The organism is Thermotoga petrophila RKU-1, assembly GCF_000016785.1.
In the GTDB taxonomy this organism is placed as follows: Bacteria; Thermotogota; Thermotogae; order Thermotogales; family Thermotogaceae; genus Thermotoga; species Thermotoga petrophila.
Genome location: NC_009486.1, coordinates 1,318,223 through 1,374,418, shown reverse-complemented (window position 1 = coordinate 1,374,418; position 56,196 = coordinate 1,318,223). Strand labels below are relative to the sequence as shown.

Here is a 56,196-nt window from a genome sequence, read left to right as displayed (position 1 = left end):
ACGATGTGTTGAAAGAGCCCCGAGAAGTTAGAAGAAAAATCGGTATAGTCTTTCAGGATCAATCACTGGACAGAGAGCTCACCGCGTATGAAAACATGTACATACACGGAAGAATATACGGATACGGCGGAGAAAAACTCAAAAAGAGAATCCTGGAACTTCTCGAGTTCGTGGAACTTCTGGATTTCAAAGACAAACCAGTTAAAACGTTCAGCGGTGGTATGGCACGAAGGCTCGAAATAGCTCGATCTTTAATACACGAACCGGAAGTTCTCTTCCTCGACGAACCCACCATTGGCCTTGATCCGCACACAAGGTCACATATGTGGGAATACATCTCGAAAATGAAAAAAGAGCACAACATGACGATTTTTCTCACCACCCACTACATGGACGAAGCGGAACAGCTCGCCGACAGGGTGGCGATTATAGATCATGGAAAGATCATCGCGCTCGGGAGTCCCAATGAGTTGAAGCGAATGGTTGGAAAAGAGATTATCTACGTGAGATTCTCTGAAGCCGTTGAATGTCTCGAAGGCGAATTCATAGAGTCGTGTAAAAAACTCCCCGATGGAAGGCTGGAGCTGAACGTGGAAGATTCTGGAAGGGCGATACCGAAGATCTTTGAGCTGGCACAGCAGAAGGGTTTGAAAATAGAAGAAATCACCTACCACAAACCCACGCTCAACGACGTTTTCCTCCATCTCACGGGAAGAGAGCTCAGAGAAGAAGGCCCAGAAAACTCTTTCAAAACCATGGCAAGAATGAGAATGAGGATGAGGAGGTAATATCATGGCAGCCTTTGTGACGATGATCTACAGGCAGTTCATGAGATTCTTGAGGTCACGCTCGAGAGTCATTGGAATGATAATAAACCCTCTGATATGGATCATCTTCTTCGGACTGGGATGGAGTAAAGTTTTTGACAATCCCTGGGCCAAAATGATGTTCGGTGGGGTGGATTACCTGACTTACCTTGCACCTGGTATCTTCGCCATGACAGTTTTCAACATGAGTTTTATCAGCGGTGTGAGTTTGATCTGGGACAAACAGTTTGGCTTCTTCAAAGAGGTTCTGGTGGCTCCCTCTTCACGAAGACTCAGCATCACAGGTAGAATCGTTGGAGATGCGATCGTTACCGTTTTACAGGGACTTATAATTCTCGTCTTCAACTACTTCCTCGCAGAAAGTCTGAAAATATCCGGACTACTTCCCGCTCTTGCCGTTGGATTTCTCATGTCAGTTACCATTGCAAGCTTTGGTATTGCGCTTGCTTTGAAGATGGAAAGCACTGAGGGATTCCAGATGATCATGATGACTCTGATGATGCCTCTGGTCTTTCTGAGCGGTGCGATGTATCCTATCGACTCCATGCCAAGCTGGATGAAGGCTCTCGCGTACATAAATCCTCTCACCTACGCGGTGGACGCCTCGAGAGGGTACTTAGTGGGAGAAAAAGTGATGAAGTTCTCCTTCGGCCTCGATTGGGGAATTCTCTCGATCTTGATGCTGGTGGGGCTCATCCTCGCAATGGAAAGCTTCGAAAGAGCAAGGATAAGTTGAGATATCAACAGCAAAAACGAAGGCAGGGGGTTTCCCTGCCTTTTTGTTTTTTTATGGAGCTTCATTGAATATGAAATGCTAACAGAAACAACGATTTCGGAAAAGAAGAAGTTTTTTTGTGCTTCTAAGGATGTATTGAAACGATGTACCACGATTGGTATGTCTCCGGCGTCGGAATGTTTCCATACCTCTAAGGAATTATTGAAACCGCTGCGGCTTTCTACCATACACGGCTGCGAAGTAGGTTTCCATACCTCTAAGGAATTATTGAAACTCTCGGATATCAAAATGCTTGAAATTGTTGTTGATTCGTTTCCATACCTCTAAGGAATTATTGAAACCGAGAAGTTTGCAGGAGAAGTGTATAAAAAACACTTGTTTCCATACCTCTAAGGAATTATTGAAACATGGAAACACTTAGACACTTTTCGAACGATCGGGAAAGAAATAGTTTCCATACCTCTAAGGAATTATTGAAACCTGCGAAAGCGGTTATGATGTCGTGAGAGGTGTAAAGTTTCCATACCTCTAAGGAATTATTGAAACCCGTTGAGTTCAAGAGAAATTATACCACAAACACACTCTGAAAGCAAGATGTTTTTTGACCTTCCATATCCTCCCTTTCCATAAACCATTCTAACACACAAGAGAGCACCTTCAAGTACTGTTTGGAAAAATGGAATAATTGCATAGTCAAACAAGAAAAGAACACAAGCAAAAAACAGAAGATAAATTATATCAACCTACGTCGGGGCATTTTGAGGTGTTTTTGGTGAAAATCGATTAGTTCCATGTTTCACAAATAGATGAAAGAAGGTATTCCTCAGTGTGTTAGAAGTTAACTACTAATTTCTCGAATTCAAAGCACTTACACGTCATCGATTACCACAAATTCTCTTCATATTGTCTCTTCATATCATCCATTATTCCCTTTTTAACGCATAGCTTCCGGTACCAGAAAGGCGCATGAAATTTTTCGTTACCGGTAATTGCATACTCTGTATCGATCTTCCAATGCCAAGTACACACATCACCTACTTTGTGAATGATTGGAACTAACCTGGTTTGTATGCATAAAACAAAGATAGACTTTGCTTTCAAAGTGTTGTCTAACATCATAACCATATGTTCTCGAGTTCAAAGACTTCGAATTTCACTTGGTTCGATTTGACAGTAAGAACGTTGTAAACTTTCTCTGGATGGATCCTAAAGGAAAAAGCTATGGAGTCGTTGAAGAAAATTTCTACAGAGCATGAATCCAAGAAAGCTCGTATTCTATTTGTAGCTTCATCTTCGACTGTCGCCTTTCTAACTTCTCCACCTGAAACACCAGATCTCGTTGTATCCACGATTAATTCGTCTCGACTCTTTGTTATCACCACTTCTTCAGATTCATTTCCCATTCGAAGTTCGATTTCTCCGCTGAATTCACACACAATTTCATAACTGTTTTTCTCGACATCCAGCGAAAATGTTCCGGACTTTGCCGTTTCGAAAACCTTCCTCTTTCTGAGAGCCAAGAGTTCATCTACCGGTTTCACCTTCAACTCGTTGTTTTCTACATACAGCTCTCTTGGAAGACTCATAACACCGTTCCATCCTTCTCGTTTTGTCGGGTAAAGCCCTGTTCTCAACCAGCTTTGAAGCCATCCGATAACTACAACTCTGTCTGTTCCAAAGAAGGTTTGAGCAGCGTAGAAGTCCGTTCCGTGATCGAGAAGCCCCCGCTTTTCGACATTCAGTTTTCCTTCCTTTAACTCTCCCATGGAAAACAGAACGCTGTTTGTACTCGTTATCGAGTATATGAGGATATCTTTCTCTCCAATTCTCACAAGATCGGGACACTCTATTTCTTTTGTGGTTCCATCTTCAAAGATCACACCCTCGTACTTCCAGTGAAAAAGGTCATCTGAGGTATAGAGAAGCACTCTTCCAATCTTCTCATCTTTACCAGATCCCAGTACCATTCGCCACTTACCGTTGCTTCTGTTCACCTTCGGGTCTCTGAAGGCGTGCGTCCCTTCCTCTGGGGGTTTAGATATAACCGGGTTTCCATCGTACTTTACGAAATCCAATCCGTTTTCACTCATGGCTACACACTGGGTTTCTTTTTCTCCTTTGTTGTGTGCCGGATCGCGGTAGTAGGTGTACACGAGAAACATTTTCCCATCTTTCTCAACGGCACTTCCAGAGAACACTCCGTGTGTTTCATCGTCGGGATAGAGGGCAACGGGAAGGTGTTTCCAGTGAACGAGATCGTCGCTCACCGCGTGGCCCCAGCAGATGTTTCCCCATTCAGGTTTTCTGGGGTTGTACTGATAGAACATATGGTATTTTCCTTTCCAGAAAATCAAACCGTTCGGGTCGTTCATCCAGCCTGTTATCGGGAAAAAGTGATAATTCGGTTTGAACATATCACTTCCCTCCTATTTCTTCTACCACCTCGTTAACAACTTTCAAGACTTCATCGTGGATCAACCCGTTCGAGAAGATGAAATTCTTCGAGAAAGCGTTCGCTTCTTTTCCGGAGAAGTCCGTGACCATTCCTCCCGCTTCTTTAACGATTATCAGACCGGCTGCTATATCCCAGGGATTTATCCTCCAGGTGACGAAAAAGTCAACCCTTCCTGCACCAACGTAAGCGGCGTTCAGCGCAGCACTTCCAAGGATCCGAATCCTTCTGGTCCTCTTTTCCATCCTCTCGATGAATTTCCCGGTGAAATCCACGTAGCTACCAGTGGAACCAACACACTCTTCGAGGCTGGCGTTCTCAGACACTCTGATTCTCTCACCGTTGAAGAAGGCACCGCTTCCTTCCTCAGCGTAGAGTGTTTCGTTGAGAGCAGGGGCATGGACGACTCCCATCTTGACTTCTCCGTTTTCAACGTAAGCCAGAGAGATGGAAAAGTTCGGAAGGCCGTGAACGAAGTTTATCGTCCCATCTATCGGGTCTATTATCCAGAGTCTGTCTCCTTTTTCGAATATTCCTTCTTCGGCCATGATGTTTTCGTCAGGGAAGGATTTTCTTATCTCATCGACTATCATTCTCTGGGCTTCTCTGTCTATCTCTGTGACTATGTCCTTGAAACCGGTTTTTTTCTCGACGTTATCTACCCTCCCCCAGTGTATCATGAGGAGGTGTCCTACCTTTCTCAAAAGCTTTATAGAAAAGTCCAGTCTGTCCAATTCGATCCCTCCCTTTAAAAAAATTAACGGCTCCCTTGAGGGAGCCTGCTGGTGGGTGCGGCAGGATTCGAACCTGCGACCTCTTCCTCGTGAGGGAAGCGCTCTCCCCCTGAGCTACGCACCCATCCGTTTATGGATTTTACAACAAAATCTTCATCATGTCAAAATACCCTTTATGATCATTTCGGTCGCTTCTTCTTCTGTGAGGCCTTTGGCCATGAGTGTTTCAAGCTGTTTCGCGTTCACCCTTCCTATGGAAGCCTCGTGGGTTAGTTCAGAAGAATCGTTCTTTACAACCAGCACGGGAAGAGCTCTCACATCCACTCCATCTCCCTTTGCGATTTCAAGACACTCCACGTGGCCTCTCGTGTGCGGCGCGTTTCCGTAAACTTCGTTCACCACAGAAACTTTCGCTCTGTCGATTGCAACTGCGTTCGTTTTGGCAAGACCTCTCGCCCCCATTCCGTTCAGCCTCAAGATCTCCTTCACTTCCACATCGTCGTCTTCGATGGCCTTTACTTTCGTGTAGAGTTCTCCAACGGCATCTTTCTCAAGTGAAGCATCCATGAAGACCCTCAGCGTTCCTATTCTTGTTTTCACGAGAGTGAAGGTGTTTCGGTAAACCGCTCCTTCTCCAACTCTTGCTATCGATCTGGTGATCAGATTTATGGAGCCCGTTTCACTGTGCATGTGCTCGTCATGGTACTCCATCCATGCTCCTTCTTCCAGTTCCACATTCATCAAGGCGTCGTGTGTGAAGTCTTCGGTCCACGGAAAAACGCAGTGTGCCACAAAGATCGCTTTCGCGTTTTTCTCGAGCCTTATATTGAACACAACGCGCTGGAGTCCTTTCTTTTCCAGGTACCCCGTACACACGTGGACGGGATACTCCACCACACCTTCTTTTATTCTCATGTCCACCTGAACACCGTTCTCTATCCTGTGGGGAGTGAGTTCTACTCCCTCCACACCGTTGAGTCCTATGACCTTGTCACCGCTTATTATGATGGAGGCTATCCTCCTGTCGAGGAACTTCGAAACGTCTCCCCCTGCCTTTTCGTAGGCTTTTGCAAGTGTTTCGAATTCTTTTCTGTAGTCTTTTACGATCATACGATCATCTCCCCTGATGGTTCATTCGGATGATCACATCTGTCACAGCTGTTTTTGTAGAACTGCACGATCTCAGATGGGTTTCCTTCTTTCAAGATGGAGCCGTGACAAATGAGAAAGGCGTAGTCGCTCTCCAGGGCAATTTCTTCTCTGTGAGTGACTAAGATCACAGAGCCACCCGCATTCACGAGTTCCGAGAGAACCTTCTCTATCATCTCAAGGCTCATAATATCTATCCCGGAGTCTGGCTCATCGAGGATGGTGTATCTGGGTTTCATGAGAAGAATACTCGCAAGTTCTACCCTCTTTCTCTCTCCACCGCTCAGCTTTTCATCGACGTTTCTTTCCAAGTAGAGTGCTGGGTTCAGACCAACGAGTTCCAGGACCCTTTCGAGCTCCTCTTTCGATACTTTCCTTCTTCCACCGAGAGTCAAATAGTCTCTGATCTTGATTCCTGTGAATCGAGCGGGTTCCTGCCACATCAAAGTGATCCCTCTTTTGGCTCTCTCTGTTACGGAAAGATCGGTGATGTCCTCACCGTCGAGGAGTATCTTTCCCCTGGTGGGTCTGTAGCCCTCAAGCCCCATGATCAAATAGGCGAGAGTGCTTTTTCCCGCACCGTTGGTTCCCAGTATGGAGTAAACCCTTTGTTTTTCGAAGCGAGCGTTTATTCCCTTCAGGATAGCCTTTCCCTCTACCTCGTACCACACATCGATGAGCTCCAGCACATTCATCACCTCAAATTGAGTCTAACACGAAATCACCTGTTGAGCACCAAAAGTTCCACGAATTTCCCAGTAGTGTAAACATACGACAGGATCGAGATAACTACAAGAGCAGGAAGATACATTCCAAAGAGAGAAAAAACGAATACAACGAACAACCTAACATCCCTGGAAGCAAAACCGGATAGTTTTCCGACGAGAGCCGGGTGGGTACCAAACACCTTCCCAACACTGTGAAGGTAACTCACCATGAGAGAACCGCTGACGGCAAGAACCGACCAGAAGAGTAAAGAAAGAGAGGGACCATCTTTCAAGTAACCGTAAAGAGACAGCCCAAGAACGGCCAGTATATCCACGAACCTGTCCAACATCGTATCGAAAAAAGCTCCCCAGTTTGAAGACACATTTCTTGCGCGTGCGAGCTCCCCATCCACTCCGTCCAGAACAGAAGAAACCTGAACAAGAATTCCTGCGATCCATGGAACTTTGAGAAGATAAAACGGAAACGCGAGAACACCAACAAGAAAGCTGATGAAAGACATCTGATTGGGTGTTATCTGCCAGTTTTTCTCGAGAATGAGATTTGTGATCCTTGAGGAAAATCTCCTGTTTATCAGAGAAGAAATCCACCCATCGGTGGATTTTCTCAGCATGCCACTCCCTCCTTTATTTTTTTCATCAACTCATAAACCTTTTCATTCAAATCCTCGGGAGAGTCTATTTCTGTCCACAGAGCATTTCCAAAATCGAACACTTTAACGAGCATTCCTGTGTCAACTGCCTTCTGCAGCACATGATACAGAGAAATTTCCTCAGTCCATGAAAAACTCTCCTTGAGGCTGTAAACCTTTTTCGTCATCACAAAAACACCCGTGTCGAAATAGTTGTACTCATCGATTCTCTTTCCGATTTTAACAATCCGATCTTCATTTACTAATACTTTACTCGCCTCTTCAGGGTCTATCAGGTCACTTCTCTTACTCACACCGAGTTTTATATGGAATTCATCCTCACTGAAAGCACTTTTCAGTGCCTCAGGTGGAAAGAGAGAATCACCACACGAGAGGAAAAATTTTTCGCTCTCCACGTAAGGTTCACTCAGGAAGAAAGAATACGCGTTGCCGAGTTCCACCTTTTTGTTCTCAACGACAATCCCCTCGACACCCAGATCATTCAGAACCTTCTCTCCGAGATCTCTATAGCCCTCTGAGACGACAAGAACGAATCTTTCAACACCGTTTTTCATCAGGGAGATCATCGGATATTTTACGAGCTCACAACCGTCGAACCTGTAAAAGACCTTCGGAACATCTCCGGTAACCGATCTGAGTCTTTTTCCAGCTCCGGAAGCCAGCACAACGGCCTCTCTCACAGAACCACCTCCACGAAAAGAAATGAGGGGCTCAAGCCCCTCACAGCCACTTCGGTTTCAATCCCGCCCAGATTCTCATCTTCTCGTAAGCGATGATTCTTGGGATGTTCTTTTCTTCCGCCGGTCCCGGGTTTTTCATGTAGAAGGCGTTCACTGGGTAGACCGTTCCGAACTCCTTCCTGTCGAGTGCGATCTTTCCGAGTCTCACAAGGTCAACAAGGAGACCTCCAAGAGCCGGGCTGTCGTTTATTCTTCCGTTTATCATGAGCTCATCTGTAGCACCGTTGAAACTCACGTACTCGATGTGAATGGCTATGAACTTTTTATCTCCAAGTGGTTCAAGATACCCTGTAGGTTTTATGTAATGCGGTGCATCGTAACCGAGAATGTCCTTCACTATACTGGACTTGGTGAATTCTTTACTCTTGTTCTTTCCATCGTCTGTGAGCGCTAGAAAGTCCATGTTTCCTCCTATGTTGAACTGCGCAACATCTTTGACGTACCTGTTTCTCTGGGCAAGATGGCTGAGAACGTCCGCTGTGAACGGTGTGGCACCGGTAGCACCGTCGTCTCCGAAAACGACGAGGCTGTTCTCTTTCGCGAGCTCAACGAAAGCCGGGTCGTTCGCTATGAAGGTCGGAATAACGTTCACAAAAGCCGCCCCTCCACGCTTGTTCGCGTACAGAGCCGCCGCGTAAGCGTACACCTGAGTTGCAGTGAGTCTCTCTTTGTCGTTGTTTTCGATAGCTTTCAGAAGATCTTCTTTGTTCCCGAAGGGTATGAAAGCCTCCGTGGTACAGGTGTTCACGATCACATCGGGATCGAGTTCTGTCCATTCCTTGACAAGAGTGTCAACCGCTTCCTTCAGAGTCATGCTGTCTTCGAGACCTTCAGCTTCGATGGGGAGGTTCCTCACGCTTCCAAGGTGTACTCCTTTGCGAATCTCAGGATCACTCGTCAGCGAGTCAACATCGTTCCAGTACTGCTTCACCACTTCGCTCAGTTTCTTTCCAATCTTCGCTCTGTCCACGTCGTAGCTTCCCACAATCTTGATGTCTTTAAAGTCGATGGGAAGTTCCCTTGCAAGGGGCACTCCGTAAGGTTCTATTTCCCCTTTCCTGAGCTTTTCAAGTCCAGCAACAAATGTACTGGCAACGTAGCCCTGTCCGAGGATCAGGACCTTGACCATGCGTTTCACCTCCTTAACTTTTATTCGCGGATTTTATCTGGAAGAAAAACATTGTATGGAGGGATTAGATTAAAAGCCAAGTCTATTATATCACGTTTTTACAGTCATATATTTCAAGTGCTTTACCAATAGTTTTCTTTTTAGTGAATCAGTTTGTTTACAAAACTTGTGAAGTAGGTAACAACATATATCACTCCCTTGACTTCTCCTGAAAAATAGTGAAAAATATAACGTGAAAAGGTTCACGATTTGAAAGGAACGATGGACATGATTGTGAGAGTATGTATGGGGAGTTCTTGTCATTTGAAGGGATCTTACGAGGTTGTCAGGAGATTTCAAGAGCTTCAAAAGAAATACAACTTCAAGCTGTACGGTTCATTGTGTTTCGGAAACTGCTCTCAGGGAGTCTGCGTTGAAATCGATGGACAACTGTTCAGCAGAGTAACTCCTGAAAATGCTGAGGAAATTCTAAAGAGGGTGCTTCAAAATGGCTGAACTCATATTCTCGAGAGAAACGGATTGCAGATACTGCTACAAGTGCTTGAGAAACTGTCCTGTTAAAGCCATATCTTTCAAATCGGGAAAATCAACAGTTTTAGAAGAAGAATGTGTTTTTTGCGGGTTATGTTTAGATATCTGTCCTCAGAATGCAAGAAGCTATCGGAAAGACGTTGGAAGATTTCTGAGTTTGTCCAGACCGTTTCTTGTTTCCATAGCACCGTCGTTTTTCGCTTACTTTGAAAATCCTCTGAGAGTTATCGGTATTTTGAAAGAGATGGGTGCTGTGGTTGTTCAGGAAACAGCCGTGGGTGCGGAGATCGTTTCCAGAAGGTACGAAGAGGTCTTTGAAAAACACCCTGGTCCCCTCATAACAACTGCCTGTCCCGTGGTTGTTAATCTCGCTGAGAAACATTTTCCTAATGTTTTGAAATATTTTGCACCTGTTGATTCTCCTCTGATGGCGCACGCGAAGTTTTTGAAGACACGATACGGTGACTTCCCAATTGTGTTTGTTGGACCATGCATAGCAAAGAAATCCGAAAGCGACCTCGTTGACGTTGCACTCACCTTCGAAGAACTCGAGGAGATCCTCGAAGAAAGAGAAGGAAAAGAAGCTCTTCCGGACGGTCCGTATCCAGACAGGGCTCGGTTTTATCCGACAACGGACGGTATAGGCTACACCGTTTCTGTCCCATGGGAAAAAAAGCTCGTGGTTGAAGGTATCGAAAACCTGATGAGAGTCTTTTCCAGGATAGATGAATACAAAAGTGTTTTCATAGAGGCTTCCGCATGCTACGGCAGCTGTTTGAACGGACCTGTGATGAAGAAAAAAAGCAACGGAAAAGAAAGGCTTCTTGAATGGCAGAAGAAACTCCCAAAAGAACCGAAGGTGAATCACCTCAAGATCGATACCTTCAGGAGCTACAGAAACAAGTCCAGGAACGTGGAAGTTCCAGAAGAGGAAATAAAAAAGGTTCTCGTGTCCATAGGAAAAGACGATCCGTCCAAAGAGTTGAACTGCGGTGCGTGTGGATACGATTCGTGCCGTGAAAAAGCCAGGGCCGTGGTCCTTGGAAAAGCGGAAAAGGAGATGTGCTTTGTGTACCTGCTTGATCTGGTCAAATCTTCCAGTTACAGAGTCGTTGAAGAATCTCCAAACGCTGTATTCGTTTTGAAAGACGAAAAAGTGATCTACAGAAACAGGGTAGCTGGGGAACTGATCCAGAAGGATCCTGGGATCCTGGAATGTGCGAAGGGCTCTGTGGGAGAAACTCTCAACATCGAAGGGAAGAGATTCTTCTTTGTGAAGGAATTTTCTCTCGAGGATGGAGAAGAAGTCATCATGCTAGTGGATATTACGCAGGAAAAACTGAAAGACGAAGAGCTCGACAAGGTAAAAAAGGAAACACTCAGAAAGGTCGAAGAAATGCTGAACAAACAAATGAGAATCGCTCAAGAAATTGCTGGGATACTCGGTGAATCCATCGCGGAAACCAAGAGCAGTTTCATGGAGCTGAAGAGGTTCATGGAGGGAGAAAATGCTGACCTGTGATGTCTTTTTTGCCTCGAAGAACAAAAAAGGCGAAGAGGTGTGTGGAGACTCGATAAAAGTCAAGAGAGAAAGTGAAAAAATAGTGGTCAGCATTTCCGACGGACTGGGAAGCGGGATAAAAGCGAGTATTCTCTCAACTCTCACATCAACCATAGCCTCCACGATGCTGATAAAAGGTCTTCCTGTAGCAGATGTGTTCAGAACGATCCTCGCGACACTCCCCATTTGCAGAGTAAGAAAAATCAGCTACTCCAATTTGTGCTCCGTGGTGTGCGACTTCAAAAACAATACCTGCACCGTCGTCGAATACGAGTTTCCGGTTGTGATGCTGTTCAAAGGAGAAAGAAGGGTCTTTCCTGAGAAGCTGGAACTCGAGATAGAAGGAAAAAAAGTGTTCGTATGGCAGTTTCAACCTGAAGCTGGAACTCTACTCTTTCTGGCAACGGATGGACTCTCTCAGGCGGGAATGGGAACGGATCTTTTTCCACTGGGTTTCGGTGTGGAAAACATAGAAAAAGAGATGAAGCATCTTCTGAAAAACCACGTTTCTCCCGAAAACATCGTCAGGCACTTTGTAAAGCTCGCAGAAAAACTGGACCAAGAAGTGAGAGGGGATGATACACTCGTTGCTTGCTTGAATTTCCGAGAAAAGCGCATTCTGAATCTGTTCGTCGGACCACCTGAGGACAGAAAAAAAGACGAAGAGTACGTGAGAACGTTTCTCAGCCTTCCTGGAAAAAAGATCGTTTGCGGAGGAACAACAGGTCAGATCTTTGAAAGGGTTACAGGAAAGAAAGTTGAGATCGATCTGTACACCCTCTCGGAAAACTCTCCGCCTGTTGGATACATGGAAGGAATCGATCTCATGACGGAAGGAATCGTCACCCTGACTCAGGTGTTCAGGTACCTCGAAGGGCAATCGGACGAACTGGGGTACGGTGCAAAATTCATCGTCAAAAGTCTTCTGGAGGCCGATGAAATCAACTTCTTCGTTGGAAGGGCAATAAACCCGGCTCATCAGAATCCTCTGTTCAGCCACGATATCTCTTTGAAGTTCAGACTGGTCAAGGATATCGCTCAGATCCTTCGAGAAAGGGGAAAAATAGTGAACGTTCAATACTGTTAGGAGGTGTTGGCGTTGGAAAGACACTTCGAAAAGGTCGAAGAAATTTTGAAGAAATACGGTTACAAGAGAGAGAATCTGATAAAGATCCTCCTCGAGATCCAGGAGATCTACAGGTACCTTCCGGAGGATGTGATCAACTACGTGAGCACCGCTATGGGAATTCCTCCCGCAAAGATCTACGGAGTGGCGACTTTTTACGCTCAGTTCTCTCTGAAACCAAAAGGAAAGTACGCGATCATGGTGTGCGATGGGACTGCCTGTCACATGGCAGGATCTCCAGAAGTACTCAAAGCAATCGAAGAAGAAACGGGTCTCACTCCTGGAAACGTCACGGAAGATCTCATGTTCAGTCTCGATCAGGTTGGATGCCTCGGAGCCTGCGCGCTCGCACCGGTCATGGTGATAAACGGTGAGGTCTATGGAAACCTCACGGCCGATAAGGTGAAAGAAATCCTGAGAAAAATAAAAGAGAAAGAGAGGGAGAGCGCCAATGTTTAAGAACGCGAAAGAGTTCGTCCAGTACGCAAACAAACTGAAAACCCTGAGAGAGAAAAAACTGAACGGTGTCTCTATATACGTCTGCGTCGGAACTGGTTGTACTGCGAAAGGTGCTCTCAAAGTTTACAGCGCTTTCGAAGAAGAGCTCAAAAAGAGAAACCTCCTCGGACAGGTCACGCTGGAAAAGATCGATGATGACAAAGTCACGTTGAACAGAACAGGGTGCTGTGGAAGGTGTTCTTCCGGTCCCCTCGTGAAGATCATGCCCTACAGGTTCTTCTATTCAAATGTTGTACCCGAAGATGTCCCGGAGATCGTGGACAGAACCGTCCTCAAGGGTGAGCCCATAGAAAGACTCTTTCTGACGGATCCCCTCACGGGAGAAAAGGTTCCCAGAATAGAGGACACCACGCTTTTCAAAAACCAGGATTTCTACATCATGGAAGCCATAGGTGAGTCCGAGTGTGACAGTATAGAAGACTACATCGCACGGGGTGGATACGAGTCTCTCGTCAAAGCCCTCACTTCAATGACACCGGAAGAAATCATAGAAACGGTGAAGGCATCCGGTCTCAGAGGAAGAGGTGGAGGAGGATTTCCAACAGGTCTCAAATGGGAATTCACCAGAAAAGCGCAGGGTGATATAAAATTCGTCGTCTGCAACGGTGACGAAGGAGATCCCGGAGCGTTCATGAACAGAACCCTCCTCGAGAGAGACCCCCATCTCGTTCTCGAGGGAATGATAATAGCGGGTTACGCGGTTGGTGCGCAGAAAGGCTACGCTTACATAAGGGCTGAGTATCCGTTCGCAGTCAAAATGTTCAAAAAAGCCATAGAAGATGCCAGAAAACTCGGTCTTCTTGGGGAAAACATACTCGGTACTGGATTCTCTTTCGACCTCGAGGTGAAGGAAGGTGCCGGCGCGTTCGTCTGCGGTGAAGAAACAGCACTGCTCGCTTCCATAGAAGGGAAAAGAGGTATGCCCAGACCAAAGCCACCGTTCCCGGCTCAATCCGGTCTCTGGGGTAAACCCACCCTCATAAACAACGTGGAAACATACGCGAACATACCAAGAATACTCAGAGACGGTGTGGAAAACTACAGAAAACGCGGAACGGAAAACTCACCGGGAACCAAGATGTTCTCCGTTGCCGGTCCCCTCAAAGCCACCGGTATCATCGAAGTTGAATTCGGCACCACCTTGAGAGATATCATCTACAACATATGTGGAGGATTCGTTGAAGGAGAAGAGTTCAAAGCGGTTCAGATTGGAGGACCGTCCGGAGCGTGTCTTTCCGAAGATTTCATCGACATGCCCCTCGATTACGACACACTGAAGAAAGCTGATGCGATGGTAGGATCCGGTGGAATAGTCGTGATTACAAAGAAAACGTGTATGGTAGAGGTTGCAAGGTTCTTCCTCGATTTCACCAAGAGGGAATCCTGTGGAAAGTGCGTGCCGTGCAGGGAAGGCACCATGCAGGCGTACAACATATTGGAAAAGTTCACCCACGGAAAAGCTACATACGAGGATCTCAAAGCTCTCGAACACCTCTCAAAAACAATAAAGACCGCTTCTCTCTGTGGGCTCGGAAAGACCGCTCCCAACCCCATTCTCAGTACCCTGAAGCTCTTCAGAGAGGAGTACATTGCACACATCGAAGGAGAATGTCCAAGCGGAATGTGTACGGCGTTCAAGAAATACGTCATCAACCCGGATATCTGTAAAGGCTGTGGACTCTGTGCCAGATCCTGTCCACAGAACGCCATAACCGGAGAAAGAGGAAAACCGTACACGATAAATCAGGAGAAGTGTGTCAAGTGCGGTCTCTGTGCGAGTAAATGTCCGTTCAAAGCCATAGAGCTTGTCTGAGGAGGGAAGAAAAATGAAAATTTACGTTGATGGAAAAGAAGTTATCATAAATGACAACGAGCGTAACCTCCTTGAAGCGCTGAAGAACGTGGGGATAGAGATTCCGAATCTGTGTTATCTTTCGGAGGCTTCTATATATGGAGCCTGTAGAATGTGCCTTGTGGAGATCGACGGTCAGATCACCACTTCCTGTACCCTGAAACCTTACGAAGGTATGAAGGTAAAAACGAACACCCCCGAAATATACGAAATGAGAAGGAACATCCTCGAACTCATCCTTGCAACTCACAACAGAGACTGTACCACCTGCGATAGAAACGGAAGCTGTAAACTTCAGAAGTACGCTGAAGACTTCGGCATAAGAAAGATCAGATTCGAAGCTCTCAAGAAAGAACACGTCAGGGACGAATCCGCTCCGGTAGTGAGAGATACATCCAAGTGTATCCTCTGCGGTGACTGTGTTCGCGTGTGTGAAGAGATCCAGGGAGTCGGTGTTATCGAGTTCGCCAAGCGCGGTTTTGAAAGCGTCGTGACGACCGCTTTTAATACTCCCCTCATAGAGACAGAGTGTGTGCTCTGCGGACAGTGTGTAGCATACTGTCCAACGGGAGCTCTGAGCATCAGAAACGATATAGACAAGTTGATTGAAGCTCTTGAAAGCGACAAGATCGTGATAGGAATGATCGCACCCGCGGTGAGAGCTGCGATTCAGGAAGAGTTTGGAATAGACGAAGACGTCGCAATGGCGGAAAAACTCGTCTCTTTCCTGAAAACGATAGGCTTCGATAGAGTTTTCGATGTGTCGTTCGGAGCAGATCTTGTCGCCTACGAAGAAGCCCACGAGTTCTACGAAAGACTCAAAAAAGGAGAAAGACTTCCACAGTTCACCTCATGCTGTCCTGCGTGGGTGAAGCACGCTGAGCACACCTATCCTCAGTACCTTCAGAATCTCTCGAGCGTGAAATCACCTCAACAGGCACTTGGCACGGTGATAAAGAAGATCTACGCAAGAAAACTCGGTGTTCCTGAAGAAAAGATCTTCCTCGTTTCGTTCATGCCGTGTACCGCTAAAAAGTTCGAAGCAGAAAGAGAAGAACACAAAGGAATCGTTGACATTGTCCTCACAACAAGAGAACTTGCTCAACTCATCAAGATGAGCAGAATAGACATAAACAGAATAGAACCCCAGCCGTTCGACAGACCTTACGGAGTGTCTTCGCAGGCGGGTCTCGGTTTTGGAAAAGCCGGTGGGGTCTTCTCCTGTGTTCTTTCTGTGTTGAACGAGGAAATCGGCATAGAAAAAGTCGACGTGAAATCTCCAGAAGATGGCATCAGGGTAGCGGAAGTTACACTCAAAGATGGTACGTCTTTCAAAGGAGCCGTCATATACGGTCTTGGTAAGGTGAAGAAGTTCCTCGAAGAAAGAAAAGACGTGGAGATTATCGAAGTAATGGCCTGTAACTACGGATGTGTGGGTGGAGGAGGACAGCCTTACCCGAACGATTCCAGAATCAGAGAACACAGGGCAAAAGTGCTAAGAGACACCATGGGAATAAAATCTCTCCTCACACCCGTGGAAAACCTCTTCCTCATGAAACTCTACGAAGAAGATCTGAAAGACGAACACACAAGACATGAGATTCTCCACACCACCTACCGACCGAGGAGAAGATACCCGGAAAAAGATGTGGAAATACTTCCCGTTCCAAACGGTGAAAAGAGAACGGTGAAAGTCTGTCTTGGAACCTCCTGTTACACGAAAGGATCTTACGAAATACTGAAAAAGCTCGTTGATTACGTCAAAGAGAACGATAGGGAAGGAAAAATAGAAGTGCTGGGAACGTTCTGTGTGGAAAACTGCGGGGCTTCTCCGAACGTGATCGTGGATGATAAAATCATAGGTGGTGCCACTTTTGAGAAGGTGCTGGAGGAGCTTTCGAAAAATGGCTGAGATGATACATCTTCCAAGATCTACCTTTGAAAGGTTGAAGATGTACCGAAAAGTTCTGGAAGCGACAAAAAAACCTTACATCTCCTCTGATGAGATCGCAAGATTCCTCGAAATAAACCCGGACCTCGTGAGGAAAGACTTTTCCTATCTCAAATGTCAGGGAAAGCCCAGGGTCGGCTACGATGTGGAAGAACTCAGAAAAGAACTCGACGATCTCTTCGGAGTGAACAACACCACTAACATGATCATCGTTGGAGCAAATGACCTCGCAAGGGCTTTGTTGAGCCTGGACTTTTCGAAAGCCGGTGTGAAAGTCGTAGCCGTGTTCGATACAGAGAAGGAAAACGTGGGAAAGTTCATAGGAGAATTCGCTGTCAGAGAACTGGACGTTCTGGAAAGAGTCATCAGAAGGTTCGATGCGGAGATAGCCGCACTGTGCGTGTCAAAGGACAGAGCGCAGGCTACAGCCAGATTTCTCATCGAAAAGGGAATAAAAGCCGTATGGAACTTCACGGGAGTTCATCTCGACCTTCCAGAAGGTGCCATAGTCGTGGACGAAGACCTAACTCAGTCTCTTCTCACAATAAAACATCTTCTGAAGAAGTGAAAAACGTCTCGAAAAGAAAAAAAGGGGCGTTCAGCCCCTTTTTTCATTATGTTATAATTCCAGTGCTAAGTTAATTTTCAAAAACATTTCAACAAGGAGGTTTCAGACATGAGAAGTATCGCCTCTAAAGTTCTGGTAATCGGCGTGGTGATTGTCCTGGCGTTTTTTGTGACACAGTACGTTCTTTTGAACACGACCGTTTTCAACTCGATCATGGAAAGGAAAAAAGAAGAAGTAAAACATCTGGTTGAATCCGTGTACGGTATTCTGGAGAGAGCCTACGAAATGGAGCAAAAAGGAGAGCTCACAAGAGAACAGGCGCAGGAACTGGCAAAATCACTGATAGGAAAGATCAGGTACGACGACAACAACTACTTCTGGATCAACGACACCTATCCCAGGATGGTGTTTCATCCCACCAAACCAGAATTGAACGGTCAGGATCTGAGCAACTACAAGGACCCGAACGGTGTGTACCTGTTCAACGAAATGGTGAAAGTAGCGAAAGAAAAAGGAGAAGGGTTCGTCTCTTATTCTTGGCCCAAAGCAGGAAGCGACAAACCAGAACCCAAGGTCTCTTACGTGAAACTCTTCGAACCCTGGGGATGGATCGTCGGAACTGGAATATACGTGGATGATGTGAAAGTAGCAGTTGGAAATCTCATATTTGAAGATGTGATAGTAATTCTAGTAATAGGAATCGCAGTGATAATAGCGGTCTTCTTCTATGGAAGAGTGCTTTCGAGAAAGACAAAAGCCGTTTTGGTTGCCCTCGAGAAGATATCGAGTGGAGATCTGTCTGTCTCCGTTGATATAAAATCGAAGGATGAGTTCGGTCTCATAGCACAGAAATTAAACGAAACCGTTGGAAATCTCAGAAAGATGGTTCAGGAGATCGATAAATCTCAAGACGAGGTGGAGAGAGTTTCTGAGGAGCTTTTTGCCCTCTCCCAGCAGCTTCGCAGTGCCCTTGAAGAGATAGCGAGAGCTTCTGAGACGATCAGCAAAGAGGTTCAGAACGCTTCCGCGTCCATAGAGGAAGTCACATCAGGTTCCGAAGAGGTTTCTGCCAACTCTCAGAATATCTCTAAACTCATCCAGGAGATCTCAGAAAACGCGGACAACATAGCAGATTTCGCGAGGAACGGTCAGAGGGTCCTCGAAGAGGCGGTCAAAAAGGTGGAAGACGTCTCAGAGAATTCCAGAGAAACAGCCGATGTCGTTTCGAGTGTGACGGAGAGCGCAAGAAACATCGAGGAGATCGTAAGAACCATCCAGAGTATCGCAGAGCAGACGAACCTCCTAGCACTGAACGCGGCTATAGAGGCAGCAAGAGCAGGAGAAGCGGGAAGAGGATTTGCGGTGGTTGCCGATGAGATCAGAAAACTCGCCGAGGAAAGCCAGAGAGCGACGGAAGAGATCAGCCAGATCCTCGAAAACATCAGAGAAGGTGTTGAAAAAACGAACGAAATGTCGAAAGAGAACGTGGAGATCACGAAGGATGCCAAGAGACTGGTCGAAGAATCCTACGAAAGCTTCAACCAGATCGTGGCCAGAATAGAAGATCTTGCCGCAAGAATCGAAGGAATCGCTGCAAGCGCACAGGAACTCAGTGCGGCCTCTGAAGAGATGAGCAGTGCGCTCGACGCGGTTGCCAAGACAACCACAACGGTCGCCAGCGAAATAGAAGAGGTATCCGCGCACATCACGGAACAGGAAAAGGCTGCAAGAAGGATCGCGGATGCCGGAACGGAGCTGAAGAGACTCTCGGATGAGCTGAAAAAAGATGTGGAAAGGTTCAGGATCTAACATCTGGTAGAATATCCATCAGAGAATGAGAGAGCCCTGGGGAAAGTTCCCCGGGGCTTTTTATGTTCAAAAGGGGGGGTTGTATGAAGTACGTTCTCTCTCTTGATCAAGGTACAACGAGCTCCAGAGCGATCGTTTTCGATGAAAAAGGAAACGTGGTATCGAAAGTCAACAAAGAATTCAGACAGATCTATCCAAAACCGGGGTGGGTAGAGCATGATCCCATGGAAATTTGGGAATCACAGATCGAAGTAGCAAAGAAAGCTATCGAAGAGGCAGGGATAAAACCACAAGACATCGCTGCCATAGGTATCACAAATCAGAGAGAAACCACCATCGTCTGGGACAAAAACACCGGGAAACCTGTCTACAACGCCATAGTCTGGCAGTGCAGAAGAACCGCTCCCATCTGTGACGATCTCAAAGAAAGAGGATACTCAGAGTTCATTAGAGAAAGAACAGGTCTCGTCATTGATGCGTACTTTTCTGGAACGAAGATCAAGTGGATTCTCGACAACGTCGAAGGAGTGAGAGAAAAGGCAGAAAAGGGCGAAGTACTCTTTGGAACAGTTGACACCTGGCTCATATGGAATCTCACGGGTGGAAAGGTTCACGTAACCGATTACTCAAACGCTTCCAGAACAATGATCTTCAATATACACAAACTCGACTGGGACGATGACATCTTGGAACTTCTTAACATACCGAGGCCGATGCTTCCACAGGTGATGCCGTCAAGTCACGTGTATGGTTACACAGCAAAAGATATCTTCGGAGTGGAAATACCTATAGCTGGAAACGCTGGAGATCAACAGGCAGCACTGTTTGGACAAGCCTGCTTCCAGCCCGGTATGTTGAAAAACACCTATGGGACAGGATGTTTCCTCCTCATGAACACCGGAGAGAAAGCCTTCGAATCGAAATCCGGTCTTCTCACAACCATCGCGTGGGGAATAAACGGGAAGGTTTACTATGCCCTTGAAGGCAGCATATTTATCACTGGCGCCGCTGTGCAATGGCTAAGGGATGGTCTGAGGATCATCTCAAACGCCGCAGAAACCGAAGAACTCGCCACAAAAGTGCCAGACAACGGAGGGGTGTTCTTCGTTCCCGCGTTCGTCGGACTCGGTGCTCCCTACTGGGACATGTACGCGCGGGGTCTGATAATAGGCATAACCAGAGGTACCACCAGAGAGCATATAGTAAGGGCCGTTCTTGAATCGATAGCCTATCAGACAAAGGATGTGGTGGAAGCCATGGAGAAAGATAGCGACATAAAAGTAGATACACTTCGAGTCGACGGTGGAGCTGTTGTGAACAACTTCTTGATGCAATTCCAGGCCGATATCCTCGGAGTTCCCGTTGAAAGGCCCGTTGTGAACGAAACAACAGCCCTTGGAGCTGCTTACCTTGCAGGACTCGCGGTTGGGTACTGGAAAGATCAAGAAGAGATAGCTTCTCTCTGGCAACTCGACAGAAGATTTGAACCCTCTATGAATTCCGAGGAAAGAGAGAGGCTGTATTCAAAATGGAAAGAGGCAGTGTCGAGATCCCTTGGATGGGAAAAACAGTGAATCTGTATCCCGTGATTCCAGCTATCAGAGCAGAAGGAGATATCGAAGAAGCTTTAGAGTCACCTTCTTATTTTTGTTAACAGGAACTGTGATGAACATCGAAGAAATAGTCTACAAACTCAAGAACGGAAAAAAAGAAGTTTTCGTTCACGTGGATCTCGTAAAGGGGCTTTCATTAGACAGGTGTTCACTTGAATTTTTAAGAGAAATTGTAGGTGTCGACGGTATAATTTCTACACACATTCATCTTTTGAAAATAGCCAGAAAACTGGGTATGAGAATTATTCAAAGAGTATTCTTGGTAGATTCCGGTGCTTTAGAAAGTGGATTGGCTCAGGCAGAAGACTTAGAGCCAGATTTTCTAGAAATTCTTCCCGGTATAGTTCCAGAGTTCATCAAGGAGATAACAAAACGATATTTTGGAGACATAATAGCAGGAGGGTTGATAAGGAAAAAAGAGCAAGTTTTCGCTGCCTTAGAATCTGGAGCAAAAGCAATATCAACGAGTTGCAAAGATCTGTGGAAAATAATATAATTGAGGAGAGAGAGAAAAGAGAGAGCCATATCCCACGAGAGTGGGGTATGGCTCTTTTTGTTTAAGGAGGTGCAAACGATGAAGGCTGTCGTCATAGGTGGCGGAGTGTTTGGTTCTCTGATAGCGCGAGAGTTAACGAAGTACGATCTGGAAGTGACTCTCATAGAGAAGAACTTGGATGTAGGCTGGGGAGTAACAAAGGCGAATTCAGCCATCGTTCACGCTGGTTACGACGATCCACCTGAAAGCGTTCGTGCACAGTTTTGCGCGTCAGGCAATGCAATGTACGAAGACCTCTCGAAAGAGCTGGATTTTGATTTCAAAAGAATTGGATCTTTCGTAGTGGCGTTCAACGATGAAGAACTGAAGGAACTCGAACGTCTCCTAAAACAGGGCGAAGAAAACGGCGTTCCAGGTTTGACCATCCTGGAAAGAGACGAAGTTCTTTCCATGGAGCCGAATCTGAACCCAGAGGTCAAATATGCCCTCTACGCTCCCACTGCTGGCATCACAGAACCCTGGATGGTTGCCATAGCAGCCGTGGAAAACGCCGTCCAGAACGGATTGAAACTCGTTCTTGGAGAAAGCGTCGTTGGCTTTGAGAAAGTCAACGGTCGAGTGAGGAAGATTCACACCAGCAAAGGCGAATACGAAGCGGATATCGTGATAAACTGCGCTGGGCTCCACGCAGACGAGATAGCGAAGTTAGCCGGTGCAGAGTACGTTCCCCTGCATCCGAGAAAAGGCGAATACATTCTCCTTGATAAGAAACTTCAGGGTCTGGTAAAAAGGGTCATATTCCCCACACCCACTAAGGTCTCGAAAGGGATACTCGTTCTTCCCACAGTCGATGGTGGAATCCTTCTGGGACCAACTGCCGAGGACCTTCCCGAAGAGATGAAGGACAGACCCATAACCACCAGAGAAGGTCTCGAAAAAGTTCGAGAATTCACAAAAAAACTCGTACCTTCCCTCGATTTCTCCCTCGTGGTGAAAACCTTCTCAGGGCTGAGACCGGAAAGTCCACAAAAAGACTTCTTCATAAAAGTGAGCGAGACGGTGAAGAACTTCGTGAACGTTATGGCAACAAGATCTCCTGGTCTCACAGCAGCGCCGGCGGTGGCAAAGTACGTTGTTGAAGAGTTGATCCAGGAAAAAATGAGAATTCCTCTTGAGAAGAAAAAAGACTTCAAACCAGAAAGAAAGAGAATCGTTCACTATTCGGAACTTCCTCTTGAAGAGTGGAGAAGGGAAATAGAAAGAGATCCACGTGCGGGAAGACTCGTTTGCTTCTGCAACGAAGTGACAGAGAAGGAAATTGTCGAGGCGATAAGAAGAGGGGCGAGGACCCTTGATGGGATCAAGTTCAGAACAAGAGCGATGTTTGGGAGGTGTCAGGGGGGCTTCTGCATGGCTCGAATTCTCAAGATTCTGGAGAGAGAACTCGGTGTGGATATGTCGGAAATAAGAATGAAATCGGAGAACAGCTGGGTTGTGAACGGGAAGGTGAGAGAATGAGGGTCGATGTGATGGTGATAGGAGCCGGAGCTGCCGGAATGGCAGCGGCGTTGAAAGCAAAAGAGGAAGGGGCAGAGGTTCTCCTCGTCGAGAGAGACGAAAGAACTGGAGGAATACTGAACCAATGTATACACAACGGTTTTGGTCTTCACTATTTCAGGCAGGAGCTCACAGGACCTGAGTACGCTGAGAGATTCCAGGAAAAGATGGAAAAGATGGGAATAAGAGCGCTGACAAACGCTTATGTGAAACGTGTTGAAGACAGGAGAGTAATCCTCGTCACTGAACATGGCATAGAGGAAGTAGAAGTGGGGGCACTCGTCTACGCGACAGGTGCCAGAGAAAGACCTTTCGGTAGCCTCATGATCCCAGGAGACAGACCCTCCGGTATCTTCACAGCCGGTGTTGCCCAGAGACTCATAAATATTGAGAACAGACTTCCCGGAAAACGTGCCCTCATACTGGGTTCCGGAGACATTGGTCTCATCATGGCAAGAAGGCTCACTCTCGAGGGTATGGAAGTTGTCGGTGTTGTGGAGCGTCTACCGTACGCGGGAGGTCTCCTCAGGAACGTGATACAGTGTCTTGAGGACTACAGCATACCTTTGTACCTCTCCAGTACAGTCGTTGAGGTGAGGGGAAGAGAAAGATTAGAAGAAGTTGTGGTCGCGAAAGTGGATGAACAGTTCAGACCCATTCCAGGAACGGAGAGAGTTTTCAAAGTGGACACGCTGGTGTTGTCTGTTGGACTCATTCCTCAGGTGGAGTTGATAGAAAATCTGGTGGTGAAAAATCCGACCTCAAGAGGTGTGGGAGTTTCAAATATAGGCCAGACCTCCAGAGACTGGATCTTTTCCGCTGGAAACTGCACAGTGATCTTTGACCTGGTGGATTACGTGAGCTACGAGGGTGAGACGGCGGGACGGTACGCGGCGAAGTTCGTGAAAGACGAGATCCCACGAGAAAAGATTCCCGTGACACCTGGAAAAAACGTGATGGTGGTTCATCCGATCTGGTACACCCCCGCAGAACCTCTCACTCTCTACTTGAGGGTGAAGAAACCCATGGAGAAGGGAAGACTTGTAGTTGGAAGGTTCGAAAAAGAGTTCGAAGATCTCATACCGAGTGAGATGCTGAGAGTGAGAATTTCCGACAGGGATCTCGAAGGACTCGATGAAATCGTGGTGTCCGTCGAGGAGGTGAATTGAAATGTTCAAAAATGTCGTTTGCGTTCAGTGCCCGATCGGGTGTAAAATTAAGGTGGAGCTAACTGAAGACGGCCACATAAAATCCATCACAGGAAACAGGTGTCCACGGGGTGTTGAATACGCAAAAGATGAGATAAAGGATCCAAAAAGGGTTGTTCCGACGAGCATCAGGGTACTGAACGGAGAACTTCCACTCGCGTCCGTTAAAACAGACAAACCGATTCCGAAAAGATTCATACCGGAACTCATGAAAATCGTCAGAGAAATCAGGGTGGAAGCCCCCGTGAAGGCCGGTGATGTTGTTTTAAGGGATCTTTTTGGAACGGGAGCGAATCTTGTTGTAACAAGAACGGTGAGGAGGTTAGAAGATGGATCCAAAGAAATTCAAAAGGATAGCATTGGTGGGAGCAACGGTTAATCCAAGAAAGTACGGAAACGTGATCCTCAAAGATCTGGTCTCCAAGGGATTCGAAGTCCTACCGGTGAATCCCAAATACGACGAAATAGAAGGCCTCAAAGTTTACAAAAACGTGGAAGAGCTTCCCAGAGATATCGATGTGATAGTCTTCGTTGTTCCGCCCGAAGTCGCACTTGAAGAAACAAAAAAGGCGTACAACGCAGGTTTCAGAAGGTTCTGGTATCAACCGGGAGCGTTCTCAGAAGAAATCAAAGGATTCCTCGATTCTTTGAAAGACGTGGAATACTCCGCCGAAAAGTGTATCATGGTAGAAACCTCATCTTCCAGAGGGTTCTTGAACTTGTAGAGATCGCCGAAACGTGTTTGAGAATTTCACGAGCTTCTTCCTCTGTTTCAACGAGCCCGGCGGCGATCACGGTCCTGCCGGGTATTTTTTTAGCCACCTTTGGGGCCACCACCCCCGGAAGAACTTCCACCACATCTACTCCGAGTGCTTCGATCTGTTCGATACCTCTTTCGACCGCTTTCGAGTCGAGAGCAAAGAATCTGAGGACAGCGGGAACCCCGTTTCTTTTTGCGATGATGTAATTTTTTGGCTTTATCGTAATGATACCATCGGCACCGGCCTTTTTCACGAACAGAACCGCTTCTTCCCCCTCCCCAAGTCCGCTCACAAAATCCATATCAACAAAAACGGTTTTTCCTCTGTCTTTTAGAATTTTTAGGTAGAACTTCAAACTCAAAATGTCGCTTTTCAAAAGGAAGACCACATCGGGCTCTATTTCTCCTACGGAATCCATGTCCCACAGCGCGGCTATTATTCCTTTGAACATTCGAGCGCTCTCCTCCACTTTTCATAGAATTCCACGATTTCTTCAACGGTAAGTTGTTCCGCTCTTCTCGACAGATCTACTCCCTCGAAGACAGAAAGAAACGGTCTTAGATTATTTTTGAGCGTTTTTCTTTTTTTTGCGAATATCATCGAGACGAATTTTCTGAATTTTTCAAAATCCAGATCCACGGATTTTCTCCTCAGATCTACAACCGTGGAGTCAACCTCAGGGTTCGGTACAAAACATGATCTTGAAACATCGAAAAGCTTTTTCACCTCGTAAAACGTCTGAACCACAACCGAAAGGTATCCGTACGTTTTCTTTCCGGGTTTCGCCAGAATTCTCTCGCCAACCTCTTTTTGAACCATAACGATGGCTCTTTTGAACTTCCATTCTATGATCTTTTCCATGATGGGACCTGTTATGCTGTAGGGGATGTTAGACACACAAATTGCACCTTCAGGAATGTCTTTCGCCTTCAGAAAATCTTCGAATCTCAATTCTACATTGGGATACTTCGAAAGTCTTTCTCGAAGAACCGGAGCAAGACTTTCGTCGATTTCGTAGGCAATGACTCTCGCACCAGTTTTAGCGAGCTCCTCTGTGAGTGTTCCAGCTCCGGCTCCTATCTCCACCACCACATCTTCCGGAGTCAGACCGACCTCTTTCACAATGCGCTTCGCTATTCTATCGTCTGAAAGAAAGACCTGTCCCAGGTGCTTTTTCAATTTTACACCGTACTTTTTCAGATAATCAGATGTCTTCAAATCACGTCCCTCGCCATCACTCTGAAGTTTATCTCTGGAAAGATGGCATCCGTCCACTCATAGTATCTTAGCATCTCTTCGTCTATTCTTCCAGAAACGAGTTGATCGTAGAGATTCAGAAACCTCTTTATGTGAATCTTCGTCCTGTTTTCCGCGTATTGAACACTCGTTCTTGTGGTCATGATGAAAGCCCAATCACTCGATTGTGCGAGAAAGAGCTCTCTCAACATCTGATTCAGAACTCTTTCCACGAGAGGATCGGAACTGTTGTAATATTTTTTGGAAAGATCTATCATTCTCTCGATCATCTCGTGAAGATGTCTGTAGATCCAGTCGTTCGTTCCGTTTAGCCATGTTTCGTAGTATCCTCCAGCACCCCAGCTTGAGTCGGCGGGTGTGGCGATCTGAACTTCTTCGAGAGTGTCTATAACTTCGGATGCGGTGACAAGTTTCAGATCTTTCGATCCATTCACCAGCTCGAAAAATCTCTTCAAGAAGAACACACCCTCGAACCACCAGTGACCGAAGAGCTCAGCGTCGAAGGGAGCTACGATAACAGGCTCGACCCCCATTATATCCATAAGTCTTCTTGCCTGACTTTCCTTTTTGTGGAGGAAGTCCCTCGCGTGCTCTTCCACCGCTTCCATGGCCAGGTCTATATCGTAATATTCTTTCTGCGAAGCGTCCAAGCTCTTCGAAGTTATCCTGTGGTATTTTATTCCGGTGTTTATCCTGACTCCAGAAGGGTCTATGTAATCTTTTATGTACTCCATTTCTCTGTCGAAACCTATATCTCTGTAGAATTCTCTGTACCTTGGATCACCAGGATACCCAACGGCTGCACTCCAGACCTGTTCACTCGACTCCGGATCCCGCGCAAAGGCGAAGACACCACTCGGCGTCATGATGGGTCTGTAGACGCCGTATCTGGGTTGCTCATCGGCAAACCAGAAGGCATGAGAATCCACAAAGAAATACTCAATGTTGTTCTGGGCAAGGTAAAGATCCAGCCCCTGATAGTATCCGCATTCCGCAAGCCAGATACCTCTCGGATGTTTCTTCATGTGTTTTTCGTGGTTTTTCACACCAACTGTGATCTGAGCGTTCACCACCTCTGGGTACATCTGATAGAGCGGTAAAAACGCGTGTGTGGCGTTGCAGGTTACTATCTCCAGCTTCCCGGTCTCCTGATGTTTTCTGAATCCTTCCAAAATGTTTCCATCGTAAGAGCGAAACACGTTCAGAATTTTTTCGAAATGTTCGCGGTAAAATTTGGCCATCTTGTGTTTCAGCGGGTGTTCTTTTTTCGTTCTCTCCACTTCTTTGTCTGCGAGTTCGATCAGTTTTCCCATGTGTCTTTCGTACTTCTCCTGAAGATCTCTGGAGGAGAGCATCTCCATCAGTGGAGGAGTGATCGACATGGTCAACCTGAAATCCTCTATTTCATCGAACATCATTAAAAGCGGTATGTAAGTTTCTGTTATAGCCTCAAAAAGCCACCTTTCTTCTAAAAAATGATCGTATTCAGGATGGTGAACGTATGGAAGGTGTGCGTGCAGAAATATCAGTATTTTTCCTCTCATAAGATTACCTCCCGCTCCTGAAAATTTCCCACATTATTCCATGGGCCATCATACCCTGTCCAGAAGGAAATCCGGGTGAGGTAACACCCCTTATTTTTTCCACGGGCTTTATGAGGCTTCCCTCGGACAGCGCCACTGTTCGCCTTTTATTTTTCAAGTCGTACCATCTTTCCCTGGAAGAGGTCGAAGGAGAAACGGCGGGAGTTCTGGTGACGTTGGACCTCAGTAGCGGAACAAACTTTCCTTCATCATCGAGATATCCAATTTCCGAGATATAATCCGCCCTCGGCATAGGAACGTTGAAGTAGAAGTTCCCAGCGCCGAGCGTGAGTTCATCGAGTCTGTGTTCGAACGTTCTGTGTGCGTTGGTCCCATTGAACATGATGAAAGTTACATCGTAGAGTCTGATCACTGCCTTTCCTTCTCTGGCTTTTTGTTTCATCAGTTCTTTTGTTCTCTGATCGAAGTCCCAATAAGCGAAAACCACATACGGATTAACCGGCATGAGAACGAGCTTATTTTTATCGTAGGTTTTGGGAAGATTGAGATCCTTCTCTTCTCTCTTTTGAACGGTCTTTGAAACACCTGAGGAAGAATATGTCGTCGAAAAAGTGGATTCCATATGTTCCTTGATGAGCTTTATGACCTCTTTCTTCTTCATGGCCTTTTTCACTCTCAGACCCAAACTCTTGGCGAATCTCTTGAGATCCTGAATGCTCGGGTTTGAGTCGAGCCACTTCAGTATCTCTTCTCCTTTCATGATTTCGCCTCCCAGTTAATCTTCGTTTTAAAAAATTATAACACAGATGGATTATGTTGTAAACATTAGATTTTCGGAGATTTGAGAAGATATTTCCAAATAATTATCGATAATCATGGTTCATATTAGAAAGCGCCCAATTACAACTGTCGAATCCAGAATAAAAAAGTTTGGGGTAGAATACTATAGAGGTGGGGTTATGGAAGTTTTGCGTTTTTTGAAAGAGCTGAACACAGAGGGATCCCAGGAAGTTCTGGAAAAGTTGTTAAAATTTCTCAAAGTACACTCTGAAAGGTTCAATCCCAGAAAAGTATCGAAGGAGATAAGTATTTTTTGTGAAGAGAAACCCATGGCCGTTCTCGAAAAACTGGCTTTTTTTCTGGAAAACCACTCCTTGAGAGAACTGGAGAAATTCGAAAGAGCTGTGGGGAAATCTTTCATACGAACGATAGAATACGCTGCGAATCTCTTCAAAAATAAAAAAATTCTCACACTGAGTAACAGCAAAACACTGCTGGAGGTGTTTCGAAAAGCCAAACCTCCTGTAATTTTTGTTCTCGAATCACACCCGGGCGGAGAAGGAAAAGTCCTGGTAGAATCTTTGAGGAAGATGCATCTTCACGCTGAACCTGTGGAAGATCTGCTGGCCTACAGGACTCTCAGGATGGTTGATGTCTGTCTGGTAGGAGCCGACTACGTGGACGAATCGGGAAATGTTTTAAACAAAGTGGGAACCACCACTCTTGCCATTCTGAGCAAAGAGTCGAAGAAGCCATTTTTCGTTGTAGCGGATCCTTTCAAATTCGGTTCAAAGAAGCTGAAAGATACAAACCTTTTCGAAGTGGTACCGTCTGAGTTGATAACGGCGATAATAACTGACCCTGAGGGAGGGACATTATGCTGAGAACTCACACGTGTGGAGAATTGAGAGCAACAGACGAGGGAAAGAAAGTGAAACTGTGTGGATGGGTGGACAGGATCAGAGACCTCGGCGGTGTGAGATTCATCGACTTGAGAGACAGATACGGTGAAACTCAAATCGTGTGCGATGTGAACAGTGAAGCTTACAGCGTTGTGGACGAACTCACAAGAGAATCCGTCGTTCTGGTTGAGGGAATTGTGAGAAAAAGGCCGGAAGGAACGGAAAATCCGAACATCGAAACAGGAGAAATAGAGGTCGTTGCCGAAAAAATAGAGATCCTGTCTCTTGCCGATCCGCTTCCTTTTTATCCTGGTGAAGCACCAAAGGAAGAAATGAGACTCAAGTACAGATACATAGATCTTCGTTCCGAGAGAATGAAGAGAAATATCATTTTGAGATACAAAGTATCAAAAATCATCAGAGATTACTTCGATGAACTCGGTTTCCTTGAAATAGAAACTCCCTTTCTCACGAGAAGCACTCCGGAAGGAGCAAGGGATTTCCTCGTACCTTCGAGACTCAGGCCCGGAAAGTTCTACGCACTGCCTCAATCTCCTCAGCTTTTCAAACAGATCTTGATGATCTCCGGCTTCGATAGATACTTCCAGATAGTCAGATGCTTCAGGGACGAAGACCTTAGAGCAGACAGGCAACCGGAGTTCACCCAGGTTGACGTGGAGATGTCTTTTGTCGATGTAGAAGATGTGCTGAATGTGAGCGAAAGAATGATTTCAAGAGTGTTCAGAGAATCTTTGGGCGTCGATCTCGAAGTTCCTTTCGACAGAATCACGTACGACGAAGCGATGGAAAAGTATGGAACGGACAAACCAGACAGAAGATTCGGAATGGAACTTCGAGATTTTGGATACGCTTTTGTGAACACAGAATTCAAGGTGGTAAGGAACGTTCTCGATGAAGGAGGAAGCGTGAAAGGATTCATCGTTCCCAGATTCGCTTCGGAGATGAGCAGAAAGAAAGGCGAAGAACTAATGGCGAGAATGAAAGAACTCGGTCTCGGCGGTCTCATCTGGTTCAAAGTGGAAGGTGGAATCACATCGCCACACCTGAAACACCTTGAAAAAGAATTCAGAAAAATTGCAGAAACGGAAAACATGAACGAAGAAGACGTCTGTCTCATAGCGGCCCACACTGATAGAAACCTCCTCAACGAAGCCCTTGGAACGCTGAGGCTGGAAATCGGAAAAGAACGCTTCTCGCACCTTGCCAGAGGATTCGACGTACTCTGGGTAGTTGATTTTCCATACTTCGAGTGGAGCGAGGAAGAAGAGAGATTCGTCGCACGGCACCACCCCTTCACAATGCCCGTCCTGGAAACCTTGGGTGATGATTACACGAAAGTTCGAGCGAAAGCCTACGACCTGGTCATTAACGGCTACGAAGTCGGCGGAGGAAGTATCAGAATTCACAGAAGGGATATTCAGGAGAAAATCTTCAAACTTCTTGGGTTGAGCGAGGAGGAAGCACAGAAAAAATTTGGTTTCTTCCTTGAAGCGTTCAGGTACGGTGTTCCACCACACGGTGGGATAGCTTTCGGACTGGATCGATTGGTGAGCATCATAGCCGGTGAGAGTTCCATAAGAGAAGTGATCGCGTTTCCAAAGACAGGAAACGGTGTGTGTCTCTTGACAGGGGCTCCCGCTGAAGTTGATGAAAGACAACTCAGAGAACTCAGAATCAGAATAGAGGAGGGATAACATGAACAACCTCAAACTCGATATCGTTGAACAGGACGATAAAGCCATCGTGAGAGTTCAGGGAGAGATAGACGCTTACAACTCTTCGGAGTTGAAAGAACAGCTGAGAAGCTTCATCTCGACTACCAGCAAGAAGAAGATCGTCCTTGATCTATCGTCTGTCTCGTATATGGACAGCGCGGGCCTTGGAACACTCGTTGTGATCCTGAAAGATGCGAAAATCAACGGAAAGGAATTCATTCTCAGCTCTTTAAAGGAAAGCATACTGAGAATATTCAAGCTCACCCACCTCGACAAGATCTTCAAAATCACCGATACAGTGGAGGAGGCGTGAAATGGGGTTCCAGATAGCAATAGATGGGCCCGCAGCGTCTGGAAAGTCCACAGTAGCTAGACTCCTCGCTGAGAAACTTGGCTTCGATCATCTGAACACGGGAGCAACGTACCGTTCCGTTGCGGTTTATCTACACGAAAGAGGGTTCAGCCCTTTTTCTGCTGAAAAGGAGATCGAAAACGCGTTGAAGGATCTGAAGATAGACTATGTGAACGGAAGAGTTTACATCAACGGAGAGGATTACACCGAGAAGATTCAAAGCCCAGAGGCGGGGGTTCTCGCCTCGAATTTTGCCAGGCTCGAAGTTGTGAGAAGGCATCTGGTAAGAATCCAGCGAGAAATATGCGACGACAAGAACATCGTGGTCGAGGGAAGAGACATAGGAACGGTGGTGCTCCCAAACGCTCACCTGAAGATATTTCTCACGGCATCTCTTGAAGCTCGTGTGGAAAGGAAGTTGAAAGAGTACCAGAAAAGAGGTTTAAAAGTCACAAAAGAAGAGGTTGAAAGAGAACTCATCTCGAGGGATGAACAGGATTCCAAAAGGAACGTGGCCCCGTTGAAACCAGCGGAAGACGCCGTGATCATAGACACAACCAGTATGAGTGTGGAGGAAGTGCTCGACAGGATCCTAAAATTGGTCAGGGAGAGGATGAACACTTGAAAATAGTGGTGGCAAAGAACATCGGTTTTTGTTTCGGAGTGGAAAGAGCGATAAGAACCGTGGAGGAGCTACTCGATGAAGGAAAGAAAGTGGTAACAGATGGAGAGATAGTCCACAACAAACAGGTGATGGAAAAACTGACAAAAAAAGGATTGAAGGTGTCTTCGGAGATAACAGACGGAGAAGTGTTCGTTGTAAGGGCCCACGGTATCCCGAAAGACAGGCTCGAGGAACTGAAAAGGATCTTTCCAGAGGTTGTCGATCTCACTTGCCCCATAGTTTCTCAACTGTTCAAGACCGCTCAAAGATATGCCAAAGAGAGAAAAGTCATCGTTTTTGGAAAGGAAGACCACCCGGAAATGGTGGCGCTGAAAGGATACGCTCCTGCCATCGTCACGAAGGTTCCGTTCAAGCTCGAAGAGAAAAAGGTGGTCTTTCTCTCTCAAACCACTTCTTCACTTGAAGAATACAAAGAGTTCGTTGTAACGATGATCAGGATGAACGAATTCGAAGAAGCCGTTTTCCTCAACACCATATGCCCCGTAACTGTGAACCGAGAAAGGGAAGTGGAAGAGCTTTCGAGGATCTGCGAACTTTCTATAGTGGTTGGAGGAAGACATAGTTCAAACACCGGGAAACTCTTCAGAATCGCTTCAAAACACTCAAAAACGATCTGGATAGAGTCACCTGACGAATTGCCAGCGGACGTAGTAAAATATGGTACGGTGTGTGTGTTCAGCGGTACCTCTACACCCAATTCTCTGATAGAAAATGTTGTCAGAAAACTGAAAGAGATGGAGGGGAAGAGAGATGGAACCATTTGAATTCAACGATGAAATCCTCAGCCAGTACGAACCTGAGGAGTTCAGAAGGGGGCAGATCGTAACGGGAGTGGTTATAGGTAAGGAAGACGGCGGCGTGGTGGTGGATTTCGGGGGAAAAAGTGAAGGATTCGTACCGGAGAACGAACTGATCAAATCATTAGATGAGTACAAAGTGGGTGAGAATCTCACCCTTCAAATACTGAATCTGAACTACGAAGAGAGATCTATTCTCTCAGAGAGGAGACCCGTTCTTCGAAAAACACTCGAAGAGTTGAGAAAAGATTACGAAGAAAAGAAACCTGTGAAAGCCCGCATTGTTTCGCAGACAAAGGGAGGATACAACGTTTTATTGAAAGGAGTAGTCTCTGCTTTTCTTCCAGGATCACACTCTCTTCTCAGAAGAAACGATCCTATACCTGAAAAAGAAATAGAAGTCATCATTCTGGAAATGGTACAGACAAAACGGGGATCCAGAATAGTTGTTTCGCGAAGAGCTCTCCAGGATAGGAAAATTGAAGAGTTCTTCTCAGAAAAGAAAGTGGGGGATATCATAGAAGGTACCGTGAAAGGGATCAGCAACGCAGGTGTCGAGGTTGAAATTTCGGAGGGAATTAGGGGATTCATCCCCAAGAGCGAACTCAGCTACGACAACAGGATATCCCCTGAAGACGTAGTGAAACCCGGCCAGAACATAACAGCGAAGATAATCGAACTGGACGAGAGAAAAAAGAACGTCATCCTGAGTTTGAAAAGACTCATGCCCGATCCGTGGGAAAAAGTGAAGGAGAAATACCCGGTTGGAAAAGTGGTGGGTGGAGAAGTTATTTCGATTCATTCGTTTGGATTTTTTGTGAGGCTGGAGCCCGGTGTGGAAGGACTCGTTCCGAGATCTGAGGTCTTCTGGGGGAATGCAAGAAAAAACCTAGAAGAAGTAGTGAGTGTTGGAGATCTGGTGAAGGTTGAAGTTATCAATGTAGATAAAGAAAACAGAAAACTCACTCTGAGTTACAGAAAAGCAAAGGGAGATCCATGGGAAAACATCGAGGACAGATACAATGTCAACAACGTGGTGACGGGAAAGGTGACAGGAATCATAAAACAGGGAGCTTTTGTCGAGTTAGAAGAAGGCGTTGAAGGATTCGTCCCCGTCTCTGAAATTTCGTGGAAAAGAATCGACGAACCCGGAGAAATTCTAAAGATCGGTGAAAAAGTGAAGGTGAAGATCTTGAAGATAGACAAAGAAAACAGAAAGATCACTCTCAGCATAAGAAGAACCCAAGAAAATCCTTGGGAACGTGCACTCAAAGAGTTGAAACCAGATTCTATTGTGAGGGGGACCATAGAAAGAATCGTGAACTCAGGAGTGATAGTAAAAGTCGAAAAGTACGATGTGGAAGGTTTCGTGCCGAACAACCATCTTGTCAGTGAACCTGAAACGGGGAAAATTTTAAACCTCGTTGTTCTTAGAATAGATCCCGATGAAGTGTTTGGCGGAAGAATGATACTGAGTGAGAAGCGATATGAAGAGAGAAAGAACATAGAGGAGTACAAAAAAATGGTAGAGAAGGAGAGTTCTCAGAAAACCATTGGAGACCTTCTCAAGAAGAATGGAGAGTGAATATGGCGACAGTTCTGATAGTTGGTAAACCAAACGTTGGAAAGTCTACTCTGTTCAACAAGCTTGTGAGAAAGAAAAAGGCTATTGTCGAAGATGAAGAAGGGGTCACTCGTGACCCCGTTCAAGATACTGTAGAGTGGTACGGGAAAACCTTTAAACTCGTGGACACCTGTGGTGTCTTCGACAATCCACAGGACATCATTTCTCAAAAGATGAAGGAAGTTACTCTGAACATGATCAGAGAAGCCGATCTTGTTCTGTTCGTTGTCGATGGAAAGAAAGGAATCACAAAAGAAGACGAGTCGCTTGCCGATTTTCTCAGGAAATCCAACGTTGATACTATCCTTGTGGCAAACAAAACGGAAAATCTCAGAGAGTTTGAAAGAGAAGTGAAGCCGGAGCTTTACGGTTTGGGGTTTGGAGAACCAATACCTGTTTCTGCAGAACACAACGTGAATCTCGATGTTCTTGTTGAAACAATCATTAGAAAGCTCGAAGAAAAAGGACTGGATTTAGAGTCAAAGCCCGAGATCACAGACGCAATAAAAGTTGCCATCGTTGGCCGACCAAATGTTGGAAAATCCACACTCTTCAACGCTATATTGAACAAAGAGCGAGCTCTGGTGTCACCGATACCCGGAACGACGAGAGATCCTGTTGACGAGGAAGTGTTTATAGACGGGAGAAAATACGTATTCGTTGACACAGCTGGTTTGAGGAGAAAGTCCAGGGTCGAGCCCAGGACTGTTGAGAAGTACAGCAACTACAGGGTTGTGGACAGCATAGAAAAAGCGGACGTTGTTGTAATAGTTCTCGATGCAACTCAGGGTATCACAAGACAGGACCAGAGAATAGCCGGTCTTGTTGAAAGACGAGGGAGAGCCAGCGTCGTTGTTTTCAACAAATGGGACCTCGTGGAACACCGCGAAAAAAGATACGACGAATTCACCAAACTATTCAGAGAAAAGTTCTATTTCGTCGATTACAGTCCGCTCATCTTTATCTCCGCAGATAAAGGCTGGAACATAGACAAGGTGATAGACGCTATCAATTTAGCGTACGCTTCTTACACCACAAAAGTACCATCCAGCGCTATTAATTCGGCTCTCCAGAAAGTGCTCGCATTCACGAATCTCCCTCGCGGCCTCAAGATCTTTTTCGGTCTTCAGGTGGATATAAAACCACCCACTTTCCTTTTCTTTGTGAACAGCATAGAGAAGATAAAAAATCCACAGAAGGTTTTCCTCAGAAAACTGATCAGGGACTACGTCTTTCCATTCGAGGGATCTCCTATATTCTTAAAGTTCAAGAGGAGCAGGTGATATCGTGGGCTGGTGGCTTTTCCCGATTCTCGGTTACTTCATAGGGTCTATTCCCTTCAGTTACTTGATCCCGAAGTGGCTGAAGGGCATCGATGTGAGAAAAGTAGGTAGCGGCAACGTTGGTGCGACGAACGCCATAAGGACCACAGGCCCTGTTGTTGGAGGCATCTGTCTTCTTCTGGATGCTTTGAAGGGATTTTTCCCTGTGTTCATTGCCACAACTTTCTCAGGAGATCCAAAGCTTGTATCACTCACGGCGATTGCAACCGTCCTCGGACACGATTTCCCGATCTTTATGAAGTTCAAAGGTGGAAAGGGAGTCGCTTCCACTCTTGGAATTATTTTCTGTCTTTCGTGGCCTACAGGGATTGTGTTCACACTGACCTGGCTTGTCATCGTAATGCTCACTAAATACGCATCGCTTGGATCTCTTGTGGCTCTTTACATTTCTGCTCTTCTGGGGTATCTGTTCAAAGGCTACGATACGGGAATGTTGATTCTCATTCTCGCGGTTCTTTCCACTCTCAGACACTCCGAAAACATCCAGCGTCTCCTAAACGGTACGGAAAGGAAGGTAAACCTTTTCAAGAGGTGAAAGCGTGAAAAAAACGATACTGCTTCTGTTTCTGCTAACTTTTTCCGTTCTTTTCTCCCAAAGCGTTAGAGAGATGTTTTCAGAAGTAATCATAGATTGGGTAAAGGGAGATATATCTTCCGCACAGCAGAAGATAGAGGAGATCTTCTACAAACCCATCCCCGCTGAGAATCTCGCAGAGTTCTGGTATTTGAGAGCAAAATTGATGATAGAAACAGGAAGAGTGAAAGAAGCTTACGAAGATCTGAGAAACCTGCTCGTTGTTGTGCCGGATCAGCCAGAAGTGCTTTCGCTGGTTAACAATCTGGAATTCATACTGCAGGGTAAAGAATCTGATTCTTTCAACATGAAAACGTTAAAAACACTCCCGGGTTTTAAAGACGGGATAGAATACTTTTTCACACCTACGGATGTGGCAGTTTTCGGTGAAAGTATATACATCGTCGATCCTGTCAATAAGCGTTTTATAAAAAGCGATGGTTCCAATTTTACCGTTAAAACCTTATCTTTTCAACCGGAGCAGGTGTTCACCGATAGAGATGGGAACGTCTTTTTGATCTCAAGAGACGGAAGGGTTTTCAAGAATGAAAAGGAAATAGGGAAGTTTCTCAATCCGATAGGAGCAGGTGTTTTGGATTCTGGAGAATTTGCCCTGGTAGATGTGGATAAAATCGTGTTGATCTCAGAAAACGGTTCGAAGAGAGAAATACCAATCGATGGAAAACCTTTGATCATCGATGCGGAAGTGTACTGTGGGCAGGTTGTCGTCCTTGACACGTGGAGCAATTCTCTCATCGTGATCAACGTGGATACGGAATCACAGAAAAACATTCCCCTTCCTGTTCCGACGCGTTCCTTTGAAATCTTTTACGATGGTTCTTATCTCCTCTTAGATCAGTCTGGAAATCTTTTCCATTTCGATGGAAAAAAACTTCAAACAGTGGGTCAAATTCCCCAGTATGTGAACATAGAGTACGAATATCCATACCTGTTTGGAATGAACTGGGACAAGAACTCGATCGAGATTTCTCTTCTCAAGTCCTCAGAACCTATCTTTGTTCACATCGATTCCTTTGAATTAACCGTCGATAAAATGTTCTTGTACGTGAGAGTGGAGGATGCCTTTGGACGTGATATCGATCTGGTTCAGCTTTTCTCCGATCTTTTCGAAGCTCGTGGAAGGGTTCCATTTGAAGTTTCACACGAGCTGAGAGAATACACAGTGTATATAAGTGACGAGGAGTTTCTTTCCAAAAAAGTCTACCAGATAAACGATCGAAAGGGTTACTGTGTTGTGGTACCTCCAGACATTGCCTTCTCAGACGAACAACTCGCCGTTTTGAAACTCAAAAACGTCAAGCTCTACACCTCGCCTGAAGCGAGCGCAGCTCTGAAAGATTTTTGCTACAAATCAGGAGGAGGCATCGGTGAACCTCACTTCCTCAAACACAACCTCTGGGTCTTCAGCTTTTCTTATGTGAAGCCTATAACCGAAGAGATCATTCCTATTTCCGTGTCTTTCAAAACACCCGACATGAACTATTCGGACACTGTATATGTCACAAAGAGGGTGATAGAGCTTGGCCTCAAGTGACTTTGAAGAAGCATACCGTGAACTCGAAGAAGGAAAACTGGAGAGTGCCCTGGAAAAATTTTTGAAAATAGCCGAAAAAGACCAATCGGTAGAGGTTTGGGTCAACATAGGAAACATCTACAGAAGAATGAATCTTCTGGCGAAGGCTATTGAAAGCTACAAAAGAGCACTGGAAATAGATCAAAAAAATCCAGTCGTTCTCTTCAATCTGGGAAGCGCATACTATCAGATGGGGAAATTTTTCGAGGCTCTGAAACTGCTGGAAAAGGCCGAGGAACAGGGATTGACAGATCCCAGAGTGAAGGTAGTGAAAGCCCTGTGCAAGATAAAGCTCAACCTTCCAGACCCCATGGAAGGACTCGATGAAGACCAGAAGAGGATTGTAAAAGACCTAGTGAAAAATGGTTGAGATTCTTCTGCTGCCGAACGAAAGGTTTTCGAATATAGAAGGATACATTTTCTATCCTTCGAGAGATGTTTTGCCTCTCGAAGATGTTGTTTTGTCACCCGAGATAAAAGGAAAAAGAATAGAAATCCTGTGGAAACTGTTGAGCGGAGAGAACCTCAAAATAGTCACCACTCTGAAAGCACTCACCGAAAAGGTGTTTCCACCCGATTTTCTGAGAGAAAATTCCCTGATGATAACACGATCCACAAAACTTGCCTTGTCTCCAGAAAAACTCGTTGAAATGGGGTATGAACGCGTTTTCACCGTTCAAAATGTGGGAGAATTTGCCATTCGTGGAGATATAGTCGACATTTATTCTCCGGGGAACGACTTTCCTGTAAGAATAGAGTTGTTCGGAGACGAAATCGAAGAAATCCGTTTCTTCAATGTAGATACCCAACGTTCATTTCAGAGTGTTGATAGAACTCTGATACTTCCTTTTGTTGATTTCTACGGTGAAAGCACCCTGCTCGATTTTGTAAAAACGGAAGTTCGCTTTGTATGTGAAGATCTTCAAAAGGTTCTGGATGAATACAGAAAGTTCAGGAAAGAAATGAGGGACCTTTTGAAGGAACGCTACAACGACTTCTTTGATGAAAGAGTAGTCGAAGTGGTACTCAAAAACGTTGAGAAGGGTTCTGCACCACTATCAACACGTATTGAGAAGAAAGAATCGCTGCCCATTCTGGATGTCGATGAGATCGAAGAGGGTGGACTCGTAGTTCACAGAGAACACGGAATAGCCATTTTCGAAGGGGTTGTTCGGCTCAAGGGAGTTCTCGGAGAGAGGGATTATTTGAAGTTGAAATATGAAGACGCAGTTTTGTATGTTCCCATCGAGAAGATCGACAGAGTTCATAAATATATAGGTGATCCTTCGCAGGTTAAACTCGACCGGATGAACCGTGGCAAATGGAAACAAACACTGAAGAAAGTGAGAGAAGACATCGAGAAAAAGATCAGAGAACTCGTTGAACTTTACATGAGAAGGCAGGAAATTCAGGGTCTTTCTCTTCCAGGTGACCCAGAACTGGAAGAAAAATTTGCGGAATCTTTTCCATACATTGAAACCCCCGATCAGCAACAGAGTATAGAGGAAGTGCTGAGTGATCTTGCCTCTGAAAAACCAATGGACAGACTCCTGTGTGGAGATGCGGGTGTTGGAAAAACAGAAGTAGCTTTGCGAGCTGCGTTTCGTGCAGTCGCATCTGGTAAACAGGTAGCGGTGCTTGTACCAACCACCGTTCTGGCAAGACAACACTACGAGAACTTCAAAGAGAGAATGGAACCGTTCGGTGTAAAAGTGGAACTCCTGGACAGTTCAAGAACACCGAGAGAAAAGAAGGAGATCATCGAAAAGCTGAAGAAGGGAGAAATAGACATCATCATAGGTACACACTCTCTGTTGAACGAACGGATCGAATTCTCCGATCTTGGTCTTGTCATCATCGACGAAGAACAAAAGTTTGGAGTTGAGCAAAAAGAAAGGTTCAAGAAACTGAGACTCTCGGTGAACGTGCTAACCCTGAGTGCTACACCTATTCCACGCACCCTCCACATGGCCCTCTCTGGAATGAAAGATTTTTCTGTGATAAATTCTCCTCCCCCTGGAAGAAAACCAGTATACGTTTATGTCGCAGAGTACAGCGATGATCTCGTCAAGGGAGCGGTGATCAGGGAGATAAACAGGGGAGGTCAGGTGATCTACGTTCACAACCGCGTGGAAGAACTACCGGAGGTTTTCGAAAAACTGAAAAGGATGTTTCCGGAGTTGGAAATAGCGGTTGCCCACGGAAAGATGTCTAGAAGAACTATGGAGAGAATTGTCCACGAGTTCTACCGCGGGAACATCGATGTTCTTCTGTGTACCACAATTATCGAGAATGGTGTTGATATACCGAATGCAAACACACTCATAGTGGATGACGCACACAGATACGGCCTTTCACAGCTCTATCAGCTCAGAGGAAGGGTGGGTAGAAGCGACCGAAGGGCCTTTGCGTACTTCCTGTACCCAAAGGGTACTCCAAGAAGCGCTCTTGAAAGACTGAAGGTGCTTAAATCCTACACAGGCTTTGGAAGCGGTCTTCAAATAGCGTTGAAAGATATGGAACTGAGAGGTGTGGGAGATGTCCTCGGTTTGGAACAGCATGGAAATGTTGTGTCCGTTGGTTTGAAACTGTACAACGAAATCTTGAAAGAGACCATCACGAGATTCAAAGAAAGACGAATCGAAAAGAAACACTCTGTGAACGTTGAAATAGAAAATCCCCCGGGCAGATTTTTCATACCGGAAGATTACGTGCAGAATCCTGTAGAGAGGTTGAGACTTTACAGAAGACTCGCATCCTCTCTTGATGAGGAAGATCTCGAGGAAATACTGGAGGAAATGAGGGATAGATTCGGAGAACCACCCGAAGAAGTGAAGTTACTCGTTGATTACTTCAGATTGAGGATCAGAGCTTCGAAGCTGGGAGTAAAGAAGATCAGATTCGATCACTCAATGGTGGAAATCTTTCCAAACAGAGACTCGCCGTTTTTGAATCATCCGAGATACAATAGACGGTCGGGAAGTGTTGTTCTCTACACCAGGGAGAATCCGGTGGAGTTTCTCATGGACTTACTGAAAAAATGAAAGGGTGAGCAGGGCTCACCCTTCGTTTTCATCCATCAGAGAGAGCAGTGATTTCAGATACTTGCTCCTCGATGGATGTCTCAACTTCCGCAGTGCTTTGACTTCTATCTGCCTGATCCTTTCTCTTGTGACATTGAAATACTGGCCAACTTCTTCAAGCGTTTTTGGTTTTCCATCGAGCAAGCCGTACCTCATTCTCAGAACCATCGCTTCTCTCGGGCTCAGAGTTTTCAAGACTTTCTCGAGTTCTTCTCTCATGAGCATCCTCATGGCCTCTTTCTTTGGAGAGGCTATGGAATCGTCAGCCACAAAGTCTTCGATGGAAGAATCTTCATCTTCACCTATAGGAGATTCCAGGGATATGGTTTCCTTCGCTGCTTCGAGTATTTCCTTTATCTTTTCTGGGGGTTTGCCCATCATCTTTGCGAGTTCTTCTATGGATGGTTCTTCACCGTGTTTCTGATAGTACTCTCTTCTCAACCTGTTCAGTTTGTTTATAGTTTCCACCATGTGGACAGGTATCCTGATGGTCCTTGCCTGATCCGCTATCGCTCTTGTGATTGCCTGTCTGATCCACCAGGTAGCGTACGTACTGAATTTGTAACCCTTCCTCCAGTCGAACTTCTCTACCGCCTTCAGAAGTCCTATGTTTCCTTCCTGTATGAGGTCCTGGAAAGAAAGACCGCGTCCCATGTAGCGCTTAGCTATACTGACAACAAGCCTCAGATTCGATGTTATTAGTTTCTCTTTGGCCTTTTTATCGCCCATCTGTGCTCGTCTTGCGAGTTCACGTTCTTGAGCTGGTGTTAGAAGTGGTATTTTTCCTATCTCTTTGAGATACATCTTGATGGAATCCCTTACGTTGCTCGAATCGTGTATCTCAGGGGATTCTCTCTCCAAAAGTTCTTCTAGTTCCTGTTCGTCACCGGGAACACTCATTTCTTCTTCCTCAGATTCACTTTCCACAATGTTTATTCCATGTTTTTCCAGTTCTTCATGTATTCTCTCTATCAGATTCGTATCAAAGTCTTCGAAGTCTGGAGGAAAAGCTTTATCTATATCCTCATATGTTATGTAACCTTTCTTTTTTCCTAAACTGATGAGTTTTTTTATACGTTTTTCTACCTGAGGAGGAAGCGTTTCTTTCTGTTCCTGTGTCTGCTCCTGCGTCTGCTCCTGGTGCTGTTCCTGAAGAACCTGCTGTTCTTCGTTCATTGTGACTTTTTCCTTCTTCGCCATACCGATCACCTCCTCTTTATTTTTCTGAGGAGATCCAACTTCATAGAGAGAAGAAGACGCCTTTCCTCATCGTTTGAAACCTTTTTTATCATCTCATCTATTTCTGCAATACGTCTCTCTATCCGCCGGATTTTCAACTTTTCGGAGAGGTCAGCGAGAAATTTCTCGGGATCCTTTGGAGGAGGAATGCTTTCTATCGTTTCAAAAACCCAATCTTTCAACTCTTTTGGAAAGTTTTCTATAGCTTCGCTTAAATCTTCATCGGATGAAACCCTCTTGAAAAATTCTCTCGCGTTTTCATCTTCCAGTACCTCTAAGTCCAGCTCCAGAATCTTTCCCCTCAAATCTTCGTAGTTCAAAAACAGGTAAGCAAGTCCTCTTCCCTCATCGTAAACCTTTGACGACCTGGATCCATGAACAAGCATAGTGTTAGACTTTTCACTCTCAAAAAAGTTCAAAATCTGGTTTTCTGGTATCTGGAGAGAAGCCGAAGCTTCCTTCACGAGATTTTCTACATGTTTCAAATATCCTTTCTTTCTCATCCTCTGGACCCAACCTTTGAGGAAAGAAAGGTAGGATCTCACACCCGCGGGGCTGTTTTTGTCAAAGAAGACTTCACCAGCAGTCACCAGGAAATATTCGAACGAACGTGAGTTTTTCAGCATCTTTTTCAGCGAACCTTCCCCTTCCTTCTGAAAGAGTTCATCCGGATCTTTGTAAGGAGAGGGGGTTGCTACAAGCACGTTGAATTCGTATTCAAGGAGGTCTTCGAGGGATTTGAGAGTGGCTCTGAAGCCTGCTCTGTCATTATCGAAACACAGTATGACATTTTTCGAATACGCCGAAAGCTTCAGAATTGCTTCCCTTGAAAGACTCGCCCCAAGAACAGCGACCGCCGTTGGTATTCCATCTCTTCTGAATGCGAGCGCGTCGAAGTAGCCTTCAGTGATGACGAAAAAACCGACCTCTTTTGCCACTTTTTTCGCCTCATCGAAGAGAAAAAGGATTTTCTTCTTCGAAAAATACCTGGTCTCTGGAGAGTTCAAATACTTTGGTTCTTCGTTGCCGAGAGCACGCCCACCAAAAGCCACAATATGTCCACTGTCGTTCTTTATTGGAACAACGATTCTTTCTTCGAATCTATCAACGAATCGATCACCCTTTTTTAACGCGATACCGTATCTGACAAGTTCTTCCGGTGTTATGTTCATGCCTTCTGCAACTTCTATAGAGATGCTGGATCTCTTAGGAACGTACCCAAAGCCAAACTTTGCTATATCTTCTTCAGAAAAGCCTCTGCTTTTTAAATAGTCTTTTGCCTCTTTCGATTTCTCCAGCTCTTTGACGTACCTTTTCCACGTTTCTTCGTACAAACGAATGTATTTTCCGTATTCAGAAGTCCCTTCTGTTCTGTAGAGAGAAAGATCAATCCCAGCTCTCTTGGCAAGTCTTTCCAGCGCTTCCTGGAAACTGATCCCTTCCATTTCCTGAAGAAATTTGATGACATCCCCGCTCGCACCACAGCCGAAACAATGGTATATCTTCAAACCCGGATGAACGTAAAAAGAAGGATTGGTTTCTGAATGAAAGGGACAGAGAGCCCTGTAGGAAGAACCTACCCGGGTGAGATTCACATACTCTGAAATGACTTCTACGATGTCAACTTTTTCTTTTATTTCCTCGATGACCTCTCGAGGAATCACACTCTCACTCCTCGGTTGGTAAACTACCACACCTTACATAAGGTGCGCTTCCCGCTTCAACCCGTGATGGCTCGTAGACCCATTTTGGGTTCCGCCAGAGCACGGTCCACGGGCATGAATTCGAACGGCTCCCCCCTACTGATGGCATCAAGCCATACCTGGCCAAATTCTTCGCAAGGTGTGATCAAAATGTTTAGCCAGTTTTTTTTCTTGTTCTTTCGTGGGGTAGATACAAAATTTGTAGGTTTTGAGCATCCTTATCCTTCCTTTGAGATTGCTCCCTAAGAACCTCAAAGCAGAAAAGTTTATCTTTGATTTGCGGGAACTCTTTCTTGATGAGTTTAGACGAGGCACTTTTGCGTTATGGTGCTTTCTTTGCACTTTGTTCGATAAACAGAAAAAGAGAGGTCCGGGAGAACCGGACCCCGCGATTGTCTGCTGCCAGCAAAATCATCTCTTGGAGAACTGAGGAGCTCTTCTTGCCTTTTTCAAGCCGTACTTCTTTCTTTCCACTTCTCTTGGATCCCTTGTGAGCATCTTGTATTTCTTGAGAACAGGCCTCAGCTTCTGGTCGTACTGAAGGAGGGCTCTGGCAATTCCAAGCCTCACGGCACCGGACTGGCCGGACAGACCTCCACCGTTAACCCTTATGACAAGATCGAATTTGCCAAGTGTGTTGGTTACCTCAAGGGGCTCTATCGCGTGTTTTGTCCATGCAGGATTTTTGAAATAGTCATTCAGACTTTCGTATTCTTTTCCATTGACCTTCACTTTTCCTTCTCCCGGTCTCAAATAAACTCTTGCAACAGCAGTCTTTCTTCTTCCCGTTCCGTAGTATCCTATCACTTCGGCCATTCTTCTCCCTCCTCATTCTTCACAGTTCAATAGGCTCAGGTTTCTGTGCCTGATGTGGATGTTCGGGTGACGCATAAACTTTGAGTCTTTTGAGCATTTTTCTGCCCTTTCTGTTCTTCGGGAGCATCCTTTTGACAGCGAGCCATATGAGTCTTTCGGGATGTTTTTCCAGCATCTGTCTTGCTGTCAGAGACTTCAGACCTCCGGGATAACCAGAATGCCAGTAATAAACCTTCTGATCGAGCTTCTTTCCGGTAAGAACCACCTTGTCAGCGTTCACAACGATGACGTAATCTCCCGTGTCAACGTGCGGAGTGTAATTGGGCTTGTGTTTCCCCATCAATATCTTCGCTATGCGTGTCGCGAGTCTTCCGAGAACCTTTCCGGAAGCATCTACCACGTACCATTTTCTTTCAACCTCTTCGGGTTTTATCATAGTTGTCTTCTGAACAGGAAAGTACCTAGCCATTGTTGCTCCTCCCTTCCACTGTTTCCAGTTTAAAGATACTGGACACTTTCTTGTAAACAAAGAACGTCACAAACGAGTCGATTCCAAATTTCACCAGATTGAAAGCCAGTATGAACGGGAAAAATTTTAGATAAAGTTCGAACGGAGCCTTGAAGTAAAGCGGCACGATGAGAGCATTCAACCCCAGAGCGAACGCTGTGGTGAAAAGTGTAGCGACAATCATGCCTTTTATTGCCGTTGCTCTGCTCTTGTTTCTGTGATAAATGAGGCCAGCTATTCCCACAAAGGACATTCCCAGCACAGCGTTCATCGCGATTCCCACAGGATCACCGGACTTCATAAGGAAGAAGAGAATGTCCTTCACCAGGACGACAAACATGCCGACCCCGGGCCCCAGCAAGAAACTCACTATGAGCGCCGGTATTTCACTGGGATCGTACTTCAGGAAACTCGCTTGTGGAAATATCGGAAACTCCAAAAACATCACCAGAGTTGCAAGAGCTGAGAAAATCCCCACGAAGGAGATTTTCTTTATGCTGCTCACTCTTTCACTCCTCATAAACGCTCACATACTTTTTGTTGTTTTTCGTTTCAAACTTCACCCTGCCATCCTTCAGTGCGAACAGAGTGAAATCTCTTCCCATACCAACGTTTTTTCCGGGGTAAAATCTTGTTCCTCTCTGTCTCACGAGGATGTTTCCTGCTTTGACAATCTGACCATCTCCCACTTTGACTCCCAGATATTTTGGAAGACTGTCTCTACCGTTCTTCGCAACACCACCACTCTTTTTATGAGCCATTGTCGATCACCTCCACTCTGATCTGAGAAGGAAACTTCTGTTCGAGTTCTTTCAAAGACCTCACCATGGCTGCTAGTACTTTCACTTCGCAGTTTTCGAGTTCTTCAAATTTCACTTTCAGATAACCGGATTCCTTCTCTATTTTCGCTTTTTTCTCGGCTTTCAGAAAGTTCGCCACGTGCTGCGTCAAAAGACTAACTGAAGCGCACAGTGTTTTGTCTGGTGCATGTCCTGTTACTTCAAAAAAAGAATTAGTCACAGTCACTTTTATCATAGTTCAATCTTTTCAATTTTGATGGCGGTGTACCACTGTCTGTGACCTTTTTCCACCTTACTGTTCTTTCTGGGTCTGTACTTCACAGTCTTTACCTTTCTGGCTTTGGCGTGTTCCAGAACCTTCCCTACAACCTTAGCTCCTTCAACATAAGGTTTTCCGACGAGCACCTCTCCGTCCTTCCTGACGAACACCACTCTGTCAAAGACGATCTCATCACCCGGGGAGTAATCTTTCTGCTTTTCAGTGTAGAGAATCTTTCCTTCTTCGACCCTGTACTGCCTGCCAGCCGTTTCTACGATGGCGTACAACACCTTCACCTCCCAATCACATGGTATACAAGTGCTGGGGTACGTACCCTTGAGGGATTTGAAACGCACCCCACGCACCAGCGAAGAGTATTTTACTACTCTTTCTTTTCGGATATTTTAAAAAAGAATTACTCTCCGCCTTCCTTAGGTATCAAACAGAGAAACTCCACTTCGGAGTCTGTATCGTTCCTGAAGCCGTGTATTTCATTGGGTTCAACGAAGATGTAAAAACCCTCTTCCACCGCTTCCTCGCCTTGCTCCTTCAAAACTGTGAGCTTTCCCTTCAAAACGAAAATCTCGTGCTCCCATGGATGGGAGTGTCTGTCGATGAGACCGCCAGGTTCCACCGTGAAAAGTCTCATGACAAAGTTTGGAGCGTCTTTCAAGCCTATGAGGACTCTTTTACGAACTCCTCGTACCTTATCGGTTGAAATTTCCTGGGGAGTGACATCATATGCTTTCTTTAATATCATGTTTTCTTCTCCCCTCTCGCCTCGTTCCAGAATACTCTATCACAACTCTTCTGTAAGGTTCTACACCGACTGAGTAGCTTATCACACCTCTGTGTTTTCTCACAAGTTTGTGAACAATTTTCCTCTCAAAAGAAAACATGGGATCCAGTACTACTTTGGTCTTCTCGGAAATAGCCTTTTTGACAGCCTCTTCCACTATTTTCTCAAGAGATTTCTTCCGCTTTTCCCTGTAATCTCCCATATCCAGAATCACGTTCAGCTTCGTATCACTCAATCTGTTGAGGAAGATCATCGCTATATGCTGAAGTGCTCCCATGGTTTTTCCGTGTTTACCTATGAGCCTTCCTACGTTTTCACTCTCCACGTCAACAAAGAAACTCCTTCCAGAAGATTTCACAGTTATTTTGACTTCTGAATCTACCACCTGCAAAATCTCAGTTAAAAATTCTTTCAATTTTCTTTCAAAGTAAGCTTTGGTGATCTGCACCTCGACAACCGCTTCTTTTGAAAAGAGGCCGAATATTCCATGAAATCCTTTTTCCAACACGTTGACCGTGTACTCTCCTTCTCCGAGACCGTATTTTTTGACCACTTTTTCAACCGCTTCCTCCACTGTAGGAGCCCTTTCCACAATTTTCTTCATCTAATCCCCCCTCATGCCTTTTTCGGAAGACCGAGAAGTTCTCTCGTTGTGAGACCTTTTATCTTGTAGCGTTTGTAGGTATAGTAAGTCACCGCAAGTTGAATCAGAGTGTTAGTTGCATAGTACAGAAACAGTCCGCTTGGAAGTCCCACGAACAGGAACGGGAAGATCACCGACATGATGATACCCTGCCAGGCCGTTCTCGCATCCTGGCTTGTGAGAAGCGTTGTGTAGTAACTCGCCACTATGGTGATTATCAGAAACAGCCAGTTGTTGGAAAAACCACCCGCGGAGAGATCCTTCCAGATGAGAAAATTTCCGCTGTAGGCAAATTCTTCGACGTAGTATCTGATGACCGACCACAGAAGCATGAAGATAGGTAGCTGTATGAGGAGCATGAGACAGCCGCTAGCCGGATTCACTCCCGCTTCTCTGTAGAGCTTCAGGAGAGCTTCCTGCTGTTTCGTCGGGTCCTTGTACTTCTTCTTGATGGCTTCTATCTGCGGCTGTAACTTTCTCATGTTTATGAGAGATTTCGTTTGAGCGTGGTAGAGCGGATAGAGTATCAACCTCACGATAAGAGTAAAGAGCACAATCGCCCATCCAAAATTCTTCGTGAGATCTTTCAGCCACCAGAAGAACCAGACCAGACCGTAAAACACAGGATCGTACCACTTGTTGAATCCCGGTATCTTCACAAGAGCTTTTATGAGAACATCGTAATCCTCTGGAAAGGCTTTCTTTATTAGAGTTCTCTTGTTCGGTCCCATGAAAACGATGAAACGCTTTTGTCCGTTTATCTTCAGAGTACCTTCAAAGAGGAGACCTTCGTCATGCTTTAAAAGTACGAGTGTTCGCGTTCCGGGATTGAAGGACGCGAAGTAATTTTCCAGGTATCTATCCGTGGAGGTATCGACAGATACTCTGGGTACCGTCACTTCAACGGGTTTTGAGCTTTCTATATCAACAAAGAAGGTATAATTCTCGTCGTTCTTTATCGTGAAAATCTTCTTCACGTAGCCGTAGTTGTATACGATACTTACCTCGTCGGAGAAACCCTCGGATACTTTTCCCACACCGGTTACTATCGGTTCTTCTATCACTGTCAGAGGTGTTCCCTCATCGAGTACATCGAAGCCATCATTTCCATAGGTGAAAACGTGCTTTCGACCATCGACAAGGGTGTAAAAGTCTTTGAGTATGCCCTTTTCCAGATCGAAGTGATACTCCTCGAACCTGGTGAGAACAACTATTTCTTTCTCGGAGCGAACAACCTTGATCGGTTCCACAGCAAACAAAAAGATTGGAAGTATGGCGAGCAGTATTGCTACAACTTTTCTCAAGACCATCGCCTCCTTGGTTTGAATGAAAATTCCTCGGGAACAGGATCGTAACCACCTTTTGATAGGGGATTGCATCGGAGAATACGCCTGAGGCCCAGGAAGGTCCCCTTCAAGAGCCCATGTTTCTCCAGGGCCTGTATGAAATAATTCGAACAGGTTGGAGTGAACCTGCAGGTTGGAGGTTTGAGAGGTGAAATGTATCTCTGATAAAACCTTATAAGCATTATAAGCAGTTTTTTCATCCTTCTATCCTCTTCAGGAGATTCAAAAGCTTTTCATGTACCGCCCAGAAATCCACTTGTTCGAATTCTTCTGACAATTTCTTCCTGGGAATCACTACTATATCAAAACCCTTTGGAATTACGCCTTTGCTCTTTCTGAAGATCTCTCTTACCCACCTTTTCAGTTTGTTTCTCCTGGTCGCTTTTCCGAACTTTCTCTTCACAACTATTCCCAATCTGGAATAATCAAGCCCGTTTTTCTTAAAAAGAACCACAAAGTACTCATTTTGAAGACTTTCTCCCTCTTTGAATATTGTCAGGAAATCTCTCCTGAGCCTCAGGCGTTCTCTGCGGGTGAAACTTTCTGTCATACAGTCAGTCTCCAGCGTCCTTTCCTTCTCCTGTTCTTGAGAACTCTTCTTCCACCGGGTGTTCTCTTGCGCGCCAGAAATCCGTGTGTTCTCTTTCTCTTTCTCCTTGAAGGCTGGTACGTTCTTTTCATCCTGCTTAACCTCCTCTTCAACAGTGTCTATTCTCCATTAGTATATCATACCATTCACTATCGTTTGAGTTTCATCGCAATTTCTCCCGCAAGCTTCACATTCTCTTCAAGAAGAGCAAGATTCGCTTTCAGAGTTCTTCCATTTGTCATTTCTGCGAGCTTTTTGAGAAGAAAAGGAGTCACTTCTTTCCCCTCAGCTTCCAGTTCGATCTTTTCAAGAAGACGCTCTATTTCATCGTGTGGTACTTCGTACTCCTCTGGCACAGGATTCAACACCATGAGGGTTTTCTCGAATCCTATCTCTCTCATGGTTTCGTAGATCTTCAAGACTTCCTCTACACTTTCCACCCTCGGAACCCTTCGGCCACTTTTCCTCGAAAAAAACAACGGAAACTCGTCTGTTTTAAAACCAACCAGAGGAATCTCCAAAGTTTCAAGCATCTCGAAAGTTGCTTCCACATCGAGAATGGATTTTATCCCGCTGGATACAAGAATAGTGCGCGAAGAAGCCATCTCGGTGAGATCTTGCGAAACGTCCACACGTCCTGGATGGACACCCCCCGTTCCTCCAGTCACAACAACCTCTATTCCGATTCGTCTGGAGAGAAAGATGGTGGCACTCACAGTAGTCGCGGCGTTTTTTCCCTTAGCCACCGCAATGGGAATTTCTCGCGTGCCTATCTTATCGGCACCTTCTCTCATCATCGTCTCGAGCTCTTCTTCGCTCATACCAACGATGATTTTTCCCTTCAAAATGCCTATAACCACAAGCTGGAAACCTTTTTCTCTGGATATCTCTTTCGCCCTTCTGAACAACTCTATGGCTTCCTTTCTGGGCAGGCCATGAACAAACACCGTGGTTTCCATTCCTACTACAGGGTTTCCTTTTTCTATCCTGCTTTCTATGATCACAGAAACACCTCCTAATACTCGATTCCCTTCCTCGCCATAACTCCCTTCTGGTAGTAATGCTTTATTTCTTTCATTTCCGTGACAAGATCGGCCTTCTCTATCAACCATTCAGGAGCGTATCTTCCTGTTATCACGAGTTCCACACTTTCTGGTTTGAGGTTCAGAAGATCTTCCATCTCTTCTTTTGAGAAAAGCCCAAGATGTATGGCCACGCAGAGTTCATCCAGTACAACCACATCGTACTTTCCAGAAGCGAGTCTCTTTTTCGCGTCATCAAGACCGTCCTTTGCCTTCTTTATCTGCTCTTCAGAAGGATTTCCCACAATGAACTCAGAAGTTCCGTACTGAACGATATCAAAGTTTGGAAAGAACTCGCTTATTTTGAGTTCAGAAGTTTCCCTTCCTTTCAAAAACTGTCCAAAGAACACCTTCAAGCCCGCACACGCAGCTCTTGTTGCAAGTCCGAGCGCCGCTGTCGTCTTTCCCTTTCCGTTGCCCGTGTAAACGTGGATGTATCCCTTCAATTTGTATCCCTCCTCTTCCGTATGTTAGCATAGAAAAGGGTGAGAAAATATGATTATTCAGGATGTAGAACTGGTTAAAGTAGCCAGAACTCCAGGTGATTATCCTCCTCCTTTGAAGGGAGAAGTTGCCTTCGTTGGAAGATCGAACGTGGGTAAATCTTCCCTTCTCAATGCCTTGTTCAACAAAAAGATCGCTTTTGTGAGCAAAACTCCCGGAAAAACGAGATCGATAAATTTCTATCTTGTCAACTCAAAATACTACTTCGTGGATCTTCCGGGGTATGGGTACGCGAAAGTTTCCAAGAAAGAACGAATGCTCTGGAAGCGACTCGTGGAGGACTACTTCAAAAACAGATGGTCACTTCAGATGGTCTTTCTCCTTGTGGATGGAAGGATCCCACCTCAGGACAGCGACTTCATGATGATAGAGTGGATGAAAAGCCTGAACATTCCGTTCACCATCGTTCTCACCAAGATGGATAAAGTGAAGATGTCAGAGAGGGCAAAAAAGCTTGAAGAACACCAGAAGGAGTTCTCAAGGTACGGAGAGTACACGATTATACCAACTTCCTCAGTTACCGGAGAAGGAATAAGTGAACTTCTGGATTTGATATCAACACTACTGAAAGAAAATTGATAAAATATGTTGTGAGGGCAGGGGGGATAAAAGTTTGAGCGGAGAGACACGAGATGTGGTCAGCGAAGATCCGGTAACGAGCGAAGCTCTGAGATAAAGCAGTGAAAGGGGGGGAAGCCATGAGAAAGCTCATGAAAATAGTCCTCGTCCTCGGGAGTCTGCTCGGAGCACTGATGGCAGTTGTTGGGGCTAATAAAATTTGGTAAAAGTTCGGCAATAAATATTCAGCGAATAATTGTCCCCTGCCCTCGTGCCTTTATAAGGAGTGAGTATATGAAAGAGAAAAAGGATTTTGGTGAAAGGAATTTTCTTGTCTATTCTTCACTAATACTTGTAGGATTTTTGTTCCTTTTCTTTCTAGATCTGGAGAATCTTTTTCAGAATCCTCACAACTGGAGTTTGATAATTCTCTTCTTCCTCACGAACTTGTTTTTTGATGCTGTTAATATAAAAACTCTCGAATTTACACGTGGAAAAGTGGAAACTTCTGCTGTTTTCATTGTAAACATCTTCACGGCAGCGCTTTTGAATCCACTGGAGGCTTCCCTTGTGGCAGCATCATCGGCTATTACTTTTAAGATAATAAAACTCTTCTTCGGAGAACGTTATCCTGTCAGTCGTTATATTTTCAATTTCTCTCAGCTGGCTGTGACCACTTACGTAACAAGCTTCCTCTTCCACCGGCTATCTGGAACAAACACCTTTCAGAACATCCTCGCTATTCTGTTGAGTACTGTTGTCTACTTTCTCATCAACAACATCTTCGTGTTTTTTGGAGTTTACATCCTCACCAAAGGTGATATCCGTGAGACCGCTTCTAAGGTTCTATACGGTCCTGTCACGAGCATGGCTCTCATGATACCGGTCATAGCCGTCATCTACATTCTCTATCAGTACATCGGATTCATAGCCATCCCCGTATCTCTTGCAGCCGTTCTTTCTATTCAGGTAGGAAACTACTACAGATACAAGTACTACGAAGCAAAACTGGAACACCTGAAACTCCTTGCAAAGAGTCTTGAAGAAAAAGATGAATACACCCGCGGTCACAGCGAAAGAGTGGCAGAACTCGCAAAGAAAATGGCCAAAAGACTTGGATTTTCACCGAAGATGGTTGAGAGAATCTACAACGCCGCTTTCCTGCACGACATAGGAAAAATAGGGATTCCGGACCACATTCTGAAGAAACCCACCATCCTTTCAAAAGAAGAAATGTCGATAGTGAAGAACCACCCCATCATGGGCGAAGACATACTGAGGGAAGTGGACATATTCAACAACAGAGAAAGCAAATGGGTTAGACACCACCATGAAAGATGGGACGGAAAAGGATACCCCGATGGCCTGAGAGGAGAAGAGATCCCTCTGCCTTCCAGAATAATATCCGTTGCCGATGTGTACGAAGCGCTCACAAGTGATCGACCCTACAGAAAAGCACTCAGTTACGAAGAGACAAAGGAAATCATGATGAAAAACATGAAAGGGGTTGTCCTCGACCCCAGACTCGTCGACTTGCTTTTTGAGATTCTCGAGGAAGAAAAGGAGGAAGAAAAACCATGATGATAGATGTTTTTCTCATAGCTTTGCTTCTTTCGACTCTGACGGGAAACATCAAAAACGTTTTGAAATACAACTACAGAGGGCTCTATCTATTTGCCATTCCTTTCGTGCTTCAGCTTCTTCCATGGAAAGAGATACTCGTTCCTGTATCGTTTGCAATGCTCCTTCTTTTCTTCATCTGGAACAGAGATATTCCCGGTTTCAAACTGATGGCAGCCGGTGCCATTCTGAACGGCTTCACCATGAGCGTCAACGGTGGAAAGATGCCGGTATGGGAGCCCACCCTTAAACTTCTCAATTTGGATCTCGATTTCAAACACATCGCATTCACTGAATTTTCCTGGAAAACTCTCTTAGCAGACTACATACCCGTTTATCTTCCGTGGGGAAGAAAGTTCGTTATAAGTGTGGGAGACATACTTGTGTTCATCGGTGTTTTCATCTTTTTCGTTCTAAAACCTCGATTCCAAACCCAACCGTCCCGGGCCCCACATGAGTCGTGATCACCTTTCCCATCGGTGATATGATTTCGTCGACAACTTCGTAACTTTTTCTGAGTGTGTTCAAAAGTTCCACTACCCCAGTCTCGTTGTCGGCGTGAACACCTATCACTCTCAACTTCGAGCCTTCAGGAGTATCTTCACGTAGTTTTTCTATGAGGGCTTCTATCGCCTTTTTGTCTCCTCTGACCTTTCTGTAAGGGATGAGTTCTCCGTTCTCTATGTGAAGACACACCCTTATCTTGAGAAGATTTCCCACAAATCCCTGGAACTTTGACACCCTTCCTCCCTTGACAAGGTAGTCAAAATCCGAAACATAGAAGATCGCCTTGAAGTCCTTATTTTTCATTCTCTCATCGAGTTTTTTCAGAACTTCCTCGATGGTGGCACCATTTTCGAGCATTTCACGAGCCACACGGGACGGAAGGGGTATCGCACCCGAAGCGAGTAGAGTGTCCACAACGTAAACAGGTATATCCACTTCTCTGGAAGCAAGAACAGCAGAGTTATAGGTTCCAGAGAGCTTTGACGATATGGTGAAAACCAGAACAGCATCGTAACCCTCTTCTTTGTACTTCAGATATCTCTTCTTGAAGTCCTCCACACTCGGCTGGGAAGTTTTTGGCACATTGCTTGTTTCTCTTATTCTCTTGTAAAAGTTCATTATCTCTTCCGGTTTTCTCTCATCCGGCTCGGATTTTCCATCCTCCCACACCACGTACAGCGGAATGCTGTCTATATCGTATTTCTCCATCCAGGAAAAGGGAATATCGGCTGTGCTGTCAACGAGAATCTTCACTTTCATCAGTTCACCCCCCTATCCTCTCTTTTATGATAGAAGCCGCCCCAAGGATCCCAGCGTCCTCAACGAGAGGACTCGCTACTATTTCATAGGTTCCCACAAAAGACGGCATGATGTAATCCACCACTTTCTCTCTCAGGGGACCAAACAGAATCTCTCCCGCTCTTGAAATTCCTCCACCTATGATCACTATCTCCGGGTTGAATATGTGTATGTAGCCCGCTACGGCTCGTGCCAGGGCATCCACCACCCTGTCTCTTATCATCAGAGCGAATCTGTCTCCCTGTCTTGCGGCGTCAAAAAGGTGCTTGGCGTCTGCCTTTTCGGGTGAACCCGCGAGTTTGTAAACCAGAGAGTCGTGATATTTCTTGTAGCCTTCTCTGAGAAATCTCCTTATCGCCGTTGCGGATGACACAGCTTCAAGACAACCCCTTGTACCGCAGTTGCACATGGGGCCATTGGGTTCGACGACAACATGCCCGAGTTCCGCTCCTATTCCATCCCTTCCCGTGAGGAGGTGTCCGTGAGTGACAACTCCTCCGCCAATGCCAGTTCCAAGTGTCAGAGCCACTATGTGATCGTATCCTCTTCCGGCTCCGAACCACTTCTCTCCAAGGACAAACGCGTTCGCATCGTTTTCAAGAAAAACTTTCTTCCCAGTTCTCTTTGCCAGCTCATCAGTTAGTGGAACGTTGTGCCAGTCCGGAAAATTAGGGGAGAATCTGACAATCCCATTCTCTCTATCTATCGAACCTGGAGATCCAATGCCAACGTAAGGCGTTTCTTCTCCATCAGCCACCTCCAGAATCGCTTCGGCGATTCTTCTTATCACATCTTCTTTTCCGTTCTCTACGAGAGTATCCCGAGTTACTTTCTTCAGTATTTTTCCATCTTCACTCACGAGTCCTACCGAGAAGGTAGTTCCTCCAAGATCAACTCCTATGAGCTTCAACTTCGGCACCTCCTGCTCAGTATCTTGCTTTTTCCTTGTCTATCAATTTCAGAAATTCTTCGTTTGAAGAAGTTTCGGAAAGTTTGTTCAGTATGAGCGTCAAACCTTCTTCTTCCGTCATTGCAGAGAGCATCCTTCGTAAGAGCCAAACCTTCTTGAGAGTCTCTTCATCGAGCAACAGCTCTTCCCTTCTTGTTCCGGAAAGCAAAAGATTTATGGCTGGGAAGATTCTCTTGTTCGCCAGCTGTCTTGAGAGAACCAGCTCCATGTTACCTGTTCCTTTGAATTCCTCGAATATGACCTCGTCCATCTTCGAACCCGTTTCCACAAGAGCGGTAGCGATGATCGTGAGGCTTCCACCTTCACGGGTGTTTCTCGCCGCTCCAAAGAATCTCTTGGGTTTGTAAAGGGCGGCTGGATCCACACCTCCCGTTAGAAGTTTTCCGCTGGGAGGAACTACTATGTTGTACACTCGAGCAAGTCTTGTCAGACTGTCAAGGAGTATAACAACATCGTAATTGAATTCCACCAGTCTCTTTGCCATTTC

General features: G+C 45.6%; 61 protein-coding genes, 1 tRNA gene, 1 pseudogene and 1 CRISPR repeat array (2 of these 64 only partly in view). Of the genes and pseudogenes, 30 read left to right on the top strand and 33 right to left on the bottom strand.

Features of this window, described 5'->3' with window-relative positions:
* Both TPET_RS07050 and TPET_RS07045 read left to right on the top strand, forming a co-directional pair.
* Window positions 1–788, top strand: partial view of an ATP-binding cassette domain-containing protein gene (locus tag TPET_RS07050; protein ID WP_011943854.1) — the 3' portion only. It extends 196 nt beyond the left edge of the window; 788 of the gene's 984 nt are visible here — the last part of the coding sequence; its start codon lies beyond the left edge, outside the window; its stop codon occupies window positions 786–788.
* Window positions 789–792: 4 nt separating this feature from the next.
* On the top strand, window positions 793–1,563 hold the full coding sequence (locus TPET_RS07045) for an ABC transporter permease (RefSeq protein WP_011943853.1): 771 nt from the start codon (window positions 793–795) through the stop codon (window positions 1,561–1,563).
* A 178-nt stretch (window positions 1,564–1,741) separates the two neighbouring features.
* Window positions 1,742–2,109: direct repeats of the CRISPR family, unit length 30 nt; unit sequence GTTTCCATACCTCTAAGGAATTATTGAAAC.
* A gap of 569 nt (window positions 2,110–2,678) precedes the next feature.
* On the opposite strand, the gene TPET_RS07035 is transcribed toward TPET_RS07045, so the two are convergent.
* The 8 genes from TPET_RS07035 to TPET_RS07000 all read right to left on the bottom strand — a co-directional run bounded on the left by TPET_RS07035 (window position 2,679) and on the right by TPET_RS07000 (window position 9,145).
* Complete coding sequence (locus TPET_RS07035; RefSeq protein WP_011943852.1) at window positions 2,679–3,977, bottom strand: glycoside hydrolase family 32 protein; 1,299 nt, start codon at window positions 3,975–3,977, stop codon at window positions 2,679–2,681.
* A gap of 1 nt (window position 3,978) precedes the next feature.
* The gene (suhB, locus tag TPET_RS07030; RefSeq protein WP_011943851.1) at window positions 3,979–4,749 is read right to left on the bottom strand and encodes a bifunctional fructose-1,6-bisphosphatase/inositol-1-monophosphatase; all 771 of its coding nucleotides are present in this window, start codon (window positions 4,747–4,749) and stop codon (window positions 3,979–3,981) included.
* A gap of 49 nt (window positions 4,750–4,798) precedes the next feature.
* Window positions 4,799–4,873: transfer RNA gene (locus TPET_RS07025), tRNA-Val, on the bottom strand.
* A gap of 32 nt (window positions 4,874–4,905) precedes the next feature.
* Window positions 4,906–5,859 (bottom strand): SufB/SufD family protein, encoded by a 954-nt coding sequence (locus tag TPET_RS07020; protein WP_011943850.1) that lies wholly within the window; start codon window positions 5,857–5,859, stop codon window positions 4,906–4,908.
* A complete protein-coding gene (locus tag TPET_RS07015) occupies window positions 5,856–6,587 on the bottom strand; it encodes an ABC transporter ATP-binding protein (protein ID WP_011943849.1) in 732 nt (243 codons plus the stop codon). The genes TPET_RS07020 and TPET_RS07015 overlap by 4 nt, the downstream gene beginning before the upstream one ends.
* A gap of 32 nt (window positions 6,588–6,619) precedes the next feature.
* Window positions 6,620–7,237 (bottom strand): CDP-alcohol phosphatidyltransferase family protein, encoded by a 618-nt coding sequence (locus tag TPET_RS07010; RefSeq protein ID WP_011943848.1) that lies wholly within the window; start codon window positions 7,235–7,237, stop codon window positions 6,620–6,622.
* The gene (locus TPET_RS07005) at window positions 7,231–7,956 is read right to left on the bottom strand and encodes a sugar phosphate nucleotidyltransferase (protein WP_011943847.1); all 726 of its coding nucleotides are present in this window, start codon (window positions 7,954–7,956) and stop codon (window positions 7,231–7,233) included. The genes TPET_RS07010 and TPET_RS07005 overlap by 7 nt, the downstream gene beginning before the upstream one ends.
* Window positions 7,957–7,996: 40 nt before the next feature.
* On the bottom strand, window positions 7,997–9,145 hold the full coding sequence (locus TPET_RS07000) for an inositol-3-phosphate synthase (RefSeq protein ID WP_011943846.1): 1,149 nt from the start codon (window positions 9,143–9,145) through the stop codon (window positions 7,997–7,999).
* A gap of 267 nt (window positions 9,146–9,412) precedes the next feature.
* Between TPET_RS07000 and TPET_RS06995 the strand changes: the two genes are divergently transcribed.
* From TPET_RS06995 to TPET_RS06930, 14 genes are all read left to right on the top strand, one after another.
* Window positions 9,413–9,640 (top strand): NAD(P)H-dependent oxidoreductase subunit E, encoded by a 228-nt coding sequence (locus TPET_RS06995; protein ID WP_012896473.1) that lies wholly within the window; start codon window positions 9,413–9,415, stop codon window positions 9,638–9,640.
* Window positions 9,633–11,198 (top strand): [Fe-Fe] hydrogenase large subunit C-terminal domain-containing protein, encoded by a 1,566-nt coding sequence (locus TPET_RS06990; RefSeq protein ID WP_011943844.1) that lies wholly within the window; start codon window positions 9,633–9,635, stop codon window positions 11,196–11,198. Before TPET_RS06995 ends, TPET_RS06990 begins: the two co-directional genes overlap by 8 nt.
* Window positions 11,185–12,324: a SpoIIE family protein phosphatase gene (locus TPET_RS06985; protein ID WP_011943843.1), complete on the top strand. Its 1,140-nt coding sequence runs from the start codon at window positions 11,185–11,187 to the stop codon at window positions 12,322–12,324. The genes TPET_RS06990 and TPET_RS06985 overlap by 14 nt, the downstream gene beginning before the upstream one ends.
* Before the next feature lie 12 nt (window positions 12,325–12,336).
* A complete protein-coding gene (gene hydC / locus TPET_RS06980; protein ID WP_011943842.1) occupies window positions 12,337–12,822 on the top strand; it encodes a bfurcating [FeFe] hydrogenase subunit gamma in 486 nt (161 codons plus the stop codon).
* Window positions 12,815–14,695, top strand: a complete 1,881-nt coding sequence (hydB, locus tag TPET_RS06975) for a bfurcating [FeFe] hydrogenase subunit beta (RefSeq protein ID WP_011943841.1) — start codon at window positions 12,815–12,817, stop codon at window positions 14,693–14,695. Before hydC ends, hydB begins: the two co-directional genes overlap by 8 nt.
* A gap of 13 nt (window positions 14,696–14,708) precedes the next feature.
* Complete coding sequence (gene hydA / locus TPET_RS06970; RefSeq protein WP_011943840.1) at window positions 14,709–16,646, top strand: bfurcating [FeFe] hydrogenase subunit alpha; 1,938 nt, start codon at window positions 14,709–14,711, stop codon at window positions 16,644–16,646.
* Window positions 16,639–17,253, top strand: a complete 615-nt coding sequence (locus TPET_RS06965; RefSeq protein ID WP_011943839.1) for a redox-sensing transcriptional repressor Rex — start codon at window positions 16,639–16,641, stop codon at window positions 17,251–17,253. The genes hydA and TPET_RS06965 overlap by 8 nt, the downstream gene beginning before the upstream one ends.
* Before the next feature lie 108 nt (window positions 17,254–17,361).
* Complete coding sequence (locus tag TPET_RS06960; RefSeq protein ID WP_011943838.1) at window positions 17,362–19,062, top strand: methyl-accepting chemotaxis protein; 1,701 nt, start codon at window positions 17,362–17,364, stop codon at window positions 19,060–19,062.
* 83 nt (window positions 19,063–19,145) lie between these two features.
* Window positions 19,146–20,636, top strand: coding sequence for a glycerol kinase GlpK (gene glpK / locus TPET_RS06955; RefSeq protein WP_011943837.1), 1,491 nt, complete (start codon window positions 19,146–19,148; stop codon window positions 20,634–20,636).
* 91 nt (window positions 20,637–20,727) lie between these two features.
* Window positions 20,728–21,171 (top strand): glycerol-3-phosphate responsive antiterminator, encoded by a 444-nt coding sequence (locus TPET_RS06950; RefSeq protein WP_238374295.1) that lies wholly within the window; start codon window positions 20,728–20,730, stop codon window positions 21,169–21,171.
* Window positions 21,172–21,249: 78 nt separating this feature from the next.
* Window positions 21,250–22,689: an NAD(P)/FAD-dependent oxidoreductase gene (locus TPET_RS06945; protein ID WP_011943835.1), complete on the top strand. Its 1,440-nt coding sequence runs from the start codon at window positions 21,250–21,252 to the stop codon at window positions 22,687–22,689.
* Complete coding sequence (locus TPET_RS06940; protein WP_011943834.1) at window positions 22,686–23,897, top strand: NAD(P)/FAD-dependent oxidoreductase; 1,212 nt, start codon at window positions 22,686–22,688, stop codon at window positions 23,895–23,897. The genes TPET_RS06945 and TPET_RS06940 overlap by 4 nt, the downstream gene beginning before the upstream one ends.
* Before the next feature lies 1 nt (window position 23,898).
* On the top strand, window positions 23,899–24,315 hold the full coding sequence (locus TPET_RS06935) for a DUF1667 domain-containing protein (protein ID WP_011943833.1): 417 nt from the start codon (window positions 23,899–23,901) through the stop codon (window positions 24,313–24,315).
* Window positions 24,266–24,661 (top strand): CoA-binding protein, encoded by a 396-nt coding sequence (locus TPET_RS06930; protein WP_011943832.1) that lies wholly within the window; start codon window positions 24,266–24,268, stop codon window positions 24,659–24,661. Before TPET_RS06935 ends, TPET_RS06930 begins: the two co-directional genes overlap by 50 nt.
* On the opposite strand, the gene TPET_RS06925 is transcribed toward TPET_RS06930, so the two are convergent.
* The 4 genes from TPET_RS06925 to TPET_RS06910 are packed head-to-tail and all read right to left on the bottom strand — an operon-like array spanning window position 24,618 to window position 28,258.
* The gene (locus TPET_RS06925) at window positions 24,618–25,148 is read right to left on the bottom strand and encodes a glycerol-3-phosphate responsive antiterminator (RefSeq protein WP_011943831.1); all 531 of its coding nucleotides are present in this window, start codon (window positions 25,146–25,148) and stop codon (window positions 24,618–24,620) included. The genes TPET_RS06930 and TPET_RS06925 overlap by 44 nt on opposite strands.
* Entirely contained in the window at window positions 25,133–25,915 is a 783-nt protein-coding gene (rsmA, locus tag TPET_RS06920; protein ID WP_011943830.1) for a 16S rRNA (adenine(1518)-N(6)/adenine(1519)-N(6))-dimethyltransferase RsmA, read from the bottom strand. Before rsmA ends, TPET_RS06925 begins: the two co-directional genes overlap by 16 nt.
* Window positions 25,912–27,498, bottom strand: coding sequence for a glycoside hydrolase family 57 protein (locus tag TPET_RS06915; protein ID WP_011943829.1), 1,587 nt, complete (start codon window positions 27,496–27,498; stop codon window positions 25,912–25,914). Before TPET_RS06915 ends, rsmA begins: the two co-directional genes overlap by 4 nt.
* 4 nt (window positions 27,499–27,502) lie before the next feature.
* Window positions 27,503–28,258 carry a DUF4912 domain-containing protein gene (locus TPET_RS06910; protein WP_011943828.1) on the bottom strand — a complete coding sequence of 252 codons (756 nt, stop codon included), beginning with the start codon at window positions 28,256–28,258 and terminating at the stop codon, window positions 27,503–27,505.
* Window positions 28,259–28,457: 199 nt separating this feature from the next.
* Between TPET_RS06910 and TPET_RS06905 the strand changes: the two genes are divergently transcribed.
* From TPET_RS06905 to mfd, 11 genes are read left to right on the top strand one after another with little or no spacing between them, the layout of a single operon-like run.
* Window positions 28,458–29,162, top strand: coding sequence for an eIF2B alpha/beta/delta subunit family protein (locus TPET_RS06905; protein WP_011943827.1), 705 nt, complete (start codon window positions 28,458–28,460; stop codon window positions 29,160–29,162).
* Window positions 29,156–30,895 (top strand): aspartate--tRNA ligase, encoded by a 1,740-nt coding sequence (gene aspS / locus TPET_RS06900; protein ID WP_011943826.1) that lies wholly within the window; start codon window positions 29,156–29,158, stop codon window positions 30,893–30,895. Before TPET_RS06905 ends, aspS begins: the two co-directional genes overlap by 7 nt.
* 1 nt (window position 30,896) lies before the next feature.
* Entirely contained in the window at window positions 30,897–31,229 is a 333-nt protein-coding gene (locus TPET_RS06895; protein ID WP_011943825.1) for an anti-sigma factor antagonist, read from the top strand.
* A gap of 1 nt (window position 31,230) precedes the next feature.
* Complete coding sequence (gene cmk / locus TPET_RS06890; protein ID WP_011943824.1) at window positions 31,231–31,893, top strand: (d)CMP kinase; 663 nt, start codon at window positions 31,231–31,233, stop codon at window positions 31,891–31,893.
* Window positions 31,890–32,717, top strand: coding sequence for a 4-hydroxy-3-methylbut-2-enyl diphosphate reductase (gene ispH / locus TPET_RS06885; protein ID WP_011943823.1), 828 nt, complete (start codon window positions 31,890–31,892; stop codon window positions 32,715–32,717). Before cmk ends, ispH begins: the two co-directional genes overlap by 4 nt.
* Window positions 32,704–34,335 carry a 30S ribosomal protein S1 gene (locus TPET_RS06880; protein WP_011943822.1) on the top strand — a complete coding sequence of 544 codons (1,632 nt, stop codon included), beginning with the start codon at window positions 32,704–32,706 and terminating at the stop codon, window positions 34,333–34,335. Before ispH ends, TPET_RS06880 begins: the two co-directional genes overlap by 14 nt.
* A 2-nt stretch (window positions 34,336–34,337) precedes the next feature.
* Window positions 34,338–35,657, top strand: a complete 1,320-nt coding sequence (gene der, locus TPET_RS06875) for a ribosome biogenesis GTPase Der (protein ID WP_011943821.1) — start codon at window positions 34,338–34,340, stop codon at window positions 35,655–35,657.
* Between the two features lie 4 nt (window positions 35,658–35,661).
* Entirely contained in the window at window positions 35,662–36,252 is a 591-nt protein-coding gene (gene plsY / locus TPET_RS06870) for a glycerol-3-phosphate 1-O-acyltransferase PlsY (RefSeq protein WP_011943820.1), read from the top strand.
* Between the two features lie 4 nt (window positions 36,253–36,256).
* On the top strand, window positions 36,257–37,846 hold the full coding sequence (locus TPET_RS06865) for an NHL repeat-containing protein (protein ID WP_011943819.1): 1,590 nt from the start codon (window positions 36,257–36,259) through the stop codon (window positions 37,844–37,846).
* Window positions 37,833–38,255: a tetratricopeptide repeat protein gene (locus TPET_RS06860; protein WP_011943818.1), complete on the top strand. Its 423-nt coding sequence runs from the start codon at window positions 37,833–37,835 to the stop codon at window positions 38,253–38,255. The genes TPET_RS06865 and TPET_RS06860 overlap by 14 nt, the downstream gene beginning before the upstream one ends.
* Entirely contained in the window at window positions 38,248–40,929 is a 2,682-nt protein-coding gene (mfd, locus tag TPET_RS06855; RefSeq protein ID WP_011943817.1) for a transcription-repair coupling factor, read from the top strand. Before TPET_RS06860 ends, mfd begins: the two co-directional genes overlap by 8 nt.
* 15 nt (window positions 40,930–40,944) lie before the next feature.
* Here mfd and rpoD read toward each other — a convergent pair whose 3' ends face one another.
* The 18 genes and pseudogenes from rpoD to cobO form a co-directional block, all read right to left on the bottom strand.
* Window positions 40,945–42,168: an RNA polymerase sigma factor RpoD gene (rpoD, locus tag TPET_RS06850; protein WP_011943816.1), complete on the bottom strand. Its 1,224-nt coding sequence runs from the start codon at window positions 42,166–42,168 to the stop codon at window positions 40,945–40,947.
* A 5-nt stretch (window positions 42,169–42,173) separates the two neighbouring features.
* A complete protein-coding gene (dnaG, locus tag TPET_RS06845; protein ID WP_011943815.1) occupies window positions 42,174–43,871 on the bottom strand; it encodes a DNA primase in 1,698 nt (565 codons plus the stop codon).
* Between the two features lie 147 nt (window positions 43,872–44,018).
* Window positions 44,019–44,102: a helix-turn-helix domain-containing protein gene (locus tag TPET_RS09715; RefSeq protein ID WP_420794670.1), complete on the bottom strand. Its 84-nt coding sequence runs from the start codon at window positions 44,100–44,102 to the stop codon at window positions 44,019–44,021.
* A pseudogene (locus tag TPET_RS09710) lies at window positions 44,065–44,229 on the bottom strand (IS200/IS605 family transposase); the annotation flags it as partial. The pseudogene TPET_RS09710 and the gene TPET_RS09715, both read right to left, overlap by 38 nt.
* Before the next feature lie 92 nt (window positions 44,230–44,321).
* Window positions 44,322–44,726 carry a 30S ribosomal protein S9 gene (gene rpsI, locus TPET_RS06840; protein WP_011943814.1) on the bottom strand — a complete coding sequence of 135 codons (405 nt, stop codon included), beginning with the start codon at window positions 44,724–44,726 and terminating at the stop codon, window positions 44,322–44,324.
* A 19-nt stretch (window positions 44,727–44,745) separates the two neighbouring features.
* On the bottom strand, window positions 44,746–45,195 hold the full coding sequence (rplM, locus tag TPET_RS06835; protein ID WP_004081738.1) for a 50S ribosomal protein L13: 450 nt from the start codon (window positions 45,193–45,195) through the stop codon (window positions 44,746–44,748).
* Window positions 45,188–45,739, bottom strand: coding sequence for an ECF transporter S component (locus TPET_RS06830; RefSeq protein WP_012896450.1), 552 nt, complete (start codon window positions 45,737–45,739; stop codon window positions 45,188–45,190). The genes rplM and TPET_RS06830 overlap by 8 nt, the downstream gene beginning before the upstream one ends.
* Before the next feature lie 4 nt (window positions 45,740–45,743).
* Window positions 45,744–45,995, bottom strand: a complete 252-nt coding sequence (gene rpmA / locus TPET_RS06825; RefSeq protein ID WP_004081742.1) for a 50S ribosomal protein L27 — start codon at window positions 45,993–45,995, stop codon at window positions 45,744–45,746.
* Entirely contained in the window at window positions 45,985–46,269 is a 285-nt protein-coding gene (locus tag TPET_RS06820) for a ribosomal-processing cysteine protease Prp (protein WP_008195077.1), read from the bottom strand. Before TPET_RS06820 ends, rpmA begins: the two co-directional genes overlap by 11 nt.
* Entirely contained in the window at window positions 46,266–46,580 is a 315-nt protein-coding gene (gene rplU / locus TPET_RS06815) for a 50S ribosomal protein L21 (RefSeq protein ID WP_004081746.1), read from the bottom strand. The genes TPET_RS06820 and rplU overlap by 4 nt, the downstream gene beginning before the upstream one ends.
* 128 nt (window positions 46,581–46,708) lie before the next feature.
* On the bottom strand, window positions 46,709–47,053 hold the full coding sequence (locus TPET_RS06810; RefSeq protein WP_008195073.1) for a cupin domain-containing protein: 345 nt from the start codon (window positions 47,051–47,053) through the stop codon (window positions 46,709–46,711).
* The gene (gene jag / locus TPET_RS06805; protein WP_008195072.1) at window positions 47,031–47,696 is read right to left on the bottom strand and encodes an RNA-binding cell elongation regulator Jag/EloR; all 666 of its coding nucleotides are present in this window, start codon (window positions 47,694–47,696) and stop codon (window positions 47,031–47,033) included. The genes TPET_RS06810 and jag overlap by 23 nt, the downstream gene beginning before the upstream one ends.
* A gap of 11 nt (window positions 47,697–47,707) precedes the next feature.
* Complete coding sequence (gene yidC, locus TPET_RS06800; protein WP_081501989.1) at window positions 47,708–49,045, bottom strand: membrane protein insertase YidC; 1,338 nt, start codon at window positions 49,043–49,045, stop codon at window positions 47,708–47,710.
* The gene (yidD, locus tag TPET_RS06795; RefSeq protein WP_004081754.1) at window positions 49,036–49,281 is read right to left on the bottom strand and encodes a membrane protein insertion efficiency factor YidD; all 246 of its coding nucleotides are present in this window, start codon (window positions 49,279–49,281) and stop codon (window positions 49,036–49,038) included. The genes yidC and yidD overlap by 10 nt, the downstream gene beginning before the upstream one ends.
* Window positions 49,278–49,631, bottom strand: coding sequence for a ribonuclease P protein component (gene rnpA, locus TPET_RS06790; RefSeq protein ID WP_011943812.1), 354 nt, complete (start codon window positions 49,629–49,631; stop codon window positions 49,278–49,280). Before rnpA ends, yidD begins: the two co-directional genes overlap by 4 nt.
* Window positions 49,628–49,762, bottom strand: a complete 135-nt coding sequence (gene rpmH, locus TPET_RS06785; RefSeq protein WP_004081758.1) for a 50S ribosomal protein L34 — start codon at window positions 49,760–49,762, stop codon at window positions 49,628–49,630. The genes rnpA and rpmH overlap by 4 nt, the downstream gene beginning before the upstream one ends.
* 57 nt (window positions 49,763–49,819) lie before the next feature.
* Window positions 49,820–50,674, bottom strand: coding sequence for a pseudouridine-5'-phosphate glycosidase (gene psuG, locus TPET_RS06780; RefSeq protein WP_011943811.1), 855 nt, complete (start codon window positions 50,672–50,674; stop codon window positions 49,820–49,822).
* Window positions 50,675–50,685: 11 nt separating this feature from the next.
* Window positions 50,686–51,198, bottom strand: coding sequence for a cob(I)yrinic acid a,c-diamide adenosyltransferase (cobO, locus tag TPET_RS06775; protein WP_011943810.1), 513 nt, complete (start codon window positions 51,196–51,198; stop codon window positions 50,686–50,688).
* Window positions 51,199–51,247: 49 nt separating this feature from the next.
* On the opposite strand from cobO, the gene yihA reads away from it, so the two are divergent.
* From yihA to TPET_RS06760, 3 genes are all read left to right on the top strand, one after another.
* Window positions 51,248–51,835 carry a ribosome biogenesis GTP-binding protein YihA/YsxC gene (gene yihA / locus TPET_RS06770; RefSeq protein ID WP_011943809.1) on the top strand — a complete coding sequence of 196 codons (588 nt, stop codon included), beginning with the start codon at window positions 51,248–51,250 and terminating at the stop codon, window positions 51,833–51,835.
* A 273-nt stretch (window positions 51,836–52,108) separates the two neighbouring features.
* The gene (locus tag TPET_RS06765; protein ID WP_011943808.1) at window positions 52,109–53,395 is read left to right on the top strand and encodes an HD-GYP domain-containing protein; all 1,287 of its coding nucleotides are present in this window, start codon (window positions 52,109–52,111) and stop codon (window positions 53,393–53,395) included.
* Window positions 53,392–53,898: a DUF5317 domain-containing protein gene (locus TPET_RS06760; RefSeq protein ID WP_011943807.1), complete on the top strand. Its 507-nt coding sequence runs from the start codon at window positions 53,392–53,394 to the stop codon at window positions 53,896–53,898. The genes TPET_RS06765 and TPET_RS06760 overlap by 4 nt, the downstream gene beginning before the upstream one ends.
* Here the strand turns inward: TPET_RS06760 and TPET_RS06755 are convergent.
* The 3 genes in view from TPET_RS06755 to rho are tightly spaced (at most 7 nt apart) and all read right to left on the bottom strand, a layout consistent with a single transcriptional unit that may run on beyond the window.
* On the bottom strand, window positions 53,834–54,700 hold the full coding sequence (locus TPET_RS06755; protein ID WP_011943806.1) for a DegV family protein: 867 nt from the start codon (window positions 54,698–54,700) through the stop codon (window positions 53,834–53,836). The genes TPET_RS06760 and TPET_RS06755 overlap by 65 nt on opposite strands.
* Window positions 54,701–54,704: 4 nt before the next feature.
* On the bottom strand, window positions 54,705–55,658 hold the full coding sequence (locus TPET_RS06750; RefSeq protein ID WP_128080965.1) for a glucokinase: 954 nt from the start codon (window positions 55,656–55,658) through the stop codon (window positions 54,705–54,707).
* Window positions 55,659–55,665: 7 nt separating this feature from the next.
* Window positions 55,666–56,196 carry the final stretch of a transcription termination factor Rho gene (gene rho, locus TPET_RS06745; protein ID WP_011943804.1) on the bottom strand. The gene runs 753 nt beyond the window's last position, so the window shows 531 of its 1,284 coding nt (coding positions 754–1,284); its start codon lies off the right edge, out of view — the gene reads right to left on this strand; it ends in the stop codon at window positions 55,666–55,668.

Excerpts from the sequence above, each read along its gene's own strand:
- TPET_RS06940 (WP_011943834.1), top strand. The coding sequence starts at position 22,686 with ATGAGGGTCGATGTGATGGTGATAGGAGCCGGAGCTGCCGGAATGGCA.
- aspS (WP_011943826.1), top strand. The coding sequence starts at position 29,156 with ATGCTGAGAACTCACACGTGTGGAGAATTGAGAGCAACAGACGAGGGA.
- hydB (WP_011943841.1), top strand. The coding sequence starts at position 12,815 with ATGTTTAAGAACGCGAAAGAGTTCGTCCAGTACGCAAACAAACTGAAA.
- glpK (WP_011943837.1), top strand. The coding sequence starts at position 19,146 with ATGAAGTACGTTCTCTCTCTTGATCAAGGTACAACGAGCTCCAGAGCG.
- TPET_RS06895 (WP_011943825.1), top strand. The coding sequence starts at position 30,897 with ATGAACAACCTCAAACTCGATATCGTTGAACAGGACGATAAAGCCATC.
- TPET_RS06930 (WP_011943832.1), top strand. The coding sequence starts at position 24,266 with ATGGATCCAAAGAAATTCAAAAGGATAGCATTGGTGGGAGCAACGGTT.
- TPET_RS06945 (WP_011943835.1), top strand. The coding sequence starts at position 21,250 with ATGAAGGCTGTCGTCATAGGTGGCGGAGTGTTTGGTTCTCTGATAGCG.
- jag (WP_008195072.1), bottom strand. The coding sequence starts at position 47,696 with ATGAAGAAAATTGTGGAAAGGGCTCCTACAGTGGAGGAAGCGGTTGAA.
- TPET_RS07010 (WP_011943848.1), bottom strand. The coding sequence starts at position 7,237 with ATGCTGAGAAAATCCACCGATGGGTGGATTTCTTCTCTGATAAACAGG.
- mfd (WP_011943817.1), top strand. The coding sequence starts at position 38,248 with ATGGTTGAGATTCTTCTGCTGCCGAACGAAAGGTTTTCGAATATAGAA.
- TPET_RS06925 (WP_011943831.1), bottom strand. The coding sequence starts at position 25,148 with ATGTTCAAAGGAATAATAGCCGCGCTGTGGGACATGGATTCCGTAGGA.
- rpmA (WP_004081742.1), bottom strand. The coding sequence starts at position 45,995 with ATGGCTCATAAAAAGAGTGGTGGTGTTGCGAAGAACGGTAGAGACAGT.
- TPET_RS06985 (WP_011943843.1), top strand. The coding sequence starts at position 11,185 with ATGCTGACCTGTGATGTCTTTTTTGCCTCGAAGAACAAAAAAGGCGAA.
- TPET_RS06765 (WP_011943808.1), top strand. The coding sequence starts at position 52,109 with ATGAAAGAGAAAAAGGATTTTGGTGAAAGGAATTTTCTTGTCTATTCT.
- TPET_RS06880 (WP_011943822.1), top strand. The coding sequence starts at position 32,704 with ATGGAACCATTTGAATTCAACGATGAAATCCTCAGCCAGTACGAACCT.
- TPET_RS07045 (WP_011943853.1), top strand. The coding sequence starts at position 793 with ATGGCAGCCTTTGTGACGATGATCTACAGGCAGTTCATGAGATTCTTG.
- der (WP_011943821.1), top strand. The coding sequence starts at position 34,338 with ATGGCGACAGTTCTGATAGTTGGTAAACCAAACGTTGGAAAGTCTACT.
- TPET_RS06910 (WP_011943828.1), bottom strand. The coding sequence starts at position 28,258 with ATGAAAGGAGAAGAGATACTGAAGTGGCTCGACTCAAACCCGAGCATT.
- TPET_RS06760 (WP_011943807.1), top strand. The coding sequence starts at position 53,392 with ATGATGATAGATGTTTTTCTCATAGCTTTGCTTCTTTCGACTCTGACG.
- TPET_RS06755 (WP_011943806.1), bottom strand. The coding sequence starts at position 54,700 with ATGAAAGTGAAGATTCTCGTTGACAGCACAGCCGATATTCCCTTTTCC.
- TPET_RS06965 (WP_011943839.1), top strand. The coding sequence starts at position 16,639 with ATGGCTGAGATGATACATCTTCCAAGATCTACCTTTGAAAGGTTGAAG.
- TPET_RS06990 (WP_011943844.1), top strand. The coding sequence starts at position 9,633 with ATGGCTGAACTCATATTCTCGAGAGAAACGGATTGCAGATACTGCTAC.
- TPET_RS06935 (WP_011943833.1), top strand. The coding sequence starts at position 23,899 with ATGTTCAAAAATGTCGTTTGCGTTCAGTGCCCGATCGGGTGTAAAATT.
- TPET_RS07000 (WP_011943846.1), bottom strand. The coding sequence starts at position 9,145 with ATGGTCAAGGTCCTGATCCTCGGACAGGGCTACGTTGCCAGTACATTT.
- cmk (WP_011943824.1), top strand. The coding sequence starts at position 31,231 with ATGGGGTTCCAGATAGCAATAGATGGGCCCGCAGCGTCTGGAAAGTCC.
- TPET_RS06810 (WP_008195073.1), bottom strand. The coding sequence starts at position 47,053 with ATGATATTAAAGAAAGCATATGATGTCACTCCCCAGGAAATTTCAACC.
- yidC (WP_081501989.1), bottom strand. The coding sequence starts at position 49,045 with ATGGTCTTGAGAAAAGTTGTAGCAATACTGCTCGCCATACTTCCAATC.
- TPET_RS07020 (WP_011943850.1), bottom strand. The coding sequence starts at position 5,859 with ATGATCGTAAAAGACTACAGAAAAGAATTCGAAACACTTGCAAAAGCC.
- rpmH (WP_004081758.1), bottom strand. The coding sequence starts at position 49,762 with ATGAAAAGAACGTACCAGCCTTCAAGGAGAAAGAGAAAGAGAACACAC.
- TPET_RS06995 (WP_012896473.1), top strand. The coding sequence starts at position 9,413 with ATGATTGTGAGAGTATGTATGGGGAGTTCTTGTCATTTGAAGGGATCT.
- yihA (WP_011943809.1), top strand. The coding sequence starts at position 51,248 with ATGATTATTCAGGATGTAGAACTGGTTAAAGTAGCCAGAACTCCAGGT.
- rnpA (WP_011943812.1), bottom strand. The coding sequence starts at position 49,631 with ATGACAGAAAGTTTCACCCGCAGAGAACGCCTGAGGCTCAGGAGAGAT.
- hydA (WP_011943840.1), top strand. The coding sequence starts at position 14,709 with ATGAAAATTTACGTTGATGGAAAAGAAGTTATCATAAATGACAACGAG.
- rplM (WP_004081738.1), bottom strand. The coding sequence starts at position 45,195 with ATGGCTAGGTACTTTCCTGTTCAGAAGACAACTATGATAAAACCCGAA.
- rpsI (WP_011943814.1), bottom strand. The coding sequence starts at position 44,726 with ATGGCCGAAGTGATAGGATACTACGGAACGGGAAGAAGAAAGACTGCT.
- TPET_RS06960 (WP_011943838.1), top strand. The coding sequence starts at position 17,362 with ATGAGAAGTATCGCCTCTAAAGTTCTGGTAATCGGCGTGGTGATTGTC.
- TPET_RS06915 (WP_011943829.1), bottom strand. The coding sequence starts at position 27,498 with ATGAGAGGAAAAATACTGATATTTCTGCACGCACACCTTCCATACGTT.
- rpoD (WP_011943816.1), bottom strand. The coding sequence starts at position 42,168 with ATGGCGAAGAAGGAAAAAGTCACAATGAACGAAGAACAGCAGGTTCTT.
- TPET_RS06820 (WP_008195077.1), bottom strand. The coding sequence starts at position 46,269 with ATGATAAAAGTGACTGTGACTAATTCTTTTTTTGAAGTAACAGGACAT.
- TPET_RS06905 (WP_011943827.1), top strand. The coding sequence starts at position 28,458 with ATGGAAGTTTTGCGTTTTTTGAAAGAGCTGAACACAGAGGGATCCCAG.
- TPET_RS07035 (WP_011943852.1), bottom strand. The coding sequence starts at position 3,977 with ATGTTCAAACCGAATTATCACTTTTTCCCGATAACAGGCTGGATGAAC.
- TPET_RS06950 (WP_238374295.1), top strand. The coding sequence starts at position 20,728 with ATGAACATCGAAGAAATAGTCTACAAACTCAAGAACGGAAAAAAAGAA.
- yidD (WP_004081754.1), bottom strand. The coding sequence starts at position 49,281 with ATGAAAAAACTGCTTATAATGCTTATAAGGTTTTATCAGAGATACATT.